General features: G+C 31.8%; 62 protein-coding genes and 1 tRNA gene (1 of these 63 running past the window's edge). 24 read left to right on the top strand and 39 right to left on the bottom strand.

Annotated features, from left to right (window positions below; translation table 11 throughout):
* The 6 genes from dapB to ACVC5O_RS01345 all read right to left on the bottom strand — a co-directional run.
* On the bottom strand, window positions 1-271 hold the start of the coding sequence (gene dapB, locus ACVC5O_RS01370) for a 4-hydroxy-tetrahydrodipicolinate reductase (protein ID WP_452219667.1). The gene continues 434 nt to the left of window position 1, outside the view; the window shows 271 of its 705 coding nt (coding positions 1-271); its start codon is at window positions 269-271; its stop codon lies off the left edge, out of view.
* A 3-nt stretch (window positions 272-274) separates the two neighbouring features.
* Window positions 275-868 (bottom strand): DUF5683 domain-containing protein, encoded by a 594-nt coding sequence (locus ACVC5O_RS01365; protein ID WP_452219666.1) that lies wholly within the window; start codon window positions 866-868, stop codon window positions 275-277.
* Window positions 858-1,766 carry a ParB/RepB/Spo0J family partition protein gene (locus tag ACVC5O_RS01360; RefSeq protein WP_452219665.1) on the bottom strand — a complete coding sequence of 303 codons (909 nt, stop codon included), beginning with the start codon at window positions 1,764-1,766 and terminating at the stop codon, window positions 858-860. Before ACVC5O_RS01360 ends, ACVC5O_RS01365 begins: the two co-directional genes overlap by 11 nt.
* 3 nt (window positions 1,767-1,769) lie before the next feature.
* The gene (locus ACVC5O_RS01355; protein ID WP_452219664.1) at window positions 1,770-2,534 is read right to left on the bottom strand and encodes a ParA family protein; all 765 of its coding nucleotides are present in this window, start codon (window positions 2,532-2,534) and stop codon (window positions 1,770-1,772) included.
* 137 nt (window positions 2,535-2,671) lie between these two features.
* Window positions 2,672-5,515: a M16 family metallopeptidase gene (locus ACVC5O_RS01350; RefSeq protein ID WP_452219663.1), complete on the bottom strand. Its 2,844-nt coding sequence runs from the start codon at window positions 5,513-5,515 to the stop codon at window positions 2,672-2,674.
* Between the two features lie 103 nt (window positions 5,516-5,618).
* On the bottom strand, window positions 5,619-6,200 hold the full coding sequence (locus ACVC5O_RS01345) for a hypothetical protein (protein WP_452219662.1): 582 nt from the start codon (window positions 6,198-6,200) through the stop codon (window positions 5,619-5,621).
* Window positions 6,201-6,381: 181 nt separating this feature from the next.
* Here ACVC5O_RS01345 and ACVC5O_RS01340 point away from each other — a divergent pair, with 181 nt between their 5' ends.
* Window positions 6,382-7,806, top strand: a complete 1,425-nt coding sequence (locus tag ACVC5O_RS01340; RefSeq protein ID WP_452219661.1) for an AAA family ATPase — start codon at window positions 6,382-6,384, stop codon at window positions 7,804-7,806.
* Between the two features lie 227 nt (window positions 7,807-8,033).
* Window positions 8,034-9,482 (top strand): CotH kinase family protein, encoded by a 1,449-nt coding sequence (locus ACVC5O_RS01335; RefSeq protein WP_452219660.1) that lies wholly within the window; start codon window positions 8,034-8,036, stop codon window positions 9,480-9,482.
* Here the strand turns inward: ACVC5O_RS01335 and ACVC5O_RS01330 are convergent.
* The 8 genes from ACVC5O_RS01330 to ACVC5O_RS01295 form a co-directional block, all read right to left on the bottom strand.
* Window positions 9,477-10,688, bottom strand: a complete 1,212-nt coding sequence (locus ACVC5O_RS01330; protein WP_452219659.1) for a metallophosphoesterase — start codon at window positions 10,686-10,688, stop codon at window positions 9,477-9,479. The two genes, ACVC5O_RS01335 and ACVC5O_RS01330, sit on opposite strands and share 6 nt — an antisense overlap.
* 101 nt (window positions 10,689-10,789) lie before the next feature.
* Complete coding sequence (scpA, locus tag ACVC5O_RS01325; protein ID WP_452219658.1) at window positions 10,790-12,910, bottom strand: methylmalonyl-CoA mutase; 2,121 nt, start codon at window positions 12,908-12,910, stop codon at window positions 10,790-10,792.
* A gap of 8 nt (window positions 12,911-12,918) precedes the next feature.
* A complete protein-coding gene (locus ACVC5O_RS01320; protein ID WP_452219657.1) occupies window positions 12,919-13,632 on the bottom strand; it encodes a hypothetical protein in 714 nt (237 codons plus the stop codon).
* Window positions 13,633-13,654: 22 nt separating this feature from the next.
* Entirely contained in the window at window positions 13,655-15,022 is a 1,368-nt protein-coding gene (locus ACVC5O_RS01315) for a methylmalonyl-CoA mutase subunit beta (RefSeq protein ID WP_452219656.1), read from the bottom strand.
* Window positions 15,015-15,278, bottom strand: a complete 264-nt coding sequence (locus ACVC5O_RS01310; RefSeq protein ID WP_452219672.1) for an FtsB family cell division protein — start codon at window positions 15,276-15,278, stop codon at window positions 15,015-15,017. Before ACVC5O_RS01310 ends, ACVC5O_RS01315 begins: the two co-directional genes overlap by 8 nt.
* 38 nt (window positions 15,279-15,316) lie before the next feature.
* Complete coding sequence (gene udk / locus ACVC5O_RS01305) at window positions 15,317-15,925, bottom strand: uridine kinase (RefSeq protein ID WP_452219655.1); 609 nt, start codon at window positions 15,923-15,925, stop codon at window positions 15,317-15,319.
* 49 nt (window positions 15,926-15,974) lie between these two features.
* Window positions 15,975-16,421, bottom strand: a complete 447-nt coding sequence (locus ACVC5O_RS01300; RefSeq protein WP_452219654.1) for a c-type cytochrome — start codon at window positions 16,419-16,421, stop codon at window positions 15,975-15,977.
* Window positions 16,421-17,554, bottom strand: a complete 1,134-nt coding sequence (locus ACVC5O_RS01295; protein WP_452219653.1) for a PQQ-dependent sugar dehydrogenase — start codon at window positions 17,552-17,554, stop codon at window positions 16,421-16,423. The genes ACVC5O_RS01300 and ACVC5O_RS01295 overlap by 1 nt, the downstream gene beginning before the upstream one ends.
* Window positions 17,555-17,662: 108 nt before the next feature.
* On the opposite strand from ACVC5O_RS01295, the gene ACVC5O_RS01290 reads away from it, so the two are divergent.
* A tRNA-Pro gene (locus ACVC5O_RS01290) sits at window positions 17,663-17,737 on the top strand.
* Between the two features lie 194 nt (window positions 17,738-17,931).
* Window positions 17,932-19,128 carry a hypothetical protein gene (locus ACVC5O_RS01285; protein WP_452219652.1) on the top strand — a complete coding sequence of 399 codons (1,197 nt, stop codon included), beginning with the start codon at window positions 17,932-17,934 and terminating at the stop codon, window positions 19,126-19,128.
* Between the two features lie 81 nt (window positions 19,129-19,209).
* Here the strand turns inward: ACVC5O_RS01285 and ACVC5O_RS01280 are convergent, their stop codons facing one another.
* Window positions 19,210-19,362: a hypothetical protein gene (locus ACVC5O_RS01280; RefSeq protein ID WP_452219651.1), complete on the bottom strand. Its 153-nt coding sequence runs from the start codon at window positions 19,360-19,362 to the stop codon at window positions 19,210-19,212.
* A gap of 14 nt (window positions 19,363-19,376) precedes the next feature.
* On the bottom strand, window positions 19,377-20,741 hold the full coding sequence (locus ACVC5O_RS01275) for an NAD-dependent succinate-semialdehyde dehydrogenase (RefSeq protein ID WP_452219650.1): 1,365 nt from the start codon (window positions 20,739-20,741) through the stop codon (window positions 19,377-19,379).
* Between the two features lie 198 nt (window positions 20,742-20,939).
* Between ACVC5O_RS01275 and ACVC5O_RS01270 the strand changes: the two genes are divergently transcribed.
* The 3 genes from ACVC5O_RS01270 to ACVC5O_RS01260 are packed head-to-tail and all read left to right on the top strand — an operon-like array spanning window position 20,940 to window position 21,828.
* Window positions 20,940-21,272, top strand: coding sequence for a YtxH domain-containing protein (locus ACVC5O_RS01270; protein WP_452219649.1), 333 nt, complete (start codon window positions 20,940-20,942; stop codon window positions 21,270-21,272).
* 3 nt (window positions 21,273-21,275) lie between these two features.
* Window positions 21,276-21,623, top strand: a complete 348-nt coding sequence (locus ACVC5O_RS01265; RefSeq protein ID WP_452219648.1) for a hypothetical protein — start codon at window positions 21,276-21,278, stop codon at window positions 21,621-21,623.
* A 4-nt stretch (window positions 21,624-21,627) separates the two neighbouring features.
* A complete protein-coding gene (locus ACVC5O_RS01260; RefSeq protein ID WP_452219647.1) occupies window positions 21,628-21,828 on the top strand; it encodes a DUF6327 family protein in 201 nt (66 codons plus the stop codon).
* Between the two features lie 66 nt (window positions 21,829-21,894).
* Here ACVC5O_RS01260 and ACVC5O_RS01255 read toward each other — a convergent pair whose 3' ends face one another.
* Window positions 21,895-22,929: a helix-turn-helix domain-containing protein gene (locus ACVC5O_RS01255; RefSeq protein ID WP_452219646.1), complete on the bottom strand. Its 1,035-nt coding sequence runs from the start codon at window positions 22,927-22,929 to the stop codon at window positions 21,895-21,897.
* Between the two features lie 152 nt (window positions 22,930-23,081).
* On the opposite strand from ACVC5O_RS01255, the gene ACVC5O_RS01250 reads away from it, so the two are divergent.
* The 7 genes from ACVC5O_RS01250 (at window position 23,082) to ACVC5O_RS01220 (ending at window position 26,954) form a co-directional block, all read left to right on the top strand.
* Window positions 23,082-23,516: a hemerythrin domain-containing protein gene (locus ACVC5O_RS01250; RefSeq protein WP_452219645.1), complete on the top strand. Its 435-nt coding sequence runs from the start codon at window positions 23,082-23,084 to the stop codon at window positions 23,514-23,516.
* A 14-nt stretch (window positions 23,517-23,530) separates the two neighbouring features.
* Complete coding sequence (locus ACVC5O_RS01245) at window positions 23,531-24,610, top strand: DNA topoisomerase IB (protein WP_452219644.1); 1,080 nt, start codon at window positions 23,531-23,533, stop codon at window positions 24,608-24,610.
* A 184-nt stretch (window positions 24,611-24,794) separates the two neighbouring features.
* Window positions 24,795-25,244 carry a ferritin-like domain-containing protein gene (locus ACVC5O_RS01240; protein ID WP_452219643.1) on the top strand — a complete coding sequence of 150 codons (450 nt, stop codon included), beginning with the start codon at window positions 24,795-24,797 and terminating at the stop codon, window positions 25,242-25,244.
* 150 nt (window positions 25,245-25,394) lie between these two features.
* Entirely contained in the window at window positions 25,395-26,069 is a 675-nt protein-coding gene (locus ACVC5O_RS01235) for an SOS response-associated peptidase family protein (RefSeq protein ID WP_452219642.1), read from the top strand.
* Between the two features lie 134 nt (window positions 26,070-26,203).
* Window positions 26,204-26,365, top strand: a complete 162-nt coding sequence (locus tag ACVC5O_RS01230; RefSeq protein WP_452219641.1) for a DUF1328 domain-containing protein — start codon at window positions 26,204-26,206, stop codon at window positions 26,363-26,365.
* A 42-nt stretch (window positions 26,366-26,407) separates the two neighbouring features.
* Window positions 26,408-26,545: a hypothetical protein gene (locus ACVC5O_RS01225; protein WP_452219640.1), complete on the top strand. Its 138-nt coding sequence runs from the start codon at window positions 26,408-26,410 to the stop codon at window positions 26,543-26,545.
* Between the two features lie 94 nt (window positions 26,546-26,639).
* Window positions 26,640-26,954 (top strand): hypothetical protein, encoded by a 315-nt coding sequence (locus ACVC5O_RS01220; RefSeq protein WP_452219639.1) that lies wholly within the window; start codon window positions 26,640-26,642, stop codon window positions 26,952-26,954.
* On the opposite strand, the gene ACVC5O_RS01215 is transcribed toward ACVC5O_RS01220, so the two are convergent.
* Entirely contained in the window at window positions 26,951-27,343 is a 393-nt protein-coding gene (locus tag ACVC5O_RS01215) for an arsenate reductase family protein (protein ID WP_452219638.1), read from the bottom strand. The two genes, ACVC5O_RS01220 and ACVC5O_RS01215, sit on opposite strands and share 4 nt — an antisense overlap.
* A 221-nt stretch (window positions 27,344-27,564) precedes the next feature.
* Here ACVC5O_RS01215 and trxB point away from each other — a divergent pair, with 221 nt between their 5' ends.
* A complete protein-coding gene (gene trxB, locus ACVC5O_RS01210) occupies window positions 27,565-28,548 on the top strand; it encodes a thioredoxin-disulfide reductase (protein ID WP_452219637.1) in 984 nt (327 codons plus the stop codon).
* A gap of 140 nt (window positions 28,549-28,688) precedes the next feature.
* On the opposite strand, the gene ACVC5O_RS01205 is transcribed toward trxB, so the two are convergent.
* The 5 genes from ACVC5O_RS01205 to ACVC5O_RS01185 all read right to left on the bottom strand — a co-directional run bounded on the left by ACVC5O_RS01205 (window position 28,689) and on the right by ACVC5O_RS01185 (window position 32,877).
* On the bottom strand, window positions 28,689-29,513 hold the full coding sequence (locus tag ACVC5O_RS01205; protein WP_452219636.1) for a GIN domain-containing protein: 825 nt from the start codon (window positions 29,511-29,513) through the stop codon (window positions 28,689-28,691).
* A 176-nt stretch (window positions 29,514-29,689) separates the two neighbouring features.
* Entirely contained in the window at window positions 29,690-31,582 is a 1,893-nt protein-coding gene (locus ACVC5O_RS01200) for a PspC domain-containing protein (protein WP_452219635.1), read from the bottom strand.
* Window positions 31,575-31,919: a PadR family transcriptional regulator gene (locus ACVC5O_RS01195; RefSeq protein ID WP_452219634.1), complete on the bottom strand. Its 345-nt coding sequence runs from the start codon at window positions 31,917-31,919 to the stop codon at window positions 31,575-31,577. The genes ACVC5O_RS01200 and ACVC5O_RS01195 overlap by 8 nt, the downstream gene beginning before the upstream one ends.
* A 60-nt stretch (window positions 31,920-31,979) precedes the next feature.
* Complete coding sequence (locus ACVC5O_RS01190) at window positions 31,980-32,429, bottom strand: nuclear transport factor 2 family protein (RefSeq protein WP_452219633.1); 450 nt, start codon at window positions 32,427-32,429, stop codon at window positions 31,980-31,982.
* Between the two features lies 1 nt (window position 32,430).
* Entirely contained in the window at window positions 32,431-32,877 is a 447-nt protein-coding gene (locus ACVC5O_RS01185; RefSeq protein WP_452219632.1) for a DUF4870 domain-containing protein, read from the bottom strand.
* Between the two features lie 144 nt (window positions 32,878-33,021).
* Between ACVC5O_RS01185 and ACVC5O_RS01180 the strand changes: the two genes are divergently transcribed.
* The 3 genes from ACVC5O_RS01180 (at window position 33,022) to ACVC5O_RS01170 (ending at window position 34,818) form a co-directional block, all read left to right on the top strand.
* Complete coding sequence (locus tag ACVC5O_RS01180; protein WP_452219631.1) at window positions 33,022-33,477, top strand: DUF4442 domain-containing protein; 456 nt, start codon at window positions 33,022-33,024, stop codon at window positions 33,475-33,477.
* A gap of 196 nt (window positions 33,478-33,673) precedes the next feature.
* A complete protein-coding gene (locus tag ACVC5O_RS01175) occupies window positions 33,674-34,471 on the top strand; it encodes a TIGR00266 family protein (RefSeq protein ID WP_452219630.1) in 798 nt (265 codons plus the stop codon).
* 149 nt (window positions 34,472-34,620) lie between these two features.
* Window positions 34,621-34,818, top strand: coding sequence for a hypothetical protein (locus tag ACVC5O_RS01170; RefSeq protein ID WP_452219629.1), 198 nt, complete (start codon window positions 34,621-34,623; stop codon window positions 34,816-34,818).
* A gap of 216 nt (window positions 34,819-35,034) precedes the next feature.
* On the opposite strand, the gene ACVC5O_RS01165 is transcribed toward ACVC5O_RS01170, so the two are convergent.
* Window positions 35,035-35,850: a DNA alkylation repair protein gene (locus ACVC5O_RS01165; RefSeq protein WP_452219628.1), complete on the bottom strand. Its 816-nt coding sequence runs from the start codon at window positions 35,848-35,850 to the stop codon at window positions 35,035-35,037.
* Window positions 35,844-36,467: an FMN-dependent NADH-azoreductase gene (locus ACVC5O_RS01160; RefSeq protein WP_452219627.1), complete on the bottom strand. Its 624-nt coding sequence runs from the start codon at window positions 36,465-36,467 to the stop codon at window positions 35,844-35,846. Before ACVC5O_RS01160 ends, ACVC5O_RS01165 begins: the two co-directional genes overlap by 7 nt.
* A gap of 95 nt (window positions 36,468-36,562) precedes the next feature.
* Here ACVC5O_RS01160 and ACVC5O_RS01155 point away from each other — a divergent pair, with 95 nt between their 5' ends.
* Window positions 36,563-36,901 (top strand): winged helix-turn-helix transcriptional regulator, encoded by a 339-nt coding sequence (locus tag ACVC5O_RS01155; RefSeq protein ID WP_452219626.1) that lies wholly within the window; start codon window positions 36,563-36,565, stop codon window positions 36,899-36,901.
* Window positions 36,902-37,018: 117 nt separating this feature from the next.
* Here the strand turns inward: ACVC5O_RS01155 and ACVC5O_RS01150 are convergent, their stop codons facing one another.
* From ACVC5O_RS01150 to ACVC5O_RS01110, 9 genes are all read right to left on the bottom strand, one after another.
* Entirely contained in the window at window positions 37,019-37,519 is a 501-nt protein-coding gene (locus ACVC5O_RS01150; RefSeq protein WP_452219625.1) for a hypothetical protein, read from the bottom strand.
* A gap of 7 nt (window positions 37,520-37,526) precedes the next feature.
* Window positions 37,527-38,468: a LysR family transcriptional regulator gene (locus ACVC5O_RS01145; RefSeq protein WP_452219624.1), complete on the bottom strand. Its 942-nt coding sequence runs from the start codon at window positions 38,466-38,468 to the stop codon at window positions 37,527-37,529.
* Window positions 38,469-38,620: 152 nt separating this feature from the next.
* Window positions 38,621-39,037, bottom strand: coding sequence for a DUF2141 domain-containing protein (locus ACVC5O_RS01140; RefSeq protein ID WP_452219623.1), 417 nt, complete (start codon window positions 39,035-39,037; stop codon window positions 38,621-38,623).
* A 101-nt stretch (window positions 39,038-39,138) separates the two neighbouring features.
* Complete coding sequence (locus ACVC5O_RS01135; protein WP_452219622.1) at window positions 39,139-40,434, bottom strand: OmpA family protein; 1,296 nt, start codon at window positions 40,432-40,434, stop codon at window positions 39,139-39,141.
* Between the two features lie 73 nt (window positions 40,435-40,507).
* Complete coding sequence (locus tag ACVC5O_RS01130; protein ID WP_452219621.1) at window positions 40,508-41,839, bottom strand: DUF58 domain-containing protein; 1,332 nt, start codon at window positions 41,837-41,839, stop codon at window positions 40,508-40,510.
* Window positions 41,840-41,939: 100 nt separating this feature from the next.
* Complete coding sequence (locus tag ACVC5O_RS01125; protein WP_452219620.1) at window positions 41,940-43,004, bottom strand: AAA family ATPase; 1,065 nt, start codon at window positions 43,002-43,004, stop codon at window positions 41,940-41,942.
* A gap of 2 nt (window positions 43,005-43,006) precedes the next feature.
* Window positions 43,007-44,218, bottom strand: coding sequence for a DUF4350 domain-containing protein (locus ACVC5O_RS01120; RefSeq protein WP_452219619.1), 1,212 nt, complete (start codon window positions 44,216-44,218; stop codon window positions 43,007-43,009).
* On the bottom strand, window positions 44,219-44,929 hold the full coding sequence (locus ACVC5O_RS01115; protein ID WP_452219618.1) for a hypothetical protein: 711 nt from the start codon (window positions 44,927-44,929) through the stop codon (window positions 44,219-44,221).
* A gap of 3 nt (window positions 44,930-44,932) precedes the next feature.
* A complete protein-coding gene (locus ACVC5O_RS01110; protein ID WP_452219617.1) occupies window positions 44,933-45,913 on the bottom strand; it encodes a stage II sporulation protein M in 981 nt (326 codons plus the stop codon).
* Between the two features lie 78 nt (window positions 45,914-45,991).
* Between ACVC5O_RS01110 and ACVC5O_RS01105 the strand changes: the two genes are divergently transcribed.
* Window positions 45,992-46,717 (top strand): RDD family protein, encoded by a 726-nt coding sequence (locus ACVC5O_RS01105; protein WP_452219616.1) that lies wholly within the window; start codon window positions 45,992-45,994, stop codon window positions 46,715-46,717.
* A 328-nt stretch (window positions 46,718-47,045) separates the two neighbouring features.
* Entirely contained in the window at window positions 47,046-47,651 is a 606-nt protein-coding gene (locus ACVC5O_RS01100) for a trimeric intracellular cation channel family protein (protein WP_452219615.1), read from the top strand.
* A gap of 156 nt (window positions 47,652-47,807) precedes the next feature.
* On the opposite strand, the gene ACVC5O_RS01095 is transcribed toward ACVC5O_RS01100, so the two are convergent.
* The 3 genes from ACVC5O_RS01095 to ACVC5O_RS01085 form a co-directional block, all read right to left on the bottom strand.
* Window positions 47,808-48,524 carry a hypothetical protein gene (locus ACVC5O_RS01095; RefSeq protein WP_452219614.1) on the bottom strand — a complete coding sequence of 239 codons (717 nt, stop codon included), beginning with the start codon at window positions 48,522-48,524 and terminating at the stop codon, window positions 47,808-47,810.
* A gap of 5 nt (window positions 48,525-48,529) precedes the next feature.
* Window positions 48,530-49,747 (bottom strand): hypothetical protein, encoded by a 1,218-nt coding sequence (locus ACVC5O_RS01090; RefSeq protein WP_452219613.1) that lies wholly within the window; start codon window positions 49,745-49,747, stop codon window positions 48,530-48,532.
* Window positions 49,748-49,868: 121 nt separating this feature from the next.
* A complete protein-coding gene (locus tag ACVC5O_RS01085) occupies window positions 49,869-50,570 on the bottom strand; it encodes a peptidylprolyl isomerase (protein ID WP_452219612.1) in 702 nt (233 codons plus the stop codon).
* A gap of 2 nt (window positions 50,571-50,572) precedes the next feature.
* Here ACVC5O_RS01085 and ACVC5O_RS01080 point away from each other — a divergent pair, with 2 nt between their 5' ends.
* Window positions 50,573-51,220, top strand: coding sequence for an NUDIX hydrolase (locus tag ACVC5O_RS01080; protein WP_452219611.1), 648 nt, complete (start codon window positions 50,573-50,575; stop codon window positions 51,218-51,220).
* A 44-nt stretch (window positions 51,221-51,264) separates the two neighbouring features.
* Window positions 51,265-52,071 (top strand): lysophospholipid acyltransferase family protein, encoded by an 807-nt coding sequence (locus ACVC5O_RS01075; RefSeq protein ID WP_452219610.1) that lies wholly within the window; start codon window positions 51,265-51,267, stop codon window positions 52,069-52,071.
* A gap of 551 nt (window positions 52,072-52,622) precedes the next feature.
* On the opposite strand, the gene ACVC5O_RS01070 is transcribed toward ACVC5O_RS01075, so the two are convergent.
* Together ACVC5O_RS01070 and ACVC5O_RS01065 are read right to left on the bottom strand one after the other, a co-directional pair.
* A complete protein-coding gene (locus ACVC5O_RS01070; protein ID WP_452219609.1) occupies window positions 52,623-53,264 on the bottom strand; it encodes a hypothetical protein in 642 nt (213 codons plus the stop codon).
* A gap of 4 nt (window positions 53,265-53,268) precedes the next feature.
* Window positions 53,269-53,763, bottom strand: coding sequence for an RNA polymerase sigma factor (locus tag ACVC5O_RS01065; protein ID WP_452219608.1), 495 nt, complete (start codon window positions 53,761-53,763; stop codon window positions 53,269-53,271).
* 459 nt (window positions 53,764-54,222) lie between these two features.
* Here ACVC5O_RS01065 and ACVC5O_RS01060 point away from each other — a divergent pair, with 459 nt between their 5' ends.
* Window positions 54,223-56,373 (top strand): TonB-dependent receptor, encoded by a 2,151-nt coding sequence (locus ACVC5O_RS01060; protein WP_452219607.1) that lies wholly within the window; start codon window positions 54,223-54,225, stop codon window positions 56,371-56,373.
* Window positions 56,374-57,038: the final 665 nt, after the last annotated feature.

Genomic DNA, 57,038 nt, shown 5'->3' with positions numbered 1-57,038 from the left:
CGCCTTTTTTGTCTTTACAAATTTTTACAGCATCTTCATACCTATCTAACCAACCTGTTGTACCAGAAATAATTGGAATTTGATGGTTTAAAGCATTGCTAATATTTTTAAAGGCTGCATTTGGAATGCTAAAATCGATGGCTACATCTGCTTTGGTGATATTATAACCTGTAGCTTCGGAAGTTTTTATTACGATATCATGTCCACGTTGTAGTGCTATTTTTTCGATGGTTTTACCCATTTTTCCGTAGCCAAGCAAAGCAATACGCATAATTTAGAATTTAAAATTTAAAGTCAATCCTGCGCTACCTGTATTATCAAACTCGTTAATTTTATAATGAGGTTTTAGAGTTAAATCATCATCTACATTATATTGTAACAAGTGTGCATCTACATTGGCATCGATAATATTAAGCGCATAAAGTCCAATGGTAATTAATAGAGATAATTCTTTATTGCGTCGTAATGTTTTTTGTGCTTCGCGCAAGCCATCGTCTGTGACGCTTCCAAAAAACTCATCGTCTTCAAAACCAGCTAATCGACGTTTGTATGCATTTCTGTAACGGTTATATTCTTTATTATTATCTACATAAAAGTAAATTCCTGTTCCAATGGCAGCATAAACGATAGGGATTTTCCAGTATTTTTTATTGTAGGCTTGTCCTAAACCTGGTAAAATAGCCGAGTAGAAAGCCGCTTTAGAAGGCGCTAAAGGATCGATTACTTTTTTATTAACTAGTAGTGTTTTTGTAGTATCTAAAACAACGTCTTCTTTTTTAGTACGACTGTCTTCATTTTTATCTTGTGCAATTGCAAAAAATGAAACTATAAATGCTAAAAAGCAAAGTGTTACTAATTTATTTATCACGTTGTACTAATTTTTTAATACGATTAAAATCTTCTTCAGAGTGAAAAGGAATAGTAATTTTCCCTTTACCATTATTAGAGACTTTAACGTCTATTTTATGACCAAAGTATTCCGAAAACTCTTTTATGCCTTTTTTAACGTATTTAGGTAACTCGTTTTTAGTTGTTTTAGTAGGTACTTCAACAGTGTTTGTGTTGTTATAGTGTCTTACTAGGTTTTCGGTGTCACGAACCGATAATTTATTGGTTAAAATCTTTTCGTAAATTTCTAATTGTGTGTCTTGGTTTTCGATATTAATAATTGCACGACCATGACCCATGGATACAAAACCATCTCGCATTCCTGTTTGGATAATAGGATCTAGTTTTAATAAACGCAAATAATTTGCAATTGTAGAGCGTTTTTTACCAACACGCTCGCTCATTTGTTCTTGAGTTAGATTAATTTCATCAATTAAACGTTGGTAAGATAATGCAATTTCAATTGGGTCTAAATCTTGGCGTTGGATGTTTTCCACCAATGCCATTTCTAAACTTTCCTGATCGTTTGCAATACGAATATAAGCTGGTATAGTTTCTAAACCAATAAGTTTTGAGGCTCTAAAACGTCGCTCTCCAGAAACTAGTTGGTAGTTGTTAAATCCTAATTTACGTACTGTTATGGGTTGTATAACGCCCAATTCTTTTATAGATGAGGCTAATTCGCGTAAAGATTCTTCATTAAAATTGGTACGTGGTTGAAATGGATTCATCTCAATAGCATCCAATTCTAGCTCTAAAATATTACCTATTACTTGGTCTGCATTTTTGTCTTGTGCAGATTGTATATCGTTACTTGGGTCTTTCAGTAGTGCAGAAAGTCCTCTTCCTAAAGCTTGTTTTTTTGTTGCCTTCGCCATAATCTAAGCGTTTTTTGTAATCACTTCTTTTGCCAAACTTAAATAATTAATTGCACCTTTACTAGAGGCATCATAATTAATTATACTTTCTCCATAACTTGGCGCTTCACTTAAACGTACATTACGCTGTATTATGGTTTTAAACACCATGTCATTAAAGTGTTTTTGGACTTCTTCTACCACTTGGTTAGATAGGCGTAAACGCGAATCGTACATGGTAAGTAGTAAGCCCTCTATATCTAAATTTTTATTATGTACTTTTTGAACACTTTTAATAGTGTTAAGGAGTTTACCTAATCCTTCTAACGCAAAATACTCACATTGTATTGGAATTATTACTGCATCTGCTGCAGTTAAAGCATTAAGGGTTAATAAGCCTAATGATGGCGCACAATCTATAATAATAAAATCGTAATCGTTTTTAATGTCTTCTAATGCTTTTTTAAGCATGTACTCGCGTGCTTCTTTATCTACCAACTCAATTTCAATAGCTACTAAATCTATATGTGCAGGAATAACATCTAGGTTAGGTGTTTCGGTTTTTATAATTGCTTGTTTTGCAGTGTTTGTATGCTCTAAAAGTTGGTAGGTGCCTATTTCAACAGACTCTACATCTATACCTAAACCAGAAGTAGCATTGGCTTGCGGATCTGCATCTATAAGCAATACTTTTTTTTCTAAAACTCCAAGCGAAGCTGCTAAGTTTATAGAGGTTGTGGTTTTACCAACACCTCCTTTTTGATTTGCGATTGCAATTATTTTACCCATTAAATAGTATTAAATTTGGAAACTCAAAAATACGATTATTTGTGAGTTTATAAAACGGAAGTTGTTAACACTGTAATAAAAAAAAGAGTTACATTGATTTAACAATGTAACTCTTTAAATTTAATCAGATTTAACTGTTATTTTTCTGGATTATGTATTCCTAAAATGTAGCCTTGTGTTAAATATTTTTTTGCCACGTTCTGTAAGTCTTCTTTAGTTAGACTATTAATCGCCTCCTCAAATTTGAGTGTTTTTGCAACATCGTAACCTTCGTAATCTGCATTTTTTAAAGCAGACAACCAAAATCTATTCTTTTTTAAATTTTCTTTATAGTCTAAGATTTGTGCTTTCTTAGTTTTTTCTAAATCCTTTTCTGTTGGTCCTTCATTAATTAGTTTTTCTACTTCTGCCAAAGTAGCATCTTTTAGTTTATCAACATTTTCTGGTCCACAAGGGAAACTAATATTAAATCTATACCATCCATAAGGGACTTTATTTATACTAGCTCTAGCGCCAACGCCATAAACGCCGCCTTCTTCTTCTCTTAATTTTTCAACTAACTTTATGGTTAATACTTCTGCTAAGCTATTAAATGCGTGTGCTTCTTTTTCGTTATAAGTTGTTGGTCCATGGTACGTTATTCTAACTGCACTTTTTTGATCCTCGCCTTTTTCAATAATTTTTGTGTGCTGTCCTGTTAGTGGTCTAAAACTAGACACTTTATAGTTTTCGTTAGAGTTTGTACTTGGTAAACTTGCTAAATAAGTACTAGCGTATTCTGCTAGTTTAGCTTCGTCTATATTTCCTACAAAATAGAAATGAAAATCGCTAGCATCTGCAAAACGTTCCTGATATTTTTTAAAGGCCAAGTCGTAATTAGCTTCATCTAACTTTTCTGGAGTAGGAAAACCTGTATATCGAGGATTGTCGCCATACATAAATTTACCCATTTCCATTTGGAAATAAAACTGCGGACTAGCAAGCATATTTCCAATAAACGCTTTTTGTTTATTTAGATAGGAGTTAAATGCAGATTCGTCTTTATTTAACGCAGTAAAATATAAATGTGTTAATTGAAATAAGTTTTCAAAATCTTTTGGTGTACTGCTTCCAGACATGCCTTCAGTATAAGTGCTTATGCTTGGTCTTACATTTACAATTTTACCAGACATCATTTTAGAAAGTTCTGTTTTATTAAAACCATTAACACCAGCTTCTGCTAAGCCTCCATTTGCAAATACTACTTGTTTAAAATCATCGTCAGAATACAATGAAGAGCCACCTAAGCTATAAGCATTAAATAAAATCTCATCGTTTTTAAAGTCGGTTACTTTATAGGTAACTTTTGCTCCGTTACTTAATGTTAATGTAGTTGTGCCTACATCACTATTTTTTGTTGTTTTTACTATGCTTCCTTTTTTTGGTATTGTAGTCATTAACGAAGACGCAATAGCTTTATCTTGGTAAGGTTCTAATTTAGCATTTTCTACTTCTTTAATTAGTGCTCTAACCTCAGCTTCTGTAACTTTTTTTACACCTTCTTTTTCTGGTCCTGTTAAAACAATTACTCTGTTTTTATCTTTTATATAACCTGAGATTAAACTATTAATTTCTTCTAGTTTAATTGTTGGTAGTTGTTCTTTTACAAAGTTATATTCCCATTCTATTCCTGGCATTACTTCTTTTTCAAGAAAATGTCTAACATACTCACCAATGAGTCTGCTAGATTCCATTTTATCCTTGTCTTTATATGACTTTTCGTAGCTTGCAATAACATCTTTTTTAGCACGTTCAAATTCTCCTTCGTAAAAACCATATTGTTTTACACGTAAGTTTTCTTCTAATAATGCTTTTAATGCATCTAATTGACCTGTTTCACTAGTCATAGCAAAAGATTGGTAAGCGTTTTTTGTTCTTGCATAAGTACCACCATGAAAGCTGTAGCCATAAACAAATGGTGGTTTTTCGCTATTTCTTAACTCATCTAATCTGTTGTTTATCATTTGTGCATATAATCCTTCTATCATTGAGTGTCTGTAATCATCTACTGTAACGTCTGGTGTAGCATTTTTATCGTCTTTAAATAGTATTTGTACGTTAGCAAAGGAGGCTTCTTTGTCGGTTTCTATTGCAATAAGGGTTTCGTCGTGATTTGGCATGTTAAAAACTTCCCTAGGTCTTGGGTTAACAGCTGCAGGAATACGACCAAAATGTGATTTTATTTTTTCTTCTAAAGTGGCAACATCAACATCTCCAACAGCCATTACTGCCATTAAATCTGGTCGATACCAATCTTTATAAAAACGTTTTAGGCTTTCGTAATCAAAGGTTTCTAAATTTTCTTTAGTACCAATAGGTAAACGGTCTGCATATTTAGAACCGTAAAGTACTTTAGGTAAATACTTTTGGCTCATACGTTCGTTAGCTCCTTTACCTATTCTGTATTCTTCTAAAACAACACCTCTTTCGCTGTCAATTTGTTCGTTAGTTAATAGTGCATTATGTGCCCAATCTTCTAAAATCTGAAAGCCTTTTTCTAGTTTTTCCGGATCGTCACTTGGTATTGGTAAAATATATACAGTTTCGTCAAAACTTGTGTATGCATTTAAGTGCGCTCCAAATTTTACACCTATACTTTGTAGATAGTCAACAAGCTCATTTTTCTTAAAATTTTTAGTTCCATTAAAATTCATGTGCTCCATAAAGTGCGCTAACCCTCTTTGGTCTTCGTCTTCTAAAATAGATCCAGCATTCACTACAAGTCTTAATTCTACTTTATTTTCTGGTTTCCCATTGTTTTTAATGTAATATGTTAAGCCATTACTAAGTTTACCAGTTTTTACTTCTGGATTAAATGGGATTGTTTTAGAGGCAGTTTCTGCAATTTTAACAGTTTGAGCGTTTTCAGTAATTGCTTTTTGTTGCGAGTCGCAGGCAATAAATGCGAAAGCCACTCCAAAAATTAAGAGTAATTTTTTCATAAGGTTGTTTGGTTTAAGTTTAATTTGATTTTTAAAAATAACGATTTGTAAGAAATTTTATTGTTTTTTAACATCATTTAACGAGTTGGATTAAATGATAATTTTAATGTTGCTTTTTAGTTTTTTTAAGTAATGCTTCAGGAAGTCTTGGCACCACAAAAGATATTAGTGTATCGTTTTGTGTAGCACCAACATAACCATAGCCTTTTTGGTAGTAAAACGTATAGGTTCCATTTGTAAAAGTTGACTTTAATACTAATAAGTTTTTATACTCACAAACTGGTGTTTTAAGCGTGCCTTTTATTGAGGTGATTTTGTAAGTTAATAAGCCATCTGGTGTCTTCCAAAAGTTTCCTTTTTTAACTTTTTTTGGAAGTCTAAGCGTTTCAGGTGTGTTGTTGGCTTCGTATTGATAAATAGCATTGTCTTCTTCTCTCAAAAACATATTTGCAACATTACCTGCTTCCCAAGTCTGTGAATATGCTGTGTATAATTTACCTTCGAGTGTTTTTTCTCCTAAATGCTCTTCAATATAATAAGTGTTGTCCCAAATAATATATTTTTTAGATTTTAGTAGTGGAAAATAGCCTTCGGTTGGATCGCCTTCGCAAAACAGTTGTCCTTCTTTTTGAGAAAAGACATGTAAACTAAAGGTAATAGTTAATAGTATAAGTAGGTTTTTCATTATGTAATTCTTTCCTGTAAATATAGAAGAATTGCCATAGAGTGGTTATCTAAATGTTTATAAAAACAAATTTTAGCTTGTATAATACGCGAAATGTTGTTTAATTTTTAAGATTCCGCGTATTATAATTTAATTACGCGAAAAGTAGTATATTTGAATAGATTCCGCGTAATATAAAACAATGAAACTAATTGGTAGAAAAGAAGAAGTAAAACTAATGAACGCTTATTTAAAAGATGAGCAAGCACACTTATTAGCTATAATAGGAAGACGAAGAGTAGGTAAAACTTTTTTAATACGAGAAGTTTATAAGCAGCATAAAGTATTTGAAATGACAGGCTTAAAAGATGCAGATCTTGCAAGCCAACTCACCAATTTTGCATTGCAACTCAATTTATATTTTAATACTCCAATAAAAGACACACCACAAAGCTGGTTGCTCGCTTTTAATAGCTTAAGTAAAGCCATTGCAAGTTTAAATAGCAGTACAAAGCCAGTTGTTTTTTTAGACGAGTTACCTTGGATAGCTACAAAACGTTCTGGTTTTATGGAAGCTTTGGCACATTGGTGGAATAATTGGGCATCCCAACAAAATATTATTGTTGTGGTTTGTGGCTCTGCTGCCTCATGGATGTTGCAACATGTTGTTAATGCTAAAGGTGGTTTGCACAATAGGATTACACAATTAATAACGTTGCAACCTTTTACGCTTGCAGAAACGAAAGCTTTTTTACAAGAAAAAAAAATAAAAATAAGCCACTACCAAATTGTACAGTTATATATGTCTATTGGTGGTATTCCGCATTATTTAAACCATATTGAAAAAGGTAAAAGCGCAGCACAAAACTTACAAGAGTTATGTTTTAATAAAAATGGAATTTTAAAATACGAATTCGAGAATCTCTATCCAGCGTTATTTGATAATGCAAGTAACCACGTTAAAATAGTAAAAGCATTAGCGAGCAAAGCCAAAGGTTTAGACCGAAAAGAAATTTTAAAACTCACAAAAATTTCGGATGGTGGATGGTTTACCAATATCTTAGAGGAGTTAAGAACCTCTGGTTTTATTACCACATTTGAGCCTTTAGAGAATAAAAAGAAAGACATGCTATATCGTTTAACCGACGAGTATTCGCTGTTTTATCTCAATTTTATCGAAGGGAAATCCGTTTCGCAAACTACAGATTGGCTAAGTATTAGTCAAGGCCAAGCTTATAAAATATGGTGTGGTTATGCTTTTGAAAACTTGTGTATAAAACACGTAGATACTATTAAAGAAGCTCTTGGTATTTCTGGTGTGCAAACACAAGTGAATAGTTTTTTACACAGAAAAAATAAGCATTACCCAAAAGGCTTTCAAATAGATATGTTAATAGATAGAAAGGACAATATTATTAACGTTTGCGAAATGAAATTTTATGCCGATGAGTTTAGTATTACTGCAGACTATGCAAAAAATATTAGAACTAAAACTGAAGGATTGAAGGCTGTAACCAAAACAAAAAAAATGGTACATACCACATTTGTATCTACTTACGGCATTTTAGAAAACCAAAATAAAATTGATTTGGTAGATAATGATTTAACTATAGATGTTTTTTTTTAGCACAAGCATGACATTGGTATGGGTTTTGACTTAAGCTATTAGGTGTTAGTTGAGAGTTGACAGTTACGAGTTACGAGTTAAAAGTTGAGAACAAAGAACAAAGATTCAAGATTTAAGAATTAAAGGCTAACAGCTAAAAGCTAAAAGCTAACAGTTAACAGCTAACAACTAAAACACAGTTGAAGTATTAATAGACTATTTTTACACAGTATAATTTTAAAAACACTATGAAACAATTTACTTACTTACTATGTTCCGTTTTACTTTTATTAAAAGGAATAAATGGCTATGCACAGCAAGTTATTGCAGAGCAAGGAAGTTTTGGTATAGATACAGAACATAAAATTATTGTTTGGCATATTAGCGATTTAGAGTCGCTAAATTCTACAAACAACACAATTACCAGCATAAAGTTTGATAAAGAATTTTTTTTAGAAGATGCTTCAGAAAAACTCGCTTACTCCAAAAGTAGTAGTGTAAAAGGAGATTATACCTTATATCTCACTAAATTCCCTTTAGTGCATATTACTATAGATACTTCAACAATAAATAATGATGTTAAAAAACCAGGCTATTTTACTTTTTATAATAACAAAGAGTATATAGAAAGTGTAATGGGAGTAAGGCATCGTGGTAATTTATCACTAACGTTTCCTAAAAAATCTTTTGATTTAGAATTTTGGACAGATAGTGTTTCAAAACAAAATAAAGATGTAAAATTTTTAAATATGAGATCGGACGATGATTGGATTTTAGATGGTATGTATAACGAGCCATTACGTTTACGCTCTTACATAGCAACTAAATTATGGACTAAAATCCATACACCTTACTATGCAGCTAAAGAGCCAAAAGCAAAAAGTGGTTTTGATATTGCTTATGTTGAGGTGTTTAAAAACAACACTTATTATGGGTTGTATCAACTCTCAGAATCTGTAGATAGAAAACAATTAAAACTTAAAAAGAATAAAGGCAATACTGTTCGTGGCGAATTGTTTAAGGCAAACTCTTATAAAGGAGGACCAGCTTTTAAAACGTCTCCTAAAGAATACAACAACCTCTTTCCGCATTGGAATGGTTGGCGAACCGAATACCCTTTTATAGACTATACCTCGGAGTTTGGTAGCTTAGCAGAGTTTACAAATTTGGTAGTTCATGGTTCAGATGATGCTTTTATAAAACACATAGAACGCCATGTAAATATTGATAATGCGATTGATTACTACTTAATGGTAAATATGGTTAGAGCATCGGATAATTTGGGTAAAAACTACTACTTAGCAAAATATAATACAGACGAACCCTATTTTTTTGTCGCTTGGGATTTAGATGGTGTAATGGGAATTATCCAAGATGGAAAACGCGAACGTTTTACACATCAAATTTTAGGAAATGGACTCTTTAACAGGCTAATTGAATTAGATCCGAATGGCTATAATGAAAAATTAAAAGCAAGGTGGAAAACCTTACGATCTAATGCCTTTAGCGAAAAAGAAATACTATCTAGCGTTAGTAATCTTTATACAAGTTTAACCGAAGATAAAGTCTATGAGCGCGAACAGTTAGTTTGGATAAATAAACTAAATGAGTTGCCAAACGAAGACCATTACGAGTATCTTAAAACGTGGTTAGAGGAACGTTTTACCCATTTAGATGCCTACTTTAATGGGTTATAACTTATTAATTAAAGGTGCTTTATTATTACTGTCGTCTATGATGTAAAATGCATTATTTTCTATAAGCAACCCTTTTGTTTTACCAGAAAATTTAGTTTTACCATGGTGAACATCTGTTCTAATTACGCGACCATCAAAATCTGAGGAAATCTCTTTAACAGGAGTGTGACCAATAATTATTTTTTTGGCATCATAATAGTTTAAAATAGCGTGGAGTGCTAAAGGTTCTATTTTAGAGTATTCAGACCTATCCATAACCAAACCTCTGTACCAAAATGGTCCTTTAGAACTGTACAAAAACGCTACTGTTTTGTCTTCGTCTTCATTTAAACCATTATACTTAAATCGTGCTATATTATTAATGTCTTCTAACGATAATGTGTACTCCAAAAGCGGTTCGCTTAAACCAGCATGTACAAAGATGTAATCTCCAATTTTTTCAATCACATTTTTGGTGGCTAGCCATTTACCCAATTCAGACTGATCGGAATACAAAAATTTAGTTGCTTCGGTTTTATCATTTAATTGGCTAATTTCCTGAGCTGCTTTTATGTATTTTCCACGATTGTACCTATAATCACCTTGAAAATTAAGAATTTCATGGTTTCCTAATATAAAATGAACTTGTCCGTTTTGTGCTTTAGCTTGTTGGTCGAGTTTATAAATTAACCACAATACTTGAGTGACGTTTTTGCCTCTATCTACAAAATCGCCTCCAAGTACTAAGTGACCATTGTTAAAAATCCAATTGTAGTTATCGTCTATAATGTGGTTAGCTTGTAAAAAACTAGCAAAGGCATTAAAATTACCTTCGATATCTGATATTACCACTAATTTTTCTGGCAGATTATAAACGGTTTTAGGTACCTCGTAGTCTGTGGTTAAAGCTATGTAAAACTTGTTTTGTGCTTTATCATCTACAGAAATTAGCAAAGAATCTCTATTAAAAAAAGGAGTAACCAGAAGTTTACTTTCTGAAGTTACACGATATAAAGTGTCGTTAATAATATATGGACCATCGCTACCATTAAATTGAATTTTCTTTTTCTTTTTGGAGAAAAAAGAAGTTTTTACAATGCTATCTTTTTTTTGTGCTTTTAGTCTTTTAGTGTTTTGGGCCGAAGCTGTGAGAGGTAATAAAAATATAATGCATACCAAAAAACATATAGTGTAAAGGTGTCTATGTTTAAATATAATATGCTTCATAATCTACAAACAGGTATCAATTTTTGTTCCAAATGTAATGTACAAAACATTTAATAATTTTAGAAACGATGAATTTTGATACCAAGATTTGATAAAATAATTTAATCAATCAAAATCTCCAAAATAGTAATTGCAGCATCGCTAATTTTTGTTCCAGGACCAAACACAGCAACAGCTCCAGCGTCGAACAAATACTGGTAGTCTTGTTTTGGGATTACGCCACCAACAATAACCATAATGTCTTCTCTGCCATAGTTTTTAAGTTCTTGGATTACTTGTGGTACTAAAGTTTTGTGACCAGCAGCTAATGAGGAGACTCCAAGAATATGCACATCGTTTTCTACAGCTTGTTTTGCGGCTTCTTGTGGTGTTTGGAAAAGTGGACCAATATCGACGTCAAAACCAACATCTGCATAACCTGTTGCAACTACTTTTGCGCCACGATCGTGACCATCTTGTCCCATTTTAGCAATCATTATACGTGGCCTGCGACCATCTTGCTCTGCAAATTGATCTGCCAATTGTTTTGCTTTTGCAAAAGAGGTATCGTTTTTAATTTCTTTACTATACACGCCAGAAAAGGATTTAATTTGTGCTTTATAACGTCCAAACTCAGCTTCCAATGCATCACTAATTTCGCCAAGAGTTGCACGTTCGCGAGCAGCTATTACAGCTAAAGCTAATAAATTATTTTCACCTGTCTTTGCAGCTTCTGTTAAATTTGCTAAAGCTTGGATTACTTGTTTAGTATTTCGTTCTGCTTTTATTTTGTTTAAGCTTTCTATTTGTTGGTTTCTAACCGTTTGATTATCGACTTCTAAGGTTGAAATCGCAGCTTCTTCCTCTAAAACATATTTATTAACACCAACAATAATATCTTGACTAGAATCTATACGTGCTTGTTTACGAGCTGCAGCTTCTTCAATTCTAATTTTTGGGATTCCAGCTTCAATAGCTTTGGTCATACCTCCAAGTTCCTCAACCTCTTCGATTAAAGACCATGCTTTTTGAGCTATATCGTGTGTTAGTTTTTCTACATAATAACTTCCAGCCCAAGGATCTACTGTTTTTGTTATGTGAGTTTCTTCTTGTAAAAATATTTGTGTGTTTCTTGCAATACGTGCAGAGAAATCTGTTGGTAATGCAATGGCTTCATCTAGTGCATTAGTATGTAAACTTTGTGTGCCACCAAAGGCAGCAGCAGCAGCTTCAATGGTTGTTCGTGCTACGTTATTAAAAGGGTCTTGCTCTGTTAAACTCCAACCAGAGGTTTGGCAATGCGTACGTAAGGCTAACGATTTTGGGTTTTTAGGATTAAACTGTTTTACCAGTTTTGCCCATAACATACGTGCTGCACGAAGTTTAGCAATTTCCATAAAATGGTTCATGCCAATAGCCCAGAAAAAGGAAAGGCGAGGTGCAAAGGTATCAATATCCATTCCTGCATCTAAGCCTTTGCGGATGTACTCTAATCCATCTGCTAAAGTATATGCTAACTCAATATCGCAAGTGGCACCAGCTTCTTGCATGTGGTAGCCAGAAATACTTATGCTGTTAAACTTTGGCATATTTTTGCTGGTAAATTCAAAAATATCCGAAATAATCCTCATGGATGGAGTAGGAGGATAGATGTAGGTGTTACGCACCATAAACTCCTTTAAAATATCGTTTTGGATGGTTCCTGCCAGTAATTCTGGTTGTACACCTTGTTCTTCTGCTGCAACAATATAAAAGGCCATAATTGGTAAAACGGCTCCATTCATAGTCATGGAAACACTCATTTTATCTAAGGGAATCTGGTCGAAAAGCACTTTCATGTCTTCTACAGTATCTATAGCAACACCTGCTTTACCAACATCTCCAACAACACGTTCGTGGTCTGAATCGTAACCTCTATGCGTTGCCAAATCGAAAGCCACAGAGAGTCCTTTTTGTCCTGCAGCTAAGTTACGTCTGTAAAATGCATTACTTTCTTCTGCTGTACTAAATCCTGCATATTGTCGAATTGTCCAAGGTCTGCGAACATACATCGTAGAGTAAGGACCTCTTAAATAAGGCGCAATACCAGCTACAAAACCCAAATGCTCTGTGTGTTCTAAATCGGTTTTAGAATAGGTGGATTTAATAGAAATCCCTTCTGCAGTTATATTGCTTTTAGGTGCAGTTTTTGGTAAATCTAAATTAGTATCTAAGGTTATATGTTGAAGGTTTTTTCTAGCCATTAGTAAAATTAATCGTGGTTATGTCCTGCGTGCTCGTCTTTAACTTGTTGTTTTTGTTTAGGAGTTGTTTTATTTGGTGTATTAAAATTTACATTGTTATTAGCTGGTTTTGCTGGAGTAGTTTCCTTTTTAGAAAAATCTATATTAGAAAAATCGACCTCATATAATTTTGCATAATAAAACTCTAAAGCAATATATGTTTTTAAGGCTTCGTCCTTAGCAATTAGGCTTGCTTTACTTCTTAGAGGTTGTCCCATTAATGTAGGACTTAAAAAATTAGTACTATATAAGGCGTTAAACGTAGTTTTAATAGATGGGTTATTAATTGTATTTGCAATACAATCTATAAGTGGACTATTATAATTTATATTACTATTTGCTCCTTTTAAATTCCATAAGCTATTCTCTTTTTGTAGTGCTTTAAACACTTTATAGGTGTGCTCAGAAACTACAGTTTCGTATTTTACTCTATTACCTAAAGCACTAGTCATAAATACAGAGTAAGCTCTTATTAAATTTGGGTTGTTTTTAGTGTAGTTGTTTAATATATCTTCTTCAAAGGCATAGACAGCTTCATTTAATAATTTAGAATTTACGTTTTCACAATTTACAATTGCAGGTTTATCAGCAAATTTATAATCAAATTTATTAGCATCGTTTTTACAGCTAGATAAAGAAATTACTAAGGTTAAAAGACTGATTTTAAAAATTGTTTTAATCATGGTTTTAAAAATTTGTTAATTATTATTCGGTTTTTAATCTGTTTTGTTCTACTATTTCTGCGAGCCTTTTTTCAATAATTGGCTCAATTAAAGTCTTACGAGGTTTTATTTTTACAAAAGGGAACAGTTCTAACTCACTAGCCATTTTATCGTTTGTATTGGGATGTTTGTTAGTTCCTAACAGCACCAATTCGGCAGTATCAAATTGATGTTGTTCTTTTGCAGCACTTTCTTTTATTTTTTTCTGAATTTTCCCTTCTTTTAACTGTTGAAGGAATCCTCCATTATCCTCAATGGTTTTAAAAAGGTCGAGTGCTTTTTGGCTGAGCTGTTGTGTAAGCGATTCTATATAATAACTTCCTTCGGAAGCATTTTCTACATAATCGAAGTAGCTTTCGTTTTTTAAAATTAATAATTGATTACGTGCAATGCGCTCTCCAAACTCGTTGGTTTTATGGTAAATAGCATCGTAAGCAGTATTGCTAATGGTATTGGCACCACCAAGAATTGCACTCATACATTCGGTTGTGGTACGAAGCATATTTGTGTTGTAATCGTAAAGTGTTTTATTACGTTTTGTAGGTTGGGCAAAAACAAAACAGTTTGGATTCACATTATACTCCAAAGCAAGCGTTCTCCAAAGCATGCGAAGTGCTCTTAGCTTAGCTATTTCGAAAAAATAATTAGTGCCAACTGCAACATTAAACGTTACTTTTAAACTTTCTTTTTCAGATTGAGAAAGTAGAGTGTTACAATGGTTTAAATACTCGTTAGCATGTGCTAACGCATAGCCTAATTGTTGCACAATAGTTGCACCTGCATTTTGGTAAGTTGTAGTATTTATGCTTAACTGGTTGGTTAGTTTTATACTACTTTCTAATGTATTATGGTCTTCTGTTAAATTAGTAAACCAATTTCCTTCTTTAGCAAGATGTCCAATGCTATCAATATTAATTTTGCAGGTAGAAAGGTCTATTAATGCTTTGAGCTTGGTAAATGTATTAGCGTCTAAAGTCTCAAAGTCGAAATGTAGAGGTGTTTTACTACTGTCAATATTTTTAAGTAAAACCTCAACATTTATCGCTTTGTTAGCAATTATAAATTTAATGCTATCTGCACCTCTATTAATAGCATCAATTGCATTGGCATTAGATTTCTCGGCATTGGCTACATAAATTGTTTGGCAAATAGACCAGCCATTTGCTGGTATTGTATTTAGGTTTTGATCTTTAAAATCGTCGCTATGATAAAATGGTTTAACGTTAATATCTTCGTTAGTATTCCAAATTAGCGTATTATTATAATCTGCACCTTTTAAATCGGCTTGGATTTTTTGTTTCCATTGTTTTGCAGAAACAGAGCCGAAATCGTTAAATAATGTTTTACTCATTGGTTTCTGTTTTTAAACTGTCTTCATATTCAATAATGTAGATATCTTCATTGTCTTTTTTCATGTAATACTCCTCACGTGCAAGTTTCTCTATCCCTTCTTCATTATTGAGTTTTTTCATTTCTTTAAGATCTTTTTCTATTTCTTTTTTATAGTATTCTTTTTCATTTTCAATATCTTCAATTTCATTATTTAATTCATTGTGTATAAGCCAGGAATTGCTGTCGCCAAACAGCATCCATATTACAAATACCACAAGTATGACTATATATATGTTTTTAAAATATTTGAGCACTAGCTTAATTTTTCGTTTATAATAGTTCTTACTATATCAACTGCAACTGTGTTGTATTTGTTGTTAGGTATTATTAAATCTGCATACTCTTTCATTGGCTCAATAAATTGTTGATGCATGGGTTTTAATGTGTTTTGATACCTCGTTAACACTTCATTTATATCTCTACCACGCTCTGCTATATCTCTTTTTATACGTCGTATTAAACGCTCGTCGCTATCTGCGTGAACAAATATTTTGATATCGAACATATCGCGAATTTTAGGTTTACTTAGTATAAGTATGCCTTCCACAATCATAACGTGTTTTGGGTGTGTTGTAATGGTTTCTTTAGTTCTGTTATGATCTACAAACGAATATACAGGCTGTTCTATGCTTTTTCCCGCTTTTAAATCGGTTAAATGCGATCTTAATAATTTAAAATCTATTGATTTTGGGTGATCAAAATTAATAGTAACGCGTTCTTCGTAGGAGAGGTGAGTAGTATCTTTATAATAGGAGTCTTGCGATATTACACCAACTTCGCCATCTGGTAACTCGTTCATTATTTGCTCTACAACTGTTGTTTTTCCACAACCTGTTCCTCCTGCGATTCCTATAATTAGCATAAATACGTTTTAAGATTTTAATGACAAATTTAATTAATTATAAGAAGTTTTAGGGTTCTATTTTTGAAACTTCTTCTTCAGTTATTAACTGCTCATTTTTATTTCCCCAAGTATTTGTAATGTAGTTCATTACATTGGCAACTTCTTTGTCGGAAAGTCCCAATGGAGCCATTGGAGTTGAGTATTTAATATTATTTACCGTAATTTCTTCAGAAAGCCCATATTTAATAGCTTTGATACTCTTCGTTCTATTATTAAATAAATAATCTGATTGCGCTAAAGGCGGAAACACCTTCTCTACACCTTTTCCATTTGGTAAGTGACATGTAACACACAAATCGTCATAAATTAGCTTTCCGGATTTATAAGTTTGAGTGTTTTTTATATTAATATTTTTTGCTGAAGCATTTGAATTTGTTACCGAATTATTTTCTTTCTTTTGAGTATTACAAGAGAATATTAATATTGAAAGTAATGTAAAAAAGACATATTTCATTATTCTGAAGGGCTTAAAAGTTTAACAATGCCTAAATTTTCTATACCAATATAAATATATCCATCTGGACCTTGAACAATGGAGCGCACTCTACCCAAACCATCTAGTAAGCGTTCTTCTTTAACCACTTTACCATTAGAAAGGTAACAATTATCTACATATTGAAATTTAAGAGATCCAACCAACAGGTTCCCTTTCCAATTAGGATATTTATCGCTGGTAATAAATGCCATTCCGCTAGGTGCTATTGAAGGGTCCCAATAATGAACAGGCTGTTCCATACCAGGTTTAGAGGTTTTGTCTGTAATTTTTGTACCACTATAATTTACGCCATAGGTGATAATTGGCCAGCCATAATTAGCTCCTTTTTTTACACTATTAATTTCGTCACCACCTTTTGGACCATGCTCGTGGATCCAAACAGCTCTCGTCTCTGGGTGAATAGCCATGCCTTGCGGATTACGATGACCATAAGAAAAGATTGCCTTTTTTGCGTTTTTTTTATTTACAAAAGGATTGTCTTTTGGTAGTGTACCATCATCATTTAAGCGATAAATTTTACCTCCATCTTTTGTGATGTCTTGAGGGTTTGCGTCTCGATCTCCTCGATCTCCAATCGAAAAATACAAATAGCCATCATCGTCAAACACAATTCTAGAACCAAAGTGTATCCCTCTTGTAGTGTTTGGTGAAGCTTTGTATAAAATTTCTTTTTCTACCAGTTTGTTGTCTTTTAGTTTTGCACGCATTAAAGCAGTATGACCTCCATTTTCTTTACCTTCTTTAGAAGAATACGTTAAGTATATCCAACCATTTTGTGCATAATTAGGATGCAATTTAATATCTAATAGACCGCCTTGACCACGATTATATACTTTTGGGACTTCACCAATTTCAGTTTTTTTATTATTTTTAAAATGAATAATCTTGCCTTCTTTTTCATTAATAAGTATTGAGTTATCTGGCAAAAAGACAAAACCCCAAGGATTGACTAAATCTTCTACTATGAGTTGGTGTTCTTGCTGTTTGTTAGCGTTTTTTGGAGTCGTATTTTTTGCAATATTTTTTTCTTGTTTACAAGAGAGTGCAACAAACAAGAACAATACAAAAAGTAATGGTTTAGAAAGTTTCATAGCTATAAAAATTAAACTTTAAATTTAATAATAAAAAGCCTCTTATTTTAAAGAAAAGCTATATATTTGCACCTCGATTTTGAGGTTATATATAATAATTTCATTTTTCGGGGTGTAGCGTAGCCCGGTTATCGCGCCACGTTTGGGACGTGGAGGCCGCAGGTTCGAATCCTGCCACCCCGACTTTAAAGCTTCAGCATTTGCTGAAGCTTTTTTTATACACTCTATTTTACTTTTATTTTATAGCAACACTTTATGTTTAGTTTTCAGTGTTAATAATTATATTATGACTAATACTATTTATTATTTATAGTTAACCTTTTTGTTTTTTTTGTATTAATAAAAACATTAACTACTTAATCCATAAATATTTTAATATGAAAACATGTATCCTTGTACTATTTAGTGTAGTATTTTTAAAGTCTTGCAATGCTCAACAACCGGAAACTATTTTACCTAAAATTGAAAATTATACCAGAGGTGAACTAGAAATTAAAGTAGCACCTTTTGGTTTAGATAGCCTAATCTCAATAGGTAAGGTTACTGCAAATGGAGCAATACATTTTAACTTTCCGGATACTCATTTAGGCACAACTGATGAAACGCAATTTTATACGACACAAAAAATAGGTAGAGCTATAGGTATGCATGTTTGTCATGATAAACTTATTGAAGATCAAACAGAAGAGGTTACTGCTCTTGAGGTGAAAAATATTTTTCTTTATAAATATGGACAACAAGTAGGTGCTTTGTTTTCGGCAACTCAAGATGAAGCTAATCGAAATGAGTTTAGTCTTGGTAGTAAATTATCGTTAGTGCTTAGTAGTGGAGAAGGTAAATTTAAAGCTACGTGCACTGTATATGAAGACGATACGTCAGGAAATGGCGAAGTAGATAAAAATAATCTTCGTAATAAAACTAGTTATAATATTAACCTGAAAAAAGGATGGAATTTTGTAGAACATAAACTGGTTAAAACCAAGGAACTTGAAGATGATAGAGGAAAATATAAAAGACGTTTAATTGAAGAAAAATTATCCATAGATAAAATACCAACCACTATGAATTGGTATATTGACTATTGGGCTAATGATGCTAGTTTAGAAATTGAACAAGATCTTATTGTTAAAACTCCAATTACAAAATCGCAATACCAAGATTGGCTACCAACGACATTAGGGGAATTAAAACGAACAGACTATGAAATTGGAAAAAAGTTAGAGCGCGTACCAACATTAAATAATATAGAGCTACTTTTTGAAAAAGGGACTAAAAACGCAAAAGTGACAATTGTTGATTGTGCGAGTAATATACAATCTGCAAAAATGTTCACTCTTACGCAAGAAATGGCAAATACTATTTGGAAAGATAAAACAGATACTGGTTATAGAGGGATATTAAAACTAGAAAATACTGGTGTAATTGTAGAATATAACGATAGCGAAGTAAAGACGTTAATGAGTTATACAACTAATGGTCGGTTTTTAGTAAAAGCTGAAGCAGAAAATATTAAACCTGAAGAATTATGGGAACTTTTAAAAACTATAGAAATTGAGAATTTAATAGAAAAATAAAACTATTGAGTAAAAATTGTGTTGTTAATTTATGAAAACCATAGAAAAAATGCTCAGTTTAAAACTGAGCATTTTTATTAATTAAAACCATTTAAAGACGAGTCCTGAGACTATTACTGCAATGGTGCATATCACTAATGCAATAACAACAAATTTAGTGACGTTTTTAGTGGTTTTGTCTTTTTGTAAAATGTAATCGTTTCGGTCTTCGTGTTCTTCTTTTATTAAACTCATAGATTGTTATTTATTTATTTATTAATATATACTGTTTTTGTGTTTACAAATTCGTGGATACCTTCTATAGACAATTCTCTGCCATAACCTGAAGCTTTTGTACCTCCAAAAGGTAATCTTGGATCAGACTTTACCATTTCGTTTATAAAAAAGGCACCATCTGGTATTTTAGATATGCTGTTTATTGCAGTTTCAATATCTTCTGTAAACAGCATTGTCCCTAAACCAAATCGGGAATCTGTCGCTAATTCTAGAGCTTCCTCTAAATCTTTTACTTTAAAAATTGGTGCAACAGGACCAAAAGTTTCTTCTTTAAACACTGCCATATCTTTGGTAACATTGGTTAATATAGTGGGTTCAAAATAAGCTTTCTCTCTAGTGTTACCTATAACTACTTTTGCGCCTTTATTTATAGCATCATCTACTTGTTTTTGTAAATCTTCTGCAAGGTCTTCTCTAGCCAATGTAGAGATATTTGTGTCCTTATGTGTTGGGTCACCATATTTTAATGCATTTACTTTTGAGGTAAATTGTTCCAGAAAAGTATCATAAATAGTCTCAGTAACTATAAATCGTTTTGCTGCAATGCAACTTTGTCCTGTATTTTGCATTCTTGCTTTAACCATAGTATCTAAATACTTGTCTAAATTGGCATCATCTAAAACAATACATGCATTGTTTCCGCCTAATTCTAAAACAGATTTTTTTAAATGCTCACCAGCTACTTTAGCAATACTTTTTCCTGCTTTTTCGCTTCCTGTTAAGGATACGGCTTTAATACTATCATCTTTTATAATAGTTTCAATAACCTCATGACTTGTTATTAATGTTTGGAAACAGCCTTTAGGATAACCAGCATCTTCAAAAACGTCTTGTAAAGCAATGGCACAACCTGTAACATTAGAGGCGTGTTTTAAAACTGCTGTATTTCCTGCAGTAAGTGTAGGTGCTACAAAACGGAGTACTTGCCAAAAAGGATAGTTCCAAGGCATTACTGCTAATATAACGCCTAAGGGATCGTAACTAATAAAGCTTTCTTTAGCATCGGTTTCTATAATTTCGTCTGCTAAAAACTCTTCAGCATTTACAGCGTAAAAATCGCACAAGAAAATACATTTATTTATTTCTGCTATGCTTTCTTCAATAGGTTTTCCCATTTCATTTGTAATAAGCATGCTTAACTCATCAATACGTTGCTCTAGTATGTTTCCTACATTACTAAGTAGTTGAGCTCTATAATTAATATCTTCTTCTTTCCAAGTTTTAAAAACTGTGTTTGCTTTTTTTAGTTTAGAAAATACTTCGGCTTTATCATTTAATGTATAAGTTTCTATTACTTTTTGGTTATAAGGGTTTATAGATTGTATTGTTTTTGACATATAATAAGTTTATAATTTTACACTACTAAAATAATTTTAACTTAAAGAATAGCTTAACTACTTTACTAAAAATCTTAACGTTATCACAAATTTTTTTTGAGGTAAACTTTATTTGATTTGAGTTAAGAAGCACAAGGCTTTGGTTGTATCTTTACATTAATCAAAAAAGAATGTTTAACAAATTAAAACAACAAAATTATGAGTAATTCAAACAATACATTATTAGGAATATTAGCAGGTACAGCAATTGGAGCTACTTTAGGTATTTTATTTGCGCCAGATAAAGGAGTAAATACTAGACAACGAATTTCTGACGAAGCTTTAGCTACTAAAGATAAGTTAGCAGAAACTGCAATAGATTTAAAAGATAGAGTGGTTTCTACAGCATCTACAAAAAAACAAACTTTAGACGAGCAAGTAGATTCTATTGTGACTAGTGCAAGTTATAAAGCTGAAGATTTAATTACTACTTTAGAAAAAAAGCTTAAAGATTTAAAAGATAGAAATAAGAAATTACAAAAATCGTCATAATATATGAGCATTTTTGAATCTTTAAATAACACTACAGATAAAGCCACAGATTTAGGTGATAAGTATGTAAAGACTTCTCATGATTATCTGAAACTAAAAGCTTTTCAGCAATTATCTCTATCTATTAGTATGATTGTTAAGCTTTTTGCAATTGGAAGTTTAGTGTTTTTAGGTTTAATTTTTTTAGCTATATCTAGTGCGATAGCTATAGGTAATGCATTAGAAAGTTTTACACTTGGATGCTTAATAGTAGCTTTGATTTTTATTATATGCGCTGTTATAGTTTACTTTTTGAGAAAGCATATAGACAAAAAAATTATAAGAAAAATTTCAATTAAATTTTTTAATTAACAGTATGAAAACTTACAATTCCTTTGATGATATAGATGCCGATTTAAAACGATTAAATCTTGAGCGACAAATAGCTTGGGAGGAGCTAAAATTGGTGAAAGAAGAATTTAAAGAAGATCTTAGTCCGTTAAACTGGGTAAGTTCTGCTTTAAGAGCAGTTGGTAAAATGGGAGGATTTATGCTACTGAAAAAGATTATAAGATAGATTTTCAAATTAGTGATTAATAGCTAAAAAAAATCATTTGCAATAGGTTGCAAATGATTTTTTTTATTAAAACTCTTCGTCAATAGTTACTACTATTTGTTTTTTAAATTCGTTTGGTGTTATACCATATTTGTTTTTAAAAATCTTAGAAAAATAACTTCTGCTTGTAAAGCCTATAGAATAAACAATTTGAGAAATGTTTAAGTTAGAATTATTCATTAATTCTCTCGCTTTTTCTAATCTTACGTGTCTAATATATTCAGTTACTGTTCTTGCAAATAAATATTTAAAACCTTCTTGCAATTTTGCTTGAGACAAACCAGAGCTTTTTGAAAGCTCCTCTAGTGAGTAGTTATCCGAAGGTGTTTTTACTATTTTTTTGCCTAATCTTTTTATTTTTTTAAGTTCCGATTTTAATAATGGAATCTCTAATACTTCTGCTTTATCATATTTGTTGTAAAGCTCAATATGCATAGAAAGTAATTGGTACAATTCACCTTCCGCTTTAAGCAACCTAATCATGCCTTTGGTCTTTATATCTTGTAATGCTTTAACATGATCTGCCATTTTAAGGCTAATAGGACCATAATATGCAAATCTATTATCGTGTTGTTTATCTACAAAAACATCATATAATTTTTGGTTAAGCATATTAGCAATATTAATTCTTTTGTTTAAGAATTCTTTTCTAATAATTCTAATCGAATTTAGTTCGATATGGACACCTTCAGGAAAAAAGAAATTATGAGAAATATCGCTGTTACATGTGCCAATAAAGGAATGAAACTGCTCTATTGTTGTGTATTCCTTTTGATCACTAAATTTATGTTCAAAAGAGCCATTAAGTGAATAGGTAAACAGTAACGGGTTAAAATGAGAAGGATCTGTTGTAACTTGTGTGTCTTGGAAAAAAATTAGATTATATTCTATAAAACTAACGCCCCAATCAAAAACCATTAGTCTAATACAGCCTTTTGCAAAATCATTGTCTAAGGTTAATAAGGTTTCTCCCCAATTTTGTGTGATATCTCCACCAAGATGTTTTTTAAACTCTTTAATAGTATCTATACTATTTTCAGCATTAATTTTAATAACCTTCATTTAATACGCACAATTGTTTTAAACTTTATATATAAATCTTAAAGTAAAGATAGTTTAAATAAGTGGAAAACAGTTAATATTATTTTCGATAGGGTTACTTCACCTTTTTTATAATAATTAGCTTTGATTAATAACTACTAAAATTTATAATTATGACTATTTTCGAAGCCATCCGTAAGGATCATGACACACAAAGAGACTTGTTAAAAAAACTGGTTAATACCTCTGGAGACACAAAAGAGAGAGATGAGATTTTTAAAGCAGTAAAAAAAGAGCTAGAAGTACATGCAGATGCCGAAGAAAGACATTTTTACAAACCACTTATAAGTAATGATATGATGCAAGATAAAGCTAGACATGGCATTGCAGAACATCATGAAATTGATGAATTAATTGAGCAGTTAGAAGAAACAAATTACGACTCTTCTGCATGGTTAAAAATAGCAAAAGACTTACAGGATAAAGTAGAGCATCATTTAGAGGACGAAGAACATAAGTTTTTTCAATTGGCAGGCAAAGTCTTTACCAATACTCAAAAACAAGACCTTTCTACGGCTTACCAAGAACACATGAAAGCTAATTTATAATTATTATTATTAGCATGAACTCAACTGCAAAATCATTTTACACTCAAATTATTCAGCACCCAGAACAGGTTATTGAACAGTTTGACTTAGTTTATGTTAATGATAAGCAACTAGATATAAAACGAGTTAATGTAAACAATAAATATGTTTACAATTTAAAAGGAAAACCTATTACAAATGCTAAAGATTTAGAGCGAATTAAAAATTTAGTAATTCCACCAGCTTGGCAAAATGTAAGAGTAACCTCTTTAAGAAACGGTCATTTACAGGCCATAGGTAGAGATAAAAAAGCAAGAAAACAATATAAATACCACACCAAGTGGAGCAAAATAAGAAACCAAACAAAATTTTATAAAATGGTTTTGTTTGGTATTCACTTACCAAAAATCCGAAAAAAAATAGATCAGGATATTAAACAAAAACAATGGACTAAAACCAAAGTTTTAGCCTTAATTATACATTTATTAGAAGAAACTCATATACGTATTGGCAATGCCTATTACGCTAAAAAAAACGAAACTTATGGACTAACTACATTGCGTTCTAAACATGTAGATGTTTTTAAAGATAAAATTAAATTTGAATTTGTAGGCAAACGTGGTAAAGACCACAAGGTAACAATAAGAAATAAAAAACTTATTAAGCTGGTTAATAAAATCGAAGAAATCCCTGGATGGGAGTTGTTTAAATATTACGATGAATTTGGAAATAAGCAAACAGTAGATAGCAGTTTGGTTAACGAGTATTTACATACTATTAGTGGAGAATTATTTACAGCAAAAGATTTTAGAACCTGGTCTGCATCTTTAATTTGTTTTGAGAATTTAAAGGAATATGGTGTTGTAAAAGATGAAAAAACTATTAATAAAAATATAGTCTCTGCAATAACAGAAGCTTCAAAAGCATTAGGGAACACCAAAAATGTTTGCAGAAAATATTATATCCATCCTATAATTACAGAGTCTTATAAAAATTGCAATTTAGATACTAATTTTAAAGAGGCCATTTCCATAAAAAGTCGCAATAAACACTTAACACATTCTGAGGCAGGATTACTTTCTTTACTTTCCAAATTCAAACCTCAATTTAGCTAAATTAAGTTAAATAGTTCTTAATTAATTAAATGAGTCAACATCAGTTTTAACTGCGCTAATCCCTCTTATTTATTAGTCTTATCTTTATATTAAACAAGTAAATGATGCAATATCATTACAGTTTAGATATTAACCAACATGTATCTTTAAATAAAATGTTGCCAATTAAAAATAACATATAAATATGAGTACTTACACAGACAAACTAGGAAACAGATTAAACGCATTATTAGAAAAAAATTATGATGCAGAAAAAGGATATAAAAAAGCTGCAGAAAACGCAAAACACCAAGGCTTAAAAAACTTTTTTAATAAGAAAGCACAAGAACGCTATAATTTTGGCCACGAGTTAAAGACCGAGATAAAGTCTTTTGGACAAGAAGTTGATAAAGGCGGAAGCTTAACAGGAAAAGCGCACAGAGCTTGGATGGACGTAAAAGCTGCTTTATCCTCAGATAATGATGAGTCAATGTTGGAAGAAGCAATTAGAGGAGAAAAAGCATCAGTTGAGGAATACAATGAAGTTATTGGAGAAACAGAATTACCTTTAACCACTAAAAACGTATTGGTAAATCACAAAAACACAATAGAAAGTGAATTAAATACTATTAAACGTTTAGAGGATTTAGCATAAAATTCTTCAAAATAAAAACTTAGATAATTTTAAAAAAGGAAATGTTATTATAACATTTCCTTTTTTGTGTTAAAGTTGAAAAAAGCACACATTTTTATCAAAACCACTAACAATTATCCTCACTTATGCGTTTCTTTAAAATAAAAAGAGATGTTTTATAAATTAAGAAATACTGCAAGTTTAGACCAAATAGAACAAGAGTTTAATAAGCCATTTGTATATCCTAAATTATATAAACCTGCTAAAGTAATTAACGGTTTAGTGGAAAGTTCGCTACCAATAATATCAATAGAACAACCAGAAGTTATAGAGTTTTCAATTTGGGGATTATTGCCAGTTAATTTTGAAGATAATTGGGAAATTTTTCAGAATATATCCAACACATTAAACATAAATATTAGTGGTGTTAATGAAGACGATCCATTTGTTGCAGAAGCATTAAATAAACGACGATGCTTAGTTGTTGTTACTGGTTTTTTTACAACTTATATACAAAATGGTAAATTACAATCTTTTCATGTATATAAACCTAATAAAAAACCATTTTGTGTTGCAGGCGTTTATAACGAATTGTCAGATGGATTTAAAACCTGCTCTATTTTAATTAAGCCAATTACTAAAGAGAATAAAAATTTTATACCAAGTTTTTCTAAAACAAAACCTTTAATAATTAAGAAAAAATGTTTTGATTATTGGCTAGACAAAAACAACTCGTTTTCAGACTTAAAAACCATAATTCAAGATTCTGATTTTTATAATTTTCAATCAGAGCCAATAGACCAACAAGTATTGGGAAATCAATACTTATCTAATAATAAGGTGTAATTTAAAAAATCCTAAACTATATTTTAAAAGAGTTAATCTAAATTGTGATAAAGCAAAGGTAAACACTTTAAAATAGTGATATTTGAATAGTTGTGATGATGAGCATTACAACATTAACTTAAAACCAAAATAATATGTTACGTTACGCAATAATTTTTATCATTTTAGCCATAATTGCTGGAATCTTCGGATTTGGAGGAATAGCAGATGGAGCAGCTAGTATAGCAAAAATTCTATTTTTTGTATTTATAGTTTTATTCGTTATTTCTTTAGTTACTGGACGAAAAAAAATATAATTAAAACCCACCAAAAAAAACTAACACAAAAAAACTCACTTTATGAGAAAATTAATGTATTCAGCAATCATCGTATTTACAATGTCAGCGATGTTTACTAGCTGTAGAGAAGAAAAAAAGGATAGTGTAGAAGATGCTGTAGAAGATGTCGCAGACGATATTGAAGATGCAGTAGATTAAATCTATACTAATAATTTTAGTTAGTAGTTTTTAATAATCAGAAAAGGCAGTGTAATCTTAGATTTTACTGCCTTTTTACTTAAATAAACATAAAATGGAACATTCAAAACACGAAACAGAGTATTTAAAAAAACTAAAAGAGAAAGGCTATACCAGTAGTTTTAGGCTTGTTAATGGTCAATTAATAGAGTTGCACTCTAAAAAAGAATTTGCACCACAGCAAATAACTGTGGAAGACGAATTTAGGTTTGAAGGTATGAGTAACCCTTCAGACTTGTCAATTTTATATGCTATTACTACAGATTCTGGTTTAAAAGGAACTGTTTTAGCAAGTTATGGTCCTAAAGGCGATTTAGATATAGCAGAATTTTTTAATAATATACCAAAATCTAATTATAATACTAACTAGTTTACATCTGGTTTTTGAGGATCTAAACCAGCAGTATCAGGCTCTAAATACGATGCTATTGCAGAAGGTGTATTGATAGTGTAAAAAGCATTGTCTATCATTAGAATACACCCTTTTAAGGTTTCTGGACTATTAGTTAAAATTTTAATCCAATCGTCTTCATTTAAATTCACCTGTTCTCCTCCATAATTTTCTCTAAAATTTGGATGCTCTTGGTTTACAAGTTCAGAAAGTAAAACCCCTAAATTTTCAGCAATTTCAATCCATTGCGTACCTGTAAGCTTTGTTTTGGATAAATCTATAGCTAAAATGTCCTTTTTAGAGGAGTTTACATACGCTAAAGCTTGTTTACCTATAGAGTTTTTAGAATTGTAATATAATTTAATCATATTTTTATGTTTAGAAATTACTCCCATTTTAATTAATTTAGTGTTAAAAATAGTTAGTTAAACTTATATTGCTTAGCTCTTATAGTAGTAAAATTAACTCATTAAACTAAAATAATTAGCACATAAATTTTTTAAATGAAGTGATAATAAGTTTTAATAACATAAGCGTAAGGTTTTATCCAAAAATCCTACTTTTGTAATATAATTTAGAAACATACATTATGTCAGATACAATAGAAAAAGTAAAATGCCTAATTATAGGATCTGGACCAGCAGGTTATACTGCAGCCATTTATGCTGCAAGAGCAAATATGAAACCAGTTTTATACCAAGGAACACAACCAGGTGGACAATTAACTACAACTAACGAAGTTGAGAATTTCCCAGGATATCCTGATGGTGTTACAGGTCCAGAAATGATGATACAATTACAAAAACAAGCAGAACGTTTTGAGACAGATGTAAGAAACGGTTGGGTAACTAAAGTCGATTTTTCTGGAGAGGTACATAAAGTTTGGGTTAACGATACTAAAGAAATCCATTGCGATACTGTAATAATTTCTACAGGAGCAAGTGCAAAATATTTAGGTTTAGATTCTGAGCAAAAATATTTAAAACTTGGTGGAGGCGTTTCGGCGTGTGCAGTATGCGACGGTTTCTTTTATAAAAACCAAGAAGTTGTAATTGTTGGAGCAGGAGATAGTGCTTGTGAAGAGGCACATTACCTATCTAAACTATGTACAAAAGTAACTATGTTAGTAAGACGCGATGAGTTTAGAGCCTCTAAAATTATGGCAGCAAGAGTACAAAATACAGAGAATATTGAAATCTTGTTTAATACTGAAACCGAAGAAGTTTTAGGAGATGGACAAGTAGTTACAGGTGTTCGTGTAGTAAATAATAAAACTAACGAGAAGCATGAGATTCCTGCAACTGGGTTTTTTGTAGCCATTGGACATAAACCAAACACAGATATTTTTAAAGACTTTTTAGATTTAGATGAAACGGGTTACATTATTAATGCAAAACCAGGAACCTCTAAAACTAATGTTGATGGTGTGTTTGTGTCTGGTGATGCAGCAGACCACGTGTATAGACAAGCCATTACAGCAGCAGGAACAGGTTGTATGGCAGCTTTAGATGCAGAACGTTATTTAGCAGCTAAAGACTCTACTTTTGAGGTGAGTACATCTACTTATAATTAAATGAGACACAAAACTCAAAAGCTTAACGCATAGAGTAGTGCCAGTCAAATTTATTCCCACGTAAATTGCGATTTCAAAAATAATAAATCAAAAAGCCGAAGTTGGAAAACTTCGGCTTTTTTTTATGCGTTATAATACTATTATTTTTTCCTTAAAACAGCATTGTCTTCAAATTTACTTAAGGTGATTTTAGGCGAATCGTAAATGTAAATTTCAGAGTTTCCTTTGGCTTCAATTATTAATTCTTTTGTAGCTTTTATGTGGATATCTGCATTTAAATCAGAAAGTACTAACGCTTCTTCAACGCTAAAGTTTTCGCCTATAAATTTTGTGTTGTTATCTGTAACCAGTTTCATTTCTTTGCTATCACCTTCAATTTTAGCATCTGCTCTGCTTAGCATATCTGCATCTACCATATTGGCAGTTATTAGTGCTTTTAAATCGCTACTATCTGTTAGGTTTAAATTGGCAAAATCGGTTTCAATATTCAATTCGGCTTTAGCCTTTTCATTATTATTAATTATAAACTCATTACATTTTAAAGTTAAATAGGCTCTAGACGATCCTTTTAAATCTAAAGTTAAATTGTCTAATTGCAAGACTTCTGTATTTGTAATTTCGGCTTTGTCTTTAAGTTCGATAGTGCTTAATCCTTCAACAAAAACAACAGATATTGCCATTTTTTTGTGCGCTCTAATGTCTTTTAAAGTTTTAAATTTTAAAATGCTATCGGTAACTTCAAAAGTAATGACTTCGTGTAAATTATCATCGGCTTCAATTGTAATTAAAGGTGCTTCGCCTTGTATGAGATTAATTTCAAAATCATTATCTAAACTAATTTTTGTAAACGGAGTAATCTCTGTACTTTCTGTAGTGACGTTTCGGCTGCCTTTTATTTTTTCTTGCGCAAAACTTATAAAAAGTACGCCAACTAATAATAATGCTGTAAGTAATTGTTTTTTCATTTTTGTTAAATTGATTATAGCAAATGTAATGCAAAAACCATCCCAAACTTTAAAAAAGTTTAAGATGGTTAAATTCTGCAATTCTAAGAATTGTTAGACTACAATATCTATAATTAAAAATACTATAGCTTTGATTAGAGTGATCATGATTGATGAGTTTTTTGGTTGGTTAGTATTTAATCTTGGTTTTTATCTGCTGTAATTTCAATGCCTTTCTCGTCGTCTATAGTTACGTTTACTTTTTTAGACTTAGCCTTTACACCTTGGTCATTAATTATAATTTCCATATTTTGGTTACTAGCTTTTAATCCCTCGTCGTTAACTTTAAGTTTGGCATTGTCATTATTTAAGTTAATGTTTAGGTCGTAATCTTCATTAGCATCGTCATCGTCATCGTCATCGTTATCCTCTTCAGGACAGTCTAAGCATATTAATTTGCTTTTTTCAACTCGTAAATAATGTTCTTCCATACCATTATTTAAAATATCGTTGTATCGATAGGTGTCGTTTCTATGGTAATTATACGTGTTTTCATCGGCATACAACGTACTGCCTTCTGGTAAATAGAGTGTTACTTCTACTTTTTGATCTCGTGTTTTATCGTTTTTAGAGATTAAAAAGTGATTGTCTAATTCTAGGGTTTTGCCATTAAAAGTATAGTTGTAAATAATGTTTTCTGAGCGTTCTTTTGCACTATCAAACGAGCGTCCTCTTGCAGAACCTATAATTTTTAATTTTGCAACGCTATCTCTTGTGGTTTTTACAATAAGTCTAACGCCTTGCGAATACACAATTTGTTCTCCATTTTGGTTATAGCCTTTGTTAAAATTATGAAAGCTTCTGTTGAAATTCTCTGCATAGTAATCATTAGCTTTCATGGTTAACACAAGTGTGTCGTTAGCTTTAATAGCATTTAATTGTTCTGTTTTTACAACTGAAGCTTCTTCTTTATAACTTAATCCTTGTTTTACACCTAAAACCGATAATCCTATAATAGAAAGAATCCAAAGACCTAATAAGCTGTATTTTGCAACATTGCTTAACGACACTAAATTATTTACTAGAATTTTTAAGCCTAAATAAAATAGCATAAACGTTGGTATTGCAAACGCAAAGAATACTAATAGAATAACTAACCAAGGCGAAGCTCCTGTAAGATCAGATAGGTTTTCGAAAGGTGAACCAGGCAAATGCACTTTGTCTAATAGGTTGCCAGCAACTAAAGCTACAATCATTGCTATTAAAGCAATACCACTTGCAAACGTTAGGATAAAACCAATAAACTTTGCAAACAATTTTAAAAAGAACATTATAATATCTCCAATAGTATCGAAAAACGATTTACTGCTCGATTTAATTCTGTTGCCTTGTTTGTCAACATTTATGCGTTTTACAGAGTCTGATATAGAGCCAGAAACATTTTCAAAACCTTCTTTAAGTTTTTCGCCATGCTTAGACAGGTCGATATTGCTTACTTTATCCGAAACGTTTTCAAAGCCATCACGAATTTTTTTTTCGATGTTGCTAATGGTAACAGCTTCTCCAGTCATGGTAAGCTTATCTGCTGTTGTGGTTGCTTCTGGCACTAAAATCCACAATAAAATGTAGATAAAAATTCCTGTACCAGCTCCAAATATTAAAAGCACCCAAATTAAACGAATCCAAATAGCATCTATACCTAAATAGTGTCCTAATCCAGACGATACACCTCCAACATAAGAGTTATCTGTATCTCTAAATAGCTTTTTAGATTTGCTAGTAGAGGATTTGCTTTTGTAAACAGGTTCGTCTTCAAAAATCTCGTCGTCCACCAAATAATCTTCTGGTTGTCCCATTATGGTAATAACGTCATCGACTTCTTTAATTCCAATAACTTGTTTATCGTGTTTTATGCGCTCTGTAAATAATTCTGCAATACGAGCTTCTATATCCGAAATAATTTCCGAACGACCTTGAGAGTCTGTAAATGAACGTTTTATAGCCTCAAGATAGCGTTGCAATTTTAAGTATGCATCTTCATCGATATGAAAAAATATACCTGCTAAATTTATGTTGACTGTTTTATTCATTTTTAGTTGATTTTTGACGGGTTACTATATTTACTGCGTTTTGTAATTCACTCCAAGTGATGGTTAATTCTTTTAAAAATAATTGGCCAGTTTCGGTTAAACCATAATATTTTCTTGGAGGTCCTGAGGTGGATTCTTCCCATCTATAATTGAGAAGTCCAGCGTTTTTAAGTCGTGTTAATAAAGGATAAATTGTGCCTTCAACAACAAGAAGTTTTGCGTCTTTTAGCGTGTCCAGAATTTCTGCTACATAAGCATCATTGTCTTTTAGGACAGAGAGGATGCAGTATTCTAAAACACCTTTACGCATTTGTGCTTTTGTGTTTTCTATCTTCATAAACTGAGATTTTGTGATGTTAAACTGTTCATTTTTTGATTGATGTATTGATGATTTTTTTTAATGGTCGTAGCTCAATACACGAGCTATTTTCCATTCTTTATTGTCTAAAAGCCAAAGATGTGTAAATCTAGCTGTTGTATCTGCGAATTGATGCGATCCATGTTGCACTGCGCCATAAAGGATACCATTTTGGTAAAGCGGAAAAACGGTTAAGCTATTAGGAACTAAAACACGTTTGTTTTTAACGTTTCCAGAAGCACAAGGTCCATTGCTTACTACCATAAAAAAGGCTTCTTTTGAGGATTGAGCACCTCCTTTATCGTGATAAAATTCAAAATCCGAATGGATAAGTGTTTTCATCAATTCTAAATTGCATTTATTTAAACCTTCATTAAATAATAAGCTATCTTTTAAAGCTAAAGTTTTATGTAATTCTGAAGACTTTTCAACTTGAGAAAAGCTAGTAGAAGTTATAAGGAGTGCAAATAGTAGTGTGATAGATTTCATATTATTTTAAAAAATTTATAGTTAATGGATATTCGTAGATTTCGCCATCTCTAGCTTTTAAACTAGCTTTAATTATAAAAACGATTTCTATAATAAATCCTATAACAGCAAGACCACCAATTGCACCTCCAAAATAAAATAGAGGAGAAGGTTCGCTTATATTAAGGTGCAAACCATCAAAAGGTCTAAAATTTATAAAATCGAAACCTCTAAAAAACTTAAAAGCAAAAAACGGTACTGTTAATGCACCAATTATAAAAGAGTATAATAAAATACTTAATTGAAAATTTATAGCTTGTTTACCATGTGTGTCAATAAAACGAGATTTATCCTTATTTGTAATCCATAATACTAGAGGACCAATAAAATTTCCAAAAGGAATTATAAATCTAGAAAATGTAGAAAGATGCATAAATGTTGCAATGGTATTGTGGTTGTTGGTTTCCATATTTTAAAAGTATATAATAGTATCTTATACAAATATATGTCTTTAAAAAGGTATTATGTTACGCATAGTACTAAAAATTAACATATATTTAACAAATTGAGTTGTCATTTATTTTGTTAATTTTGAAAAAATTATAATCCTAAAATGAAGCTAACACCTAGAAAGATTAATACTTTCAACCTACTAAAATTACCTGCTGTTTTTTTTACAGGAGTTCGAGTAAAATCTATAACAAATGACACTTGTACAGTTTCTGTAAAACATAGGTGGATAAACCAGAATCCATTTAAATCTATGTTTTGGGCAGTACAAGGCATGGCTGCAGAACTAACAACTGGAGCTTTAATGCTTATGAAAATTAAAGAAAGTGGAAAAAATATTTCAATGCTTGTTGCTAATAATAATGCAACATTTACAAAAAAGGCCACAGGCAGAATTACATTTACTTGTACAGATGGGAATAAAATAGATGATGCGATTAGTAACGCTATAAAAACTGGCGAAGGACAAACCATTTGGATGCAATCTGTTGGAACTAATGCTGAAGGTGTACAAGTTTCTGAATTTAATTTTGAGTGGAGTATTAAAGTGAAAGCTTAAAAAGCGGAGAATTAGTTTTTATTTACAATTTCAGTTTCAGTCTCAGTCTCAGTCTCAGTCACAGTCATAGTCTCAGTAGATTGATAAAGCTAAGTATTCAGTTTTAACTTTAAATAGAAATATGTTTATATATTATGTAACAAAACATTAATGCAATCAACATATAATTAATAAACAACAAAATAAACTCAATATTATGACAGCACACGAAATTGATTATCGCATTTATGGAGAAGAAATGCAATATGTAGAAATAGAATTAGATCCCAATGAAGGTGTAATAGCAGAAGCAGGAAGCTTTATGATGATGGACGATGGCATTAAAATGGAAACTATTTTTGGTGATGGCTCTACTAAAAACAAAGGGTTTTTTGGCTCTATTTTAGGTGCAGGAAAACGAATACTTACTGGAGAAAGTTTATTTATGACAGCTTTTTATAACGATTTACAAGGTAAACGTAATGTGAGTTTTGCATCTCCTTATCCAGGAAAAATAATACCAATAGATTTAACACATTATCAAGGTAAATTTATTTGTCAGAAAGATGCATTTTTATGTGCTGCCAAAGGCGTTAGTGTAGGCGTGGAGTTTAGTAAAAAACTTGGACGTGGATTATTTGGTGGCGAAGGATTTATTATGCAAAAACTAGAAGGCGACGGAATGGCTTTTGTGCATGCTGGCGGAACAATCTCTAAAAAAACATTACAAGCAGGTCAAATATTACGTGTAGATACAGGTTGTATTGTTGGTTTTACGCAAGGTATAGATTACGATATAGAATTTATTGGAGGTATAAAAAACACTGTTTTTGGAGGCGAAGGCTTATTTTACGCCAAGCTTCAAGGTCCAGGAGATGTGTATATTCAATCGTTACCATTTAGCAGATTAGCAGGTCGTGTATTATCTAGTATTCCTAGAGGCGGAAATAGTAAAGGCGAAGGTAGTATTTTAGGAGGTTTAGGCGATTTATTAGATGGCGATAACAGGTTTTAGAAGTGGTTTTTAACGTTTTATTATGTGTTAAAATTTATGTTTTCTGAAAAAGTAATCCATTTTTTTAGTACATTTAAACGTAATAAAATAACAGTTCGCCTATTAAACACATCTACTTTTTTATTTTTAACTAAACCCTATAAAGTAATATGTCTAGAGCAATGTTTGAGTACACTAAAACTGTACTAAATAAAGTTAGTTTTGATACTACGTTGTTTTGTAAAGAAGTGCAAAAAGCGCTACAAAGGTTATTACCTTACGAAATTGAGGAATTGAAAATTTATATTCAATCTTTAGTAAAGCAAAACCCAGATTTAAATCAATGTTTAATTTATTTAAAACCTTAATAGGTATATATAGTAAAGAAGCGACTTTTTAGTCGCTTTTTTTGTGAGAATTAATTAAGAGGTGCGATTTTACGAGTTCATTTAACGTGTTTGTATTTGTTTTGTTGCGTGTTTCTAGCAATTAATTTAGTAAATAATTACCAACCAAGAAAGTAGACTGCACCCAAAAGTTTAGACAAATTTATAATTAACTTTATAAGGTGTTGTAGCCAGTTTTTATTTCACGATTGTTCTTAACGCTCGCTTTACTATTTTTTCCGTTTCGGCTGTTGGTGATTCTGATTTCCATTTTTTACAAAGTCCAATTACAAATTTAGGTTGCGATTTACTTGCGTCATTTAACCAATTCCCAACGCTGTCCTGAACGTATTTTGACTTGTCCGATTTTAATTGTTCTAAAATAGGTAATACTTGTTCGGGATTCTCTTTTATTTCCTCGATATGTTTGCACCAAACTCCTCTCGGTCTTGTTGATTCGGTTGTAAACCTTCTAATATTTTCGTCCGTGTCTTTAGTCCATTCGCTCAATATTTTGATTGATTCTATAAGATTTTTCTGGATTTCAGGTCTTAATGCAATCCAAACAATTTCTCTAACGCCAAAATGCTTGTCGGCAATCAACTTTCTCGATTGGTCAAGTTTTTCTGAAATAGTTAAGTCGCTATTTAAAGCGATTAAATAAGTAGCATAACATCTTATGGTGTCTGATTCGTGATTGCTTAAAAGTCCAATTGACGAAGCTAAAATTTTGGATTGGCGACAATATTCGTAAAGATGTTGTCCGATTAGTTTTATCGAAGCCATTGTCGAGGGTTTTTTCTGCTGTTCAATAGCTTTTGTGATATCATCAATGCAATCTTTCAAGCCTATTTTTTGGAAATTATTTTTAATCAATTCAGTTTGGTTTACCGCTAACCATTCTGTAAGATTGACTGTTTGAATTTTCCCCTCGTTGAGCAAATCCAAGACGTTTTTAGGGATGTCTTGTACTTTTCTCGCTCCTTTTCTATTTTTTATTTCTTCGCCTACCATATTTTAGCCAATTCCGATAACTGTTTTTTAGATTGTTCAAAGTTACTATTTTTCAATTCGTCCGTTCCAAAATCCTGTGCCTCTGTGTTTACAAAAGTAATGTCGGTTATTCCCATAAAATTGAGTAATGCTCTCAAATAATTTTCTTGAAAATCGAATGATTGAAGCACTTCTCCATTTTTGTAAGACATTGCACCTCTCGATGTTATTACCAATACTTTTTTACCACCTAAAAGTCCTTTCATTGCTCCGTTTTCGTCCAATGCAAATGTTCGTCCAACTCTTACAATATTGTCGATATAGGCTTTTAAAGTTGCCGAAATCGAGAAATTGTACATTGGCGATGCAATTATTATTTTGTCGCTATCAATCAGTTCATCTATTAACGTGTCTGAAGATGCAAGTACATTTTTCATTTCTTGCGTTCTGTTAGTTTCAGGCGTATAATTTGCTTTTATGAACTCGTCCGTTGGAAACTTTGGTGGGTTAATGCCAACATCTCTGATTTTTAATGAATATTCATTGTTTTTTTTTAGTTGTTCAAGGAAATATTCGGTTAACATTCTCGTCTTTGAATTCTGAATTCTTACGCTTGAGTCAATTCTTAATAATTTCATAAATTTGTAGTTTAAATTTCGTCAAATTTATGGTCTTGAAACAGAGCAATCAATACCGCATATTTTTGTCAGTATGGGATAAAAAAGTCAATATTATGGATACAAAGCAAATAGTAGTCAAAAATAAAATCTGTCCGTTGGAAAAAGCGGTAAACACGATTAGCGGAAAGTGGAAAATCCCTATTATTTGGCAAATTCACGAAGGCAAAAAAAGACCAAGCGAATTTTTAAGAGGAATTAACCAAGTCGATAGAAGAGTGTTAAATCAACATTTGAGCGAAATGATTTCAGATGGTTTATTGACGAAAAAATCTTTCAACGAATTACCTCCAAGAGTTGAGTATCAATTAACGGATTTGGGTCAAAAATTGGTCGATGTTCTATGGAAATTGAACGATTGGGGAAAATTGCTTGTTGATAAGGACGAAAGTTGATTTAAATTGGCTACCAATTTGCTCATGATATTAAACGTTTTTAATTGTTTCTAGCGATTTTTAAGTTTAGAAACACACCAAACTATAGTATAAGTAGGAGTTATTAAACCCTAATTTTTAAACATTTTTTTTATAATGTTGTCCAGTTTTAAAACCAGAAAAAGCAAGTAAAATAAGTAGTACAAGTTGTAATATGTTTATTATAGTAGAAAACATGCTAAAATCATTTTTTTGCGGTAAGTTTTCTGGCTCAATTTCTCCAGCACTTAAAGGTGGATAAATTGTCCAGCCTGAAGTTTGTTGTATTAGTGAGTCTAAAATAGAATTTATATCTGTTAGTATTAAAATAAGCACAATAGTTGCGCTCATAAAAATAATAGAAACAGTTAAGTTCTTAAATTTGTTGACTATTATTCTTATTAAATACACTCCAAAAATAATTAGAGTTGAAATAACACAAGCTAAATGAACATTTGCAATAACTAGATACGTATCGTGTATGTTTATATTAGTAACCGATTTTGGTGTAAACAAATCCACTCCAAAACTTAAACCATTTATAAGCATTACCAATAGGCTCATTCCAATCAACCAAAGCAATTCTTTAAATCTCAACATATAATGATTATTTTTTTGCTAATGGACTTATAATTTCTACATTTTGAAACGCAATTGCTCCTCTAATAATTCCTGAAATTACAGTCTGTAGAGCTTCAATAATTTGCATTTTTAATTCGCTTTTATGGAAAATTAAGCTTACTTCTCTTGCTGGTGAAGGCTCTGTGAAATGTTTGATGTTTTTGGTTTCTTTATCGTGTAAATCTAAGGTGTGCAAATATGGCAAGAGTGTCATTCCTAGTCCTTCATTAGAGAGCTTTATTAGTGTTTCGATGCTTCCGCTTTCTAAATGAAAACGCTCTTCATTATTAAGATTTAGGTTTTTACATAAATTAATAACGCCATCTCTAAAGCAATGTCCATCTTGTAATAACAGCATGTTGTCTATTTCTAAATCTTGTGTTGATATTATTTTTTTGGCTTGTAGCTTATGTCCTTCAGGAATATAAGCAACAAAGGGTTCAAAATACAACACGCGTTCTGTTATAGTCTCATTTTTTAATGGTGTTGCAGCAATTGCAGCATCTAAATGGCCATCGTTTATTTTTTCAATGATATCTTCGGTTGTTAACTCTTCGATAACGAGTTTAACTTTTGGGTATTTTTTGGTAAATTCTTTTAAAAACATTGGTAATAATGTTGGCATAATTGTAGGTATTATACCTAGTCTAAATTCGCCTCCAATAAACCCTTTTTGTTGATCTACAATATCTTGTATTCTTCGGGATTCGTTAACAATATTTTTTGCCTGACTTACAATTTTTTTGCCAACCTCAGTCAATTCAATAGGTTTTTTACTTCTATCAAATATTTGAATGTCTAACTGGTCTTCTAGTTTTTGTATTTGCATGCTTAATGTTGGTTGAGTAACAAAACATTTTTCAGCAGCTTTTGTAAAATTTTGATTTTCGGCAACAGCCAAAACATAGGTTAATTGCGTTATTGTCATCTATATCAATTTAGACTATAAAAATACAAAACCTATCAATAAAACTTATAGTTTAGTGCTATAAATTTTGGTTAAAATTTAATTAAATAAGTAGATAAAAAACGACCTTAACTACCATAATGTAGTTTAAGACCGTTTTTTTAATAGTTTTTTTAGAATCTAATCTTTAAATCCAAATCAGAATTACCAACCTCAAACTTAGCATCTGCATATTGAGGAGGACCAAAACTCATAGAATTATTAGACATTCCGTAGCTTTCTTTTGGCATACTATTAGCATCAAAATCCATTCTGTTATTTTCATTTTCGTCGTGTAATGCCATAATAGCGTAAGTTCCTGCTTTTACATTTTTAAAAGTAACTGTTGCTTTTCCGTCTTCTATTTTTACTTTACTATTCTTAATGCCTTCAGATTTCATAAACGTGTTTTCTGTATGCAATGCAAATACTACTACTCCAGCATCTGACTTTACATTGTCTATTGTTACTGTAATGTTTTGAGCGTTTTCTTGAGAGAAAGTAAAGATTGATGATAATAAAAATACAATTGTTAATGCTAAATTTTTCATAATTGAGTGTGTTTAAGTGTTAATGATGATTCAAATATCTTATAAAACACATTAAAACAATATTCTCAATGACTCAACTGTTCTAAATTTAGGATGAACTGTTATTCGATTAGAAAAATTTCGACTCTACGGTTTTTAGCTCTGCCTTCTTCTGTAGTATTATCAGCAATAGGATTGTCTTGTCCATAGCCTTTGGCTGTTAATCTATCTATAGTCATACCTTTAGAGAGTAAATAATCTCTAACAGCAAGCGCTCTATTTTTGGATAATTCCATATTTGCTGTTGCATCTCCTGTATTATCTGTGTGACCTGCAATATGAAATTTAAGCTTAACCAAAGGTATAATTGTAGCTGCTAATTTGTCTAAAACCACCTTGTCGTTTGCGGTAAGTGTTGCGTTTCCGTTTTCAAATTTTACACCACTAATTTGTGCATTTAATTGTGCTGCTAATTGTTGTTTTAGTTTCTCTCTTTCTGCATTTACTAAAGGGTTTTGAGGTTTAATTTGTTGTTGTGCAATTGGGCAACCTCTATTATTTGCAGGACCTGCTTGCTGTGGACATTTATCTTTACGATCGTCTATACCATCACCATCAAAATCTTTAAAAGGGCAACCATCATCATCTATTTCTCCAGGTTCGTCAGGACACTGGTCGTATTTATCTGGTGTGCCATCTCCATCTCTATCAGGACAACCTCTATAATAAGTAGGACCAAAGGTTTCAGGACATAAATCCTCCGAATCTACAACGCCATCTCCATCGGAATCTGGACAACCATTTGCAGCAATAGTACCAAACAACTCAGGGCAAGCATCATCCTTATCGTTTATACCATCTTTATCTGTATCTACACCTCCAAGACGTAATTTTATACCAAAAGAATGCTGAAAATGTTGTAATCCATACTCCTCAAAAGCATGTTTGTAAACCGATTGTAAATTAAGACCAAAATGAGTGCCAAGCCAAAAATTAACTCCAACTCCTCCATTTACAGTTCCTGCACCAATAGTATCTAACCACGTATAACCTCCACCAATAGTAACGTAAGGATCAACAAATGTTAATCCATTTTTAAAATTATATTTAAACATTCCATCTGCAGAAATGTATGGTAAATTAGCGTCTGTATTCCCAAAATTCTGACCAATATTGTTTAAAGACACTATTGTTTCAAAACTAATTTTGTTTTTTATTTGTCTTCCAAAAGAAACCATTAATCCACCAGCATCCCAATTAAAAGTCTCAAAACGACCTTGATCTCCTGTTTGCATTCGCACAGGATTGCTAATGGCATTGGTTCCAAAGCCAGTTATCCAAGGATTGTTTGCGTTTTGTGCGTAAGAGAAAGTACTTATAGAGAGAAGAATAACAAGTAATGGAATGATATGTTTCATTTTTTGAATTTTAATTAATAGCGCCTACAAGATAACTAAAAATTAGATTTCTTTAAATGAAGAATTAGTATAATTACAATAAACCTCTTGCTTTAATTTCTAAATAGGTGTTAATTGTATTAATAGTAAGGTTTTCTGGAGTGGTTAGGATAGAATAAATTCCGTATTTTTTAAGTTCGTTTACAATTAGGCGCTTCTCGAAAGCAAATTTTTCTGCAATTACTTTATCGTAAACTTGTTGTACCGTTTCCGCTTTATCTTTAATAATTGTATCTAGCTCAGTATTTTTAAAAAATATTACAACTACTAAATGACTTTTTGCCATTGCTTTTAAATAGGGTAATTGTCTGTTTAAGCCATCTAAAGTTTCAAAATTAGTATAGAGTAAAATTAAACTTCTATGTGTGATATGGCGTTTTATTTGGGTGTATAATCTACTAAAATCACTTTCAAAAAAATCGGTTTTAACATTATAAAGTGATTCTAAAATTAAACGCATTTGCGAGCTTCGTCGTTCTGCACGTATTATGTTTTCTGTTTTTTTAGAAAAGGCCAACATTCCTGCTTTATCGTGTTTTTTTAAAGCAACACTGCTAATTACTAAGGTAGCATTTATGGCATAATCTAAAAGCGATAAGCCTTCAAAAGGCATTTTCATAATCCTACCTTTATCTATAATAGAATAAATAGGTTGTGATTTTTCGTCTTGAAACTGATTAACCATTAAACTATTTGATTTCGCAGTAGCTTTCCAGTTTATAGTTCGTAAATCGTCGCCAAGCACATAGTTTTTAATTTGCTCAAATTCCATGGTGTGTCCTAATCTGCGTACTTTTTTAAGGCCATATTCCATAGCATTTTGATTAATGTTAAGTAACTCAAACTTTTTAAGTTGCTTAAAACTTGGATACGTTGGCACCATGGCATCACTATTAAACGTAAAGCGTTTTGCAACCAAGCCTAATATGGATTTTGCATAGATATTTAAGCTGCCAAAATGGTATTCTCCTCGAGCAGTTGGTCTTAAATCATATTTTATACTATCGGAAGTTTTAGACTCTAAGTGTCTTTTTATTTTAAAATCTCTCACCTGAAATTGCTCTGGTATTTCGTCTATAATCTCTAAATAAATATGAAACGGATAGTGGTTGTTTATATTTAAATACACCTGATTTAAATCGCCATTCGAAAATTTTTCAGGTAAAATACGTTGAGCTTCAATTTTATTTTTTCCGAAGAAAACAATCATAAAATCGAGTAAAAAGAACAGCAAAATCACTAAAATTGAAACTTGCGCAATATTAAATAATACTGGCACAAAGTAGCTTAAAGCAAATAGTAATACAACGCCAATTCCTGCATAGAAAAAGCGTGGTTGTATATAAAATGGTTTAAAAAAGTTCAAATTTTAGTAAATAGTTAAAATTAAAAATTGTTCTCGATATATGCTGTTCGTGCTTCACAAAACACTCGAACTAACGGTTATGTGTTAATATACTGTTTGTTTATCTCGGAATTTCTACAGTTTCAATAATTTGTTTAATAATATCTTTACTGGTAATGCCTTCCATTTCGCGTTCTGGAGTGACTATAACTCTGTGATGTAATACAGGAATTGCAGCACGTTTAATATCTTCTGGTGTTACAAAATCACGACCAGTCATGGCTGCAAATGCTTTACTGGCTTTAAGGATGGCAATCGAGGCTCTTGGTGAAGCACCTAAATATAAAAACTGATTGTTTCTGGTCGCTACAATTAATTCTGCTATGTATTTAAGTAAGTGCTCTTCAACAATAATCTGACTTACTAAAAGTTGGTAGTCTGCAATTTGTTTGGCTGTTAAAAAGGCAGTTATAGCGTCTGTTTTTACGTTGTCTTTTAAAGCGTGTTCTCTGGTTAAAATTTCAATTTCTTCGGTTACATTTGGGTAATCCACATCAATTTTAAACAAAAAACGGTCTAATTGCGCTTCTGGTAATCTATACGTTCCTTCTTGTTCTACTGGATTTTGTGTGGCTAATACCATAAATGGAGACTCTAAAGGGTATTTTGTACCATCTATAGTTATTTGTTGCTCTTCCATAACCTCAAACAATGCGGCTTGCGTTTTTGCAGGTGCTCTGTTAATTTCATCAATAAGAATCATATTAGAGAAAATAGGTCCTTTTTTAAAGTCGAATTCAGAGTTTTTTAAATTAAAAACCGAAGTTCCTAAAATATCACTTGGCATTAAATCTGGTGTAAATTGAATACGGCTAAAATGAACACTCAATGACTTTGCAAGTAGTTTAGCAGTAATGGTTTTTGCAACGCCAGGCACACCTTCTATTAGCGAGTGACCTTTTGCTAATAGCGAAGCAATAAGCATATCTACCATGTCTTTTTGGCCAACAATAACTTTACCAACTTCTTGCTTAATTTGTTGTACACTACGTTGTAACTCCGATAAATCTAAACGGTTTTCAAACTGTAAATTATTCGTGTTTCCTGTAGTTGTGTTTTCACTATTTGTAGTTTCTGAGTCTGGCAAATAGTTTGTATGATTTTGTGGTTCTTGAGATTCTTCCATAATTATTTTGAGTAAAAGGCTTCGATGTAGCGGTTTAATTTAATTAAATTGTCTTCAAAAAATTCATTTTTAGTGCGTAACCAATTAATATGGTTTATTAATGGTTTTACAACGTCTTCTTTTTTACCAGATTTTGAGACGAGTCGTTTTATAAACTGTTCGTCTAAAACTGACGTATCCATATTAAAATCGGTTCGTATTTTTTCTAAAAAGTAAACAATTTTTTTGTCAATAAGGTTTTTATGGTCTTGTGTTTCAAAGTATAAATTTGATATTGTTTTTACAAAAGCAACGGTTGTGTTTTGTAATGGTTTTATCACTTTTATTATGCGTTGTCTTCGTTTGGCATTAAAAATCATAAAAATAAATGTGAGTAATAATGCAGTGTACCAAGCCCATTTAAAAGCTCTTTGCTGTAAAAACCAACTGAGATTAGATTTTTGCTCCACATCTCCACTGTACGACGAATATATTTTTGAATAGGAATCAAAATAAATATCTTCCTTAGGTAAATAGGAGAGTACACCTTCGGTATATGTATAACGGTCTTCTTTTAAAAGATGATAATTTGTAAAGGCTTTTGGCTCTGTGTGCATATAAATATAGCCTTTACCAAATGGGATTTCTATAAAATTAGGATAGTCTTCGTTATTTTGCGCATAGCCTAAAATAGTAGCTGCAGAATCTTCTAAATCTATAAAATAATTATCGCCTTCACTTTTATCTATAGTGATGTTTTTATCTTTTAATCGCGAATAGTTAAATGCTAAATGCGATAGGCTATCGACGCCATTTTCAATATATTCTGTATTAATAGTTAAGGTATCTACTAAGGCTTCAGGGAAATAATAATCCGATATAAAAAAGGTGTTTCCGTTTTCTACGAACTTCAATATTTCGTCTATTGAGGCATCGTACATATAATCGGAATTGCCAATAATCATAAATGTGCCTTTTGCCACGTGGTCTGCATAACCCTCTTCAGAATGTGCAATAAAGTAGCTAGAAGGTGTGTGGTAAACAGTCCTTAATTTTTGGTCTTTAAATAGCTTAGGTAGCTCGTTATAAAAAATGCTTAAGCCATAAGGCTTGGTGCTTTTTTCGTTAAAAGATTCTTCCCAATCTACAGTTCTATCTCTGTTTGTTTTGGTGCTAAAGGCAATAATTGCAATAATAGCAATAAGGACGAGGAGTATTGGTAACGCTTTTTTCATCTATTTAATTTGATTTAAAAGTGCTACAAATTGAGATTTCGCATTGTCGTATTGCGAACTGTCCAAAGGGAATTCTCCATACCAAATATAATTGTAGAGGTAGGAAATATATTCGAATTTTTTGCTGAAGGGTTTCTCGGTTAATTCTAATAAATAGTCTGCATTCGTCTTATCGTCTTCAAATTTTATATGGTTTTTTACGCTTAACGATTTTAATACTAAAAGGTAATAATAGCGTGTTGCTAGTCTGTAATCGTTATTGTTTTCAGCTGAAGCAATAAGAGATTTAATATCAGCATGTTCAATATTTTCGGCAGTAATACCTTCAAAATTTTCAATCTTTTTATTCCCTCTGGAAGTAAATAAACCAGAACTACCATCATTTAATAAAATATAGCCTAAGTAAATAACTGCTGCAATAAGGAGCAAATAAAAGAGCCACGTAAACGGACCAAAATTAATGGTAACCGAATCGTTATTTCTATCGCTTTGCTCTTTTACTTTTGGCTTGCCATCTTTATAATCTTCAATCTCACCTTCACCAATTGGCGTTTCTCCAACTACCTTTTTGCCTTCGTAATTGTATTTATCATTATCGTATCTGGATTTAAAATCTTCGTCAAACTGAAGCTCTTGTTCAGGCGATTGCGCAAAAGTACACACCACAAAAAACAAGAGAAAAAGGTTAATAAATAGACGAGGTAGATTCATGTATTACTTTATAGGTAGTGGGTTTTGGGTGATTTCTTTTTGGACCTTAAAAGGGTAAATTAAGTAGTAATAACTAATAACGCTCAAAGTAATAAGTATAATGCCAACCGATAACCAATTTGGCATACTGTTAGAATAGCGTGTTACAAAACCTTCTAAAAAGCCAGCGAAAAACGTAAACGGAAACGTACTAATTAATATTTTAATTCCTGTTTTTGCACCATTTTTAAATGAGGTGTAGCGAGAGTGTGTGCCTGGAAACAAAATACTTGCTCCAAGTATTAAACCAGCAGCAGCCTCGATTACAATGGCAAAAATTTCCATAGAACCATGAATCCAGATGCCACGAACACTTTCCCAAAATACGTCTTTTTCGTAAAAAAAGTATTGAAAAGAGCCTAGCATGATGCAGTTTTTAAACATGACGTAAATAGTACCAATGCCACCAAAAACACCAAGAACAAAGGCTATAACACCAACACGAAGGTTATTAACTGTAATACCAATAAAACTTCCCCAATTACTTCCGCTTTTATAAACTGCAACAGGATCTCCTGCTTCAATATTCTCTAAAGTCATGTTTACATAATCGTTTCCCATAACAGAGCGCACAAATTCGCCATCGTTTGCAGCAGAAATAACTCCAATAGACGTAAACAGCGCAAAAATTACAAACGCGACGTATATAAATTTTCGGTATTGGTAACAGAGTAGAGGGACTTCGGTTTTCCAAAAACTATAGAGCCTGTTAGTGTCTTCTCGTTTGGTTTTATAAATTTTTTGATAGCCTTTTGCTGCTAATTGGTTAAGGTATAAAATCACCTTACTTTTTGGGTAATACGTCTGTGCATAAGCCAAATCGTTAATAAGATGAATGTATTGCGAAGCCAGTTCGTCTGGATCGCTAAAGTCATTATTAAAAATGGCGTTTTCAAAACTCAACCATTTTTCCTTATTTTGCTTGATAAATGCAACTTCTCTCATATATTTGACAACAGAATTTTGAAAAGAAGCAAATTAAATATTTTATGGTTCTATTCAAACACTAAATAAAAAGAGAAAATGTCAGAGTTACAAATTAACACTACTCAAAATGTAAAAATAAAATTCGAGGCTTCTGGAGTTGGCGAAAGACTATTGGCATTTATTATAGATACAGCTATAAAGATTGGTTATATGATTTTAGCGAATCAAATTTTTGGTGCTTTTGAGGATCTTAGTGATATGGACCAATGGTCGCAAATTGCAATTAATACCATTTTAGGCTTACCAGTTATGTTTTACACTTTAGCTTTAGAGTCGCTTTTAGATGGACAAACATTAGGTAAAAAAATAATGAAAATACGTGTGGTGAAGCTAGATGGTTACCAATCGTCATTTTCGGATTATGTAGTACGTTGGTTTTTTAGGATTGTAGATATTTATATATTCGGACTCGCCTTTTTTGTGATTGCATTTAGTAAAAAATCGCAACGTTTAGGTGATATGGCTGCAGGAACTGCAGTGATTTCTTTAAAAGATAAAGTAAATATTAGTCATACTATTTTAGAAAATTTAAAAGAAGACTATAAACCAATGTATCCAAATGTGATAAAATTATCAGATAATGATGCACGTATAATTAAAGAAACTTTTAACAATGCACGTAGTGCAAAAGATTACACGACGTTAATAAAGTTGCGAAGTAAGATTTTAGAAGTTACAGATATAAAGAGTAAGCATAATAACGATATGGAGTTTATAGATACTGTGTTAAAAGATTATAATTTTTATACTCAGAGTATGTAAGCAGAGAACCACATTTTGCCAAAGCAAAATGTGTGTGAATCGCTTATGCTGAGCGCAGTCGAAGTATCTTGGAGAACCACATTTTGCCAAAGCAAAATGTGAGTGAATCGCTTATGCTGAGCGCAGACGAAGTATCTCAGAGAACCACATTTTGCCAAAGCAAAAAGTGTGTGAATCGCTTATCTCAAATTTTTTTTTTGGGATTTCATAAACTGCTTTAAGCAAAGCACAAAACGTTTAGTTTTTTAAAAAGAGTGAAACGTTTTTATAAAACAACAAAAACTAGGTTAAGCGCAGTCGAAACCTATAAAAAATAGAAAAATAGTACATGTTTTACATCATAGATATTTTAGGAACCATAGCCTTTTCCATTTCTGGAGTATTAGTGGCTTTAAGTAAACGAATGGATCCCTTTGGAATATTAATTATTGCTTTTGTAACAGCAGTTGGAGGAGGTACATTAAGAGATGTGCTAATTGGCGAAACACCTGTAAGTTGGATGAAAGACATGACCTTTGTTTACGTGGTGTTGGCCTCAACTATTTTAGCAGTTTTGTTTAAATCGAAAATAGATTACTTGCGTAAATCACTGTTTTTGTTTGATACAATTGGAATAGGATTATACACAGTAGTAGGTGTGGAGAAAGGGATTTCTGCAGGACTACATCCTATTATTTGTATTGCTTTAGGTACTATGTCTGCGTGTTTTGGAGGTGTGATACGCGATATTTTATGTAATGAAATTCCTGTAATTTTTAGAAAAGAAATTTATGCCACAGCCTGTATTTTAGGCGGAATCGCATACTTTATTATAAAACGCTTACCATTAGAAGGGAATTTTGTGTTTATAATTGCTGGTTTAGTGGTTATTGTTACTCGTATTTTAGCTGTGAAGTTTAAGTTGCGTTTGCCTACTTTGTATAAAAAGGATTAGAGGTTTTTGAGAGGTTTGTTTAACGTATTCGTATAAGAAACGTAGCAGATTTTATGCACTAACTTTTTTTGTTTTTTATAAAAATAGCAGAAAAGAAGTAAACTTTAAGTTTGTTTCTTTTCTGCTATTATGTATTAAGTTTTTTGTTACTAATATTTATAATTTATCAATTTTATAATCTATATCTCCTATTATCTCGGTGTTCTCATGTAGTAGCTTACCTTTATGAAAAAATGCCTTACTAATCGATGTTTGAAAATCTTTTGAAAACTCATATGGAACTTCAAAATCTTTTAATTTTGTTAAATTAAATCTGAATGGTATGAAACTTGCATCTAAAAATTCTTCTTTAATCAAATTTTCTATTTTTAAAAATAGTTCTCCATACTTTTTTTTAATTGGAGAAACAATTATCGTATTAATACCATAACCAGTAGTGTTTATTGAAAAATCATGTTCATAGGATGTGTATTTATCCGAATAAATAATTTGAATAGAATAAAAATTATTTATAAGACTAACAAAGAATTGTAATTCAGTGCTAAATCTTAAATTATCAGATTGATTTAAAATAATCCTACCTCCATAATTTGGTACTAGACCATAAGTAGCATCTAGAGTTTGATAATTTATTTCTTGTGATATTTTTTTCAAAAACCCGTTTGTCCAATATAATTTTAAGTGTTCATTATTTTCTATTTTATCTTTTATATTTCTACTCAAATTTTTTTGACCTATATATGATTTGTATTTATCGTCAGATGATTTTATTCCAACAGGATAATATAAGTTTAAATAAAAATGCAAATTTGGATAATCTTGCTTTAGGTCATAATTAGTAATTATTTCGTGTTTTTGATAGTCGTAATTCATTATATTTATGGACAATAAGATGCTTGTGTTGTTGGGATAGAGCCTGAACAAGAATTACTTGAAGCTATTGAACCAGCACCTAAAACCTGTAAATTAGCATTTAAAAAACCTAATAGATGTGTTTTTAGTTGCTCAGGTGTTGGAGCAGTAATTGTATATGTGGCATTTAAATATGTATAAGTTTGTGACATAGCTTCATTCCAAGCACTATTAAATAATGCAGAAGCATGTGCTGGTATTGTGTTTGTAATTGTTATACATAAAGGAGATGAAAATTCGGCATCTATTCCAAGATATCCTTTACGTATGCTCATTCCTAAACCCGAAATATTAGCTACTGTAGCATTACCTACACTTGTAAAAGCATAGCTACCACATAATAAATTTCTTTGTTGTGTCACATCTTCTATCCATCCATCAACAACTTCTTCATCATCATGATTATCAGTATTAGCACCACCATGAGGACTATCAAAATGATTATGGTAAGTATTATCTTCAGCATCAAAAGGCATACCTTGATATTCATCGTTTGGAGGTATATAAACCCATTCTAACGTTGTTCCTGCTTCAGTTGTATGAGAATAATATAGAGTAGAGCCTCCACCTGAATTACTATACCAATCAATTTGATGTTTTACAGGAACCAACATCCAACAACCATTGCAATGGGTTCCTCCAATAGCTGGAGCTTTAGATAAATTAGTGATATTATCAAAACTATTAATTGAAATTTCTTCAATAATTTTACCTTTACTGTAAACTTTTATTAAAGTGTTTTCTCCATTTAAGTTATAATGATATATAGTCCCTGTAAATTCATTAGTAGAGTAATAACTTAAATTATTATTATTAATTTTATCTTTATTTGTCGAAAACTTGATAATTTCAAAAGACCATTCATTAAGGTCGTTTTTTGAAGCCAAGATATTATATTTACTATACTTTTCAATAGTATTACGGACTTTAAAATGTGAATTAAATTCATAAGTGATTAATTCATTTTTAGAATTGAATTTTGAATTAAAATTGTCCCAATCAATTATTAGGTTATTTTTAATGAAAATATCGTCAAAATTTTCTAGTGTAAAATTATTTTGTAATTGTTCTATCTCGGTCAATTCAATTTTATCTACATCTTCTTTAGAGCAATTAGTTGTGAATATAGAGATACCAAATACTAGTATTCCAATTTTTATTAGATTTTTAAATTTTTGTTTCATTTCAATTGATATTTAATATTATTAGTTTTGTGTAAAGATATAGAGTTTTTTTTACTCATGAAATACGTAGAACTACGTATATTTCTAGGTTTAAATACAAACCCAATAGCCTAGACAAAGCCTACTCAATAATCTCCACCTTTTTAATATACACATTATGTAAAGGCCATTGTGCACCATCGGTTTCTTGTGCATTAATTTCATCTACAACATCCATCCCTTTGGTCACACGACCAAAAATGGTATAGTCACCATCCAAATGGTAAGCGTCTTTTTGTACTATAAAAAACTCGTAAGGCGAAGCCAGTTGATGTGGATTATCAATGTCGCTACTTGGCATAGAAATTACACCTCTATGATGCTTGTAGCCACGTTTGGTGTCTGGAGGCAAGAGGTAACGACCAATTTTTATACGTCGTCTAGCAATTTCTATATCGTCTGTGTTTCCGCCTTGAATAATAAAGTTTTTTACCACTCTATGAAATTGTGTGCCATCAAAAGCGCCTTCTTTGGTTAAAAACACAAAATTTGCTCTGTGGAATTTTGTGTTGTTAAACAGTTTAATTTCAATATCTCCATAAGCAGTAACTATTCGTGCTCTGGTTTCTTTGTTCTCTTTTTCGTATTCTAAAAAGAAATCCATTGCAGTTTCGCTAGTAAGTTGTACAAAGGCTGTTGAGTCTGTTACAACAGAATCTTTTTCGACAGTTTTAAGCGTGTCTATAGTTTCAATTTTAGGATTCGTATTTGTTTTTTGTTTGGTTTGTTTATCTTCACAATTCAGAAGAAAAATAAAAGCAATAAAGAGTAAGTAGCGCAACATATATGAATTTCGATATTTTTTTAGAATCTGTTTCAAAAATAGAAAAAATGCCGCTTCCAGGCGAAGACTCTCAGTTTAAAATGTCTCCTCCTTACAGGAAAGAATTACAAAACAAAAATAAAGCGATTATTAAAAACGCTAAGCAATCTGCTGTATTGGCTTTGTTTTATCCTGATGCTGAAAACGTTACCAAGCTTATTTTAATTTTAAGAAAAACCTATAAAGGTGTCCATTCTGCACAAATAGGATTTCCTGGTGGTAAAGTAGAACCAGAAGATAAAACCCTTAAAGACACAGCCATTAGAGAAACTAATGAAGAGGTTGGTGTAGATGGTAAAACGGTTAAAGTACTTAAAGAATTAACGCAAATTTATATTCCGCCAAGTAATTATTATGTGCAACCCTTTATTGGAGTCACTAAAACCACACCAAAATTTATCCGACAAGAAACCGAAGTAGAAGCTTTGGTAGAAGTAAAGTTAGAGCATTTGCTAAACGATGAGTTTGTAGTAACTAAAACAGTATCAACTAGCTATAATGTAACTGTAGATGTGCCAGCAATACAATTAAATGGACATTTAGTTTGGGGAGCAACAGCAATGATGCTTAGTGAAGTAAAAGACTTGTTAAACTCCGTTTTAAAACAGTAGTAATTACTTACCTTTGTTACTCCTAAACACTATAAAAACTAATTATGGGATTATTTAAAAAAAATCCTTTCGGACATATATTATGGGTTAAAAAATGGCTCATCAGAATCTTAGGTGTACTGTCTCACAGACGCTTTAGAGGGTTTAACGAACTACAAATTGAGGGTTCGGAAATTATTAAAAGCTTGCCAGACACTAATGTTTTATTTATCTCTAACCACCAAACTTATTTTGCAGATGTGGTTGCCATGTTCCATGTATTTAATGCCTCGTTAAGTGGTAGAGAAGACTCTATTAAAAATGTTGGGTATTTATGGAATCCAAAATTAAATATGTATTACGTTGCTGCCAAGGAAACTATGCGCTCTGGATTGTTACCTAAAATTATGGCTTATGTTGGTTCTATTAGTATTGAGCGTACGTGGAGAAGCGAAGGTAAGGATGTGAACAGACAAGTTAAAATGAGTGATATTTCGGCAATAAGTAAAGCCTTGGACGATGGTTGGGTGATTACATTTCCGCAAGGCACAACTACACCATTTAAGCCTATTAGAAAAGGAACAGCACATATTATAAAACGCTACAAACCAGTAGTAGTACCTATTGTTATCGATGGTTTTAGACGTAGTTTTGATAAAAAAGGTTTACGTGTTAAAAAGAAAAACGTTTACCAATCTTTTGAGATTAAACAGCCTTTAGAGATTGATTACGATAATGAGAGCATTGCAGATATTGTAGAAAAAATTGAATATGCAATAGAGCAGCATCCTTCATTTTTAAAAGTGATTTCTCAAGAAGATCTTGCCGAACAGGAAGCACTTAATAAACAACGCGAGTGGTTGGAGAGTTAGGTTTTGTGTTCAGTATTCAGTGTTCAGTATTCAGTAATCAGTTATCAGTTATCAGTAATCAGTAATCAGTGATCAGTTATCAGTGATCAGTTATCAATAAACATTTATCAATAAACAGTTTTGAGTAATCACACCACGTCAGTTCGAGTGATGCGACCTTAGTAGCATTGTATCGAGAACCTTTTTAAGAGTAAAAAACACTATTTTATTATTTAGACTTCTCAATACAATTTGTTCGTGTCCTCACAAATCACTCGAAGTGACATTACGGAAATAAGACGTGAGATATTAATAATAAGTTTTGAGTAATCACACCACGTCAGTTCGAGTGATGCGACCTTAGGAGCATTGTATCGAGAACAGTTAAGAGTAAAAAACGCTATTATACTATTGTAATACAGCTTCTCAATACAATTTTCTCATGCCTCACAAATCACTCGAAGTGACGTTGCGGAAGTATAAAGTTGTATTGAGTTTTGAGAAACCACACCACGTCAGTTCGAGTGCTTCGACGCTAGGAGAACTGTATCGAGAACAGTTAAGGGTAAAAACTAAACCTCTAACTTGCTCAACTCTTTATAGTTGCGGTTTAAGCGCTTTAATAATATACCATAAATTAACCAGTAGAATAATAACAACACACCAACAGCAATTGCAAGCATTATAACAGTGGCTATAATCATTCCTGCATAAAACTTAAACAACTCACCATTAGCAGTCGCTTTTTCAATAATCGTAGTAGTTTTAGGATCGTGACTCATAAAATAAGGCAACAACACCAAAACACTCACTACAATAGTTGCTAAATTAAAGCCAACATATTGCTTAACAGTACGTCTGGTTTTTAAAATATTTTCCATTAGCGTATTCACATTGTCTGTAGTGTTTATGGTTCTGTAATTAACATAAAACCTATAAAAAAAGTACGCTAAAATAGCATACGATAGTACAGAAAGTACAATAAAAATGGTACTAGACTCTAAAGTTGCCATTTTCTCGTTCATGCCTGTAAACTTAAAACTAAAGGAAATAATAAGCCAAAATGCAAACTCTAACAAGCTAATAATAAAAATCCATTTCACAATCGAAGACGATTTTTTTAAAATCATCTTATAAATCTCGTTATAGCTCAATTTAGGATACTCTTTGTTATCCTTCTGCCAATCTTTTTTTAATAAATCTAATTCATCCATACGGTTACGGATTTAAAATGGTTCTTAATTTTGTTTTCACTCTATTCATTTTCACTCTAGCATTCACCTCACTAATACCCAAGGTTTCACTAATTTCTCTATAGTTTTTGTCCTCTAAATACAAAAACACCAACGCTTTTTCAATATCGTTTAATTGGTGTACAGCTTTATATAATAATTTAAGCTGCTGTTCCTCTGTATCGTCATAATCCTCTGCACTAATTTTAAATTGTACAGTATCAAATTCTTGTGTTTTAACACGTCTTTTCGATTTTCTATAGAGTGTAATAGCTGTGTTTAATCCTACTCGATACATCCAAGTACTAAACTTTGAGTCACCACGAAATTTTGGGTAAGCTCTCCATAATTGTATCGTTATTTCCTGAAACAAATCATTATGCGCATCATAAGTATTGGTATATAATCTACATACCTTATGCACTATGTTTTGGTGTTTCTCCAACAACTCCACAAAATTATGTTCTAGTTCTTTATTCAAATGTATTTGGTTAGGTTATAAAGTTAGTAGTTTAAAAACCTTAAGTGTTACACCTATTTCAAATTATTTTTTTGGCGTTCCCTTTTACACCTTGTGTTTGCGCTTTTTAGGCGCAAACACAAGGTGTAAAACGTCAGGCTTTCGCAAGTCGCTCTCTGCGAGGAGCTTCAACAATTGCTCAATCCTTAACGCGCTTTCTAACAATGATTTTGCTTAAATATAGTGTTGAAATTTCTGTTTTAAAATGGGATTTAGAAATTTGATTATAAGCCACTTAACCCTTCGGTGTAACTAAAATCTATTGCTGTTTTATGTTGCTTTTCTTAGTGCAATAAAAGTAAATAAACAGTAAATGTATCTAAAACATTTCATCATAAAAAAATAACAGTTCAGACAGTATCAATTTAAAAAACAATGCTGTTAGAGCATCTTTGGACTATCAAACAAAAACCGATAGTTATGAAACTCATGTATGCACTTTTCTTTTTAATCACTTTTCAAGTTATAGCACAAACCACAATAAATGGTAACGTGTTAGACAGTAACAATCTTCCAATAGAAGGTGCAAATGTGTATTTAGAAGGCACTTACGATGGTAATACCACAAATGCCAATGGAATATTTTCCTTTACAACAGAAGCTACAGGAACACAAACTCTAGTCATTTCGTTTATTTCTTTCGAGACGCAAATGCTAGCCAGCGATGTCACTACATTAAATAACTTAAGCATTCAATTGCAAGAAGACGTTAACACACTAGATGCTGTAGTTATTTCCGCAGGTACTTTTGAAGCTGGAGACAATAGTAAAATTTCGGTTTTAAAGCCATTAGATGTGGTTACAACAGCAAGTGCCTTAGGCGATTTTGTTGGTGCATTGCAAACCTTACCTGGAACCTCTACAGTATCTGAAGATGGACGACTGTTTGTGCGAGGAGGCGAAGCCGAAGAAACACAAATATTTATAGATGGTATTCGTGTGTTTTCGCCTTACACACCAACAACCAATAATGCACCAACACGAGGTCGTTATTCGCCTTTCTTATTCGATGGGATTACCTTTTCTACAGGAGGTTACTCTGCCGAGTATGGCCAAGCACTCTCTAGTGTATTGCTTTTAAATACAGTAGATGAGCCAGACCAAGAGAAAACCGAAATTGGGATTATGAGTGTTGGTGCTACTTTAGGCAACACACAAATTTGGGGAAATAACTCGCTTAGTGTCAATGCATCGTATATTAATTTGGCACCTTACGTCGCCTTGTTTCCTGATAGAAACGATTGGAAAAAACCTTTTGAAACTTTGTCTGGCGAAACGGTATTTAGACATAAAACACCAAACGGACTTATAAAACTGTATAGTGCATTCGATACTACAAATTTTGAGCTTACTCAAGACGATATTAATCTTACAGACGGTTTACAATTTAAACTTAAAAACAAAAACGGCTATTTTAATGGCTCTTACTTTGGTATGCTAAACGATTCTTGGACGCTTTCTGGTGGATTAAGTTATACGCTAAGCGATAATAAAATAGGAGTAGAAACACGAGATATTAACGATACTGAAAACTCAATACACGCGAAAGTAAAATTAAAAAAACGTTTTAATAGCAAAATTCGATTACAGTTTGGAGCAGAGTATTTTATAACCGATTTTAAAGAGCAGTATCAAGACGAGTTTACACCACAATTAGAGTATGGTTTTAAAAACAACTTAGCAGCTGTTTTTACCGAAACTGATGTGTTTTTCTCCAAAAAGCTAGCCTTAAAAGTCGGTTTACGAGCATCGCATAGTGCCTTGTTTAAAGAGAGCTTTGTATCTCCAAGAGTATCTTTAGCGTATAAAACAGGTAGTAAAAGCCAGATGTCTTTAGCGTATGGCGATTTTTACCAACAGCCAAACAGTAATATTTTAAAATTTACTCAAAATGTAAATCCACAACACGCTAAGCATTACATATTAAATTATCAATATAACGACGATGGAAAAATATTTAGAGCAGAAACTTATTATAAAGATTACAATAATCTTGTAAAATATAATAACGAATTCCCTCAGTTTGATAGCACATTTAATAACTCTGGATCTGGTTATGCAACAGGATTAGATGTGTTTTGGAGAGATAGCAAAAGCATAAAAAATGTAGATTACTGGGTGAGTTATTCGTTTTTAGATACTGAGCGCGATTTTAAAAACTATCCCAATGCGGCACAACCTCCTTTTTCTAATGCACATAATCTAAATATAGTAGGTAAATATTGGATAGACAAATGGAGAAGTCAAGTGGGAATGAGTTATGGTTTTGCTTCAGGACGTACGTACACAAATCCGAACAAAACTGGTTTTTTAAACGCTAAAACTAAAAGCTTTAATTCACTGAGTTTAAATTGGGCCTATTTAATTAGTCAGCAAAAAATACTGTACGCTTCAGTAAACAACGTGTTAGGATTTAAAAACATTAATGGTTACCAATATAGCAATACACCAGATGTAAATAATAATTTTGCACGTCGTGCTTTACAACCAGCAGCAGATCAATTTTTCTTTGTAGGTTTCTTTTGGACTATTAGCGAAAAAGGGACTGATAACCAGTTGGATAATCTTTAATTCCTGCGTAGGCAGGAATCTCACTAATTAGAGATATTATTTCTTGTATTAATAGTGTTTTTAATTTTTAAACTACTAAAGGAAATTAGGTGTTAGAATGAGATTTATTTTCTTGTTTTAAAGGCTTCTCGATACAATTTGTTCATGCTTCACAAATCACTCGAAGTGACGAAGCGGAAGTAAGACGTGTAATATTGATATTAAGTTTTGAGTAATCACTTTACGTCAGTTCGAGTGCTTCGACGCTAGGAGAAGAGTTTCGAGAACAATTATGAGTGATTGTTATTTTTAAGCTTCTCGATATAATTTGTTCATGCTTCACAAATCACTCGAAGTGACGATGCGGAAATAAGAGGTGAAATATTGATATTAAGTTTTGAGTAATCACTTTACGTCAGTTCGAGTGCTTCGACGCTAGGAGGAGTGTATCGAGAACAATTATGAGTGATTATTATTTTTAAGCTTCTCGATACAATTTGTTCATGCTTCACAAATCACTCGAAGTGACGATGCGGAATTATAATGTGTAATATTGATATTAAGTTTTGAGTAATCACTTTACGTCAGTTCGAGTGCTTCGACGTTAGGAGAAGTGTATCGAGAACAATTATGAGTGATTATTATTTTTAAGCTTCTCGATACAATTTGCTCATGCTTCACAAATC

The sequence above is a fragment of the Lacinutrix salivirga genome, from assembly GCF_053604675.1.
This window is presented reverse-complemented; position numbering and strand designations above follow the sequence as displayed.

Bases quoted from the DNA above. Each gene is read 5' to 3' on its own strand.
- ACVC5O_RS01360 (WP_452219665.1), bottom strand. From the start codon at position 1,766: ATGGCGAAGGCAACAAAAAAACAAGCTTTAGGAAGAGGACTTTCTGCA.
- ACVC5O_RS01355 (WP_452219664.1), bottom strand. From the start codon at position 2,534: ATGGGTAAAATAATTGCAATCGCAAATCAAAAAGGAGGTGTTGGTAAA.
- ACVC5O_RS01350 (WP_452219663.1), bottom strand. From the start codon at position 5,515: ATGAAAAAATTACTCTTAATTTTTGGAGTGGCTTTCGCATTTATTGCC.
- ACVC5O_RS01345 (WP_452219662.1), bottom strand. From the start codon at position 6,200: ATGAAAAACCTACTTATACTATTAACTATTACCTTTAGTTTACATGTC.
- ACVC5O_RS01340 (WP_452219661.1), top strand. From the start codon at position 6,382: ATGAAACTAATTGGTAGAAAAGAAGAAGTAAAACTAATGAACGCTTAT.
- ACVC5O_RS01335 (WP_452219660.1), top strand. From the start codon at position 8,034: ATGAAACAATTTACTTACTTACTATGTTCCGTTTTACTTTTATTAAAA.
- ACVC5O_RS01330 (WP_452219659.1), bottom strand. From the start codon at position 10,688: ATGAAGCATATTATATTTAAACATAGACACCTTTACACTATATGTTTT.
- scpA (WP_452219658.1), bottom strand. From the start codon at position 12,910: ATGGCTAGAAAAAACCTTCAACATATAACCTTAGATACTAATTTAGAT.
- ACVC5O_RS01320 (WP_452219657.1), bottom strand. From the start codon at position 13,632: ATGATTAAAACAATTTTTAAAATCAGTCTTTTAACCTTAGTAATTTCT.
- ACVC5O_RS01315 (WP_452219656.1), bottom strand. From the start codon at position 15,022: ATGAGTAAAACATTATTTAACGATTTCGGCTCTGTTTCTGCAAAACAA.
- udk (WP_452219655.1), bottom strand. From the start codon at position 15,925: ATGCTAATTATAGGAATCGCAGGAGGAACAGGTTGTGGAAAAACAACA.
- ACVC5O_RS01300 (WP_452219654.1), bottom strand. From the start codon at position 16,421: ATGAAATATGTCTTTTTTACATTACTTTCAATATTAATATTCTCTTGT.
- ACVC5O_RS01295 (WP_452219653.1), bottom strand. From the start codon at position 17,554: ATGAAACTTTCTAAACCATTACTTTTTGTATTGTTCTTGTTTGTTGCA.
- ACVC5O_RS01285 (WP_452219652.1), top strand. From the start codon at position 17,932: ATGAAAACATGTATCCTTGTACTATTTAGTGTAGTATTTTTAAAGTCT.
- ACVC5O_RS01280 (WP_452219651.1), bottom strand. From the start codon at position 19,362: ATGAGTTTAATAAAAGAAGAACACGAAGACCGAAACGATTACATTTTA.
- ACVC5O_RS01275 (WP_452219650.1), bottom strand. From the start codon at position 20,741: ATGTCAAAAACAATACAATCTATAAACCCTTATAACCAAAAAGTAATA.
- ACVC5O_RS01270 (WP_452219649.1), top strand. From the start codon at position 20,940: ATGAGTAATTCAAACAATACATTATTAGGAATATTAGCAGGTACAGCA.
- ACVC5O_RS01265 (WP_452219648.1), top strand. From the start codon at position 21,276: ATGAGCATTTTTGAATCTTTAAATAACACTACAGATAAAGCCACAGAT.
- ACVC5O_RS01260 (WP_452219647.1), top strand. From the start codon at position 21,628: ATGAAAACTTACAATTCCTTTGATGATATAGATGCCGATTTAAAACGA.
- ACVC5O_RS01255 (WP_452219646.1), bottom strand. From the start codon at position 22,929: ATGAAGGTTATTAAAATTAATGCTGAAAATAGTATAGATACTATTAAA.
- ACVC5O_RS01250 (WP_452219645.1), top strand. From the start codon at position 23,082: ATGACTATTTTCGAAGCCATCCGTAAGGATCATGACACACAAAGAGAC.
- ACVC5O_RS01245 (WP_452219644.1), top strand. From the start codon at position 23,531: ATGAACTCAACTGCAAAATCATTTTACACTCAAATTATTCAGCACCCA.
- ACVC5O_RS01240 (WP_452219643.1), top strand. From the start codon at position 24,795: ATGAGTACTTACACAGACAAACTAGGAAACAGATTAAACGCATTATTA.
- ACVC5O_RS01235 (WP_452219642.1), top strand. From the start codon at position 25,395: ATGTTTTATAAATTAAGAAATACTGCAAGTTTAGACCAAATAGAACAA.
- ACVC5O_RS01230 (WP_452219641.1), top strand. From the start codon at position 26,204: ATGTTACGTTACGCAATAATTTTTATCATTTTAGCCATAATTGCTGGA.
- ACVC5O_RS01225 (WP_452219640.1), top strand. From the start codon at position 26,408: ATGAGAAAATTAATGTATTCAGCAATCATCGTATTTACAATGTCAGCG.
- ACVC5O_RS01220 (WP_452219639.1), top strand. From the start codon at position 26,640: ATGGAACATTCAAAACACGAAACAGAGTATTTAAAAAAACTAAAAGAG.
- ACVC5O_RS01215 (WP_452219638.1), bottom strand. From the start codon at position 27,343: ATGATTAAATTATATTACAATTCTAAAAACTCTATAGGTAAACAAGCT.
- trxB (WP_452219637.1), top strand. From the start codon at position 27,565: ATGTCAGATACAATAGAAAAAGTAAAATGCCTAATTATAGGATCTGGA.
- ACVC5O_RS01205 (WP_452219636.1), bottom strand. From the start codon at position 29,513: ATGAAAAAACAATTACTTACAGCATTATTATTAGTTGGCGTACTTTTT.
- ACVC5O_RS01200 (WP_452219635.1), bottom strand. From the start codon at position 31,582: ATGAATAAAACAGTCAACATAAATTTAGCAGGTATATTTTTTCATATC.
- ACVC5O_RS01195 (WP_452219634.1), bottom strand. From the start codon at position 31,919: ATGAAGATAGAAAACACAAAAGCACAAATGCGTAAAGGTGTTTTAGAA.
- ACVC5O_RS01190 (WP_452219633.1), bottom strand. From the start codon at position 32,429: ATGAAATCTATCACACTACTATTTGCACTCCTTATAACTTCTACTAGC.
- ACVC5O_RS01185 (WP_452219632.1), bottom strand. From the start codon at position 32,877: ATGGAAACCAACAACCACAATACCATTGCAACATTTATGCATCTTTCT.
- ACVC5O_RS01180 (WP_452219631.1), top strand. From the start codon at position 33,022: ATGAAGCTAACACCTAGAAAGATTAATACTTTCAACCTACTAAAATTA.
- ACVC5O_RS01175 (WP_452219630.1), top strand. From the start codon at position 33,674: ATGACAGCACACGAAATTGATTATCGCATTTATGGAGAAGAAATGCAA.
- ACVC5O_RS01170 (WP_452219629.1), top strand. From the start codon at position 34,621: ATGTCTAGAGCAATGTTTGAGTACACTAAAACTGTACTAAATAAAGTT.
- ACVC5O_RS01165 (WP_452219628.1), bottom strand. From the start codon at position 35,850: ATGGTAGGCGAAGAAATAAAAAATAGAAAAGGAGCGAGAAAAGTACAA.
- ACVC5O_RS01160 (WP_452219627.1), bottom strand. From the start codon at position 36,467: ATGAAATTATTAAGAATTGACTCAAGCGTAAGAATTCAGAATTCAAAG.
- ACVC5O_RS01155 (WP_452219626.1), top strand. From the start codon at position 36,563: ATGGATACAAAGCAAATAGTAGTCAAAAATAAAATCTGTCCGTTGGAA.
- ACVC5O_RS01150 (WP_452219625.1), bottom strand. From the start codon at position 37,519: ATGTTGAGATTTAAAGAATTGCTTTGGTTGATTGGAATGAGCCTATTG.
- ACVC5O_RS01145 (WP_452219624.1), bottom strand. From the start codon at position 38,468: ATGACAATAACGCAATTAACCTATGTTTTGGCTGTTGCCGAAAATCAA.
- ACVC5O_RS01140 (WP_452219623.1), bottom strand. From the start codon at position 39,037: ATGAAAAATTTAGCATTAACAATTGTATTTTTATTATCATCAATCTTT.
- ACVC5O_RS01135 (WP_452219622.1), bottom strand. From the start codon at position 40,434: ATGAAACATATCATTCCATTACTTGTTATTCTTCTCTCTATAAGTACT.
- ACVC5O_RS01125 (WP_452219620.1), bottom strand. From the start codon at position 43,004: ATGGAAGAATCTCAAGAACCACAAAATCATACAAACTATTTGCCAGAC.
- ACVC5O_RS01120 (WP_452219619.1), bottom strand. From the start codon at position 44,218: ATGAAAAAAGCGTTACCAATACTCCTCGTCCTTATTGCTATTATTGCA.
- ACVC5O_RS01115 (WP_452219618.1), bottom strand. From the start codon at position 44,929: ATGAATCTACCTCGTCTATTTATTAACCTTTTTCTCTTGTTTTTTGTG.
- ACVC5O_RS01110 (WP_452219617.1), bottom strand. From the start codon at position 45,913: ATGAGAGAAGTTGCATTTATCAAGCAAAATAAGGAAAAATGGTTGAGT.
- ACVC5O_RS01105 (WP_452219616.1), top strand. From the start codon at position 45,992: ATGTCAGAGTTACAAATTAACACTACTCAAAATGTAAAAATAAAATTC.
- ACVC5O_RS01100 (WP_452219615.1), top strand. From the start codon at position 47,046: ATGTTTTACATCATAGATATTTTAGGAACCATAGCCTTTTCCATTTCT.
- ACVC5O_RS01095 (WP_452219614.1), bottom strand. From the start codon at position 48,524: ATGAATTACGACTATCAAAAACACGAAATAATTACTAATTATGACCTA.
- ACVC5O_RS01090 (WP_452219613.1), bottom strand. From the start codon at position 49,747: ATGAAACAAAAATTTAAAAATCTAATAAAAATTGGAATACTAGTATTT.
- ACVC5O_RS01085 (WP_452219612.1), bottom strand. From the start codon at position 50,570: ATGTTGCGCTACTTACTCTTTATTGCTTTTATTTTTCTTCTGAATTGT.
- ACVC5O_RS01080 (WP_452219611.1), top strand. From the start codon at position 50,573: ATGAATTTCGATATTTTTTTAGAATCTGTTTCAAAAATAGAAAAAATG.
- ACVC5O_RS01075 (WP_452219610.1), top strand. From the start codon at position 51,265: ATGGGATTATTTAAAAAAAATCCTTTCGGACATATATTATGGGTTAAA.
- ACVC5O_RS01070 (WP_452219609.1), bottom strand. From the start codon at position 53,264: ATGGATGAATTAGATTTATTAAAAAAAGATTGGCAGAAGGATAACAAA.
- ACVC5O_RS01060 (WP_452219607.1), top strand. From the start codon at position 54,223: ATGAAACTCATGTATGCACTTTTCTTTTTAATCACTTTTCAAGTTATA.